Here is a 57,671-nt window from a genome sequence, read left to right as displayed (position 1 = left end):
TATTAGATTACGCGGTAGTCTAAAAGTCTGTTTTATATTTGCTAATCAGCATTTATCAAAATTTTTAGTCAGTGTACAACAATAATCTATATCACGACCAATAGAGTCGTTTATAAAAACACTGCTTTTATCTGACATCAAAGGAAATTTCATGCAAGAATTAACACCACCAGAAAACGCCACAACTCCTAGTATCTCTCTCACAGCGCCTGAACCTGTCAAAGAAATACAAAAAAGTGAAGCCGATCAAATGGTTAAGTTGGATGAAAGCCAAATTCCGGAGCTGGATGCCAAAGTGGATGCGTTCGTCGATCACGTGATTACTAACTCCGTGCACAGTCCAGAATTTCAGCAAAACGTCCAATCCATTCATAATCTGGGCACCAAAGAGATTCGTGAGTCAGCGCAAGTCTCTAATCGTATGCTTGAGCTACCGGCCAAAAGCCTCAATGACAGCTTGTTTGATAACTCCCCTATCGCCAAATCTTTAACCGAATTACGCGGTATCGTCGAAGATTTGGACCCAAGCAAAAAAGAGCTGACCAATTCACGTAAGCTATTCGGTCTGATTCCATTTGGTAATAAAGTGCAAGACTATTTCCGTCAGTATGAGTCAGCGCAATCGCATATCAATGCAGTAGTAACCAGTTTATATAACGGTAAAGATGAATTGCTCAAAGACAATGCAATGATTGAGCAAGAAAAAGTCAATATGTGGGAGCTGATGCAGTCTATACGCCAGTATATCTATGTTGGCAAAAAGATAGATGAGCAACTAGAGCAAAAAGTCTACGCCATAGAAGCGACTGATCCTGAAAAAGCGCGTATTATCAAAGAAGAGATGCTGTTTTATGTACGTCAAAAAAACACTGACTTTTTAACTCAGTTGGCCGTCAACGTACAAGGTTATCTAGCGCTCGACACCATCCGTAAAAACAATCTAGAGCTGATTAAAGGGGTTGATCGAGCAACGACGACCACTGTTTCAGCACTACGTACGGCGGTGGTAGTTGCTCAAGCCATGACCAATCAAAAGCTGGTACTTGATCAAATCACTGCGTTAAACAAGACCACCAGTAGTTTGATTGAGTCAACCTCTGCCATGCTTAAGCGTCAGTCAGGTGAGATTCATGAACAAGCAACAAGTAGTAGCATTGAGCTTGATAAACTGCAAAATGCCTTCAATAATGTCTATGACACCATGGATATGATTAGTAATTATAAAATCGAAGCATTAGAAAATATGAAACAAACGGTCAATAGCTTGACCACTGAAGTCGATAAAGCACAGAAATACCTGGATAAATCAAATCAAACCACAGTGCTAGAAGTCTCAAAAGAGCTAGACAGTAAAAAAATCACCAATCAATCAAGCAGTGTTGATATCGATATTTGATTGATCCCAATAGCGTTCATTTAAAAATGCAACGCTTTTTGCTATTGAAGGCACATAAGGCAATTGACGCAAGATATTGCGCTGCCGTTCGTGTTAATATAGTCACTATTAATAATTTAAAAAATAGATACGGTAATTTATGAGTTGGAATGATCCAAACGCCTCAAGTGAGGCACAAAAATACGACAACCCAATCCCTAGTCGTGAGTTGATACTCAGTACGATTGGTGAGCATGGGGAAGTCACTCACAAGCAGCTGGCGCAGATCTTTGAGATTGAAGATCCAGATCAGTTTGATGCTTTGGGCAATCGCCTAAAAGCCATGGCACGCGACGGTCAAGTCAATCGCGAAGGCCGTCCCTATCGCTATCGCACAGTCACTAAGCAAGATATCGTTACAGGCACCGTATCTGCACATCCAAAAGGCTTTGGCTTTGTGGTGCTAAGTGATATGCCAGATTTATTTTTGCATGAAAAACAAATGCGCTGGGTATTCAATGGCGATACAGTAGCAGCAGTTGGCACGTCAACAGACAATCGCGGTCGTACTGAAGGTCGTATTGTCGATGTGATTGAGCGCCGCCAGAACAACTTTATCGGTACACTTGCGCGTGATGAAGACGGCTATTGTGTTGAGCTTGGTAGTCCAAACAGTCATCAACCAATCACTGTCACTGATGATAATGTCCAAGCCCTCAATATCAAACAAGGCGCGCCTGTCAAAGTCGATATCATCGACTGGCCGAACCAGCATGAATTTGCCACTGGCAAAATCACTGAGGTATTGTCTGATGATAACGATCGAGAGCTGATTATTGAGACCACTTTACTGAACTATGATATCCCATCAGATTTCAGTGAAGCGGCGCTCAAACAAGCTGCTGAATATCAAGAACCAACTGAGAAAGACATAAAAGGTCGCAAAGATTTGCGTCATCTGCCACTCGTTACTATCGATGGTGAAGATGCTCGTGACTTTGATGATGCCGTATTTGCTGAGAAGCGCTCAGGCGGCAACTACCGCGTCGTGGTCGCAATTGCGGATGTCAGCTATTATGTCACGCCAAACTCACCACTAGATCAAGATGCTTACGAGCGCGGTACGTCTGTATACTTCCCGCATCGTGTGATTCCGATGCTCCCTGAAGTTCTCTCTAATGGTCTGTGTTCATTGAACCCTAACCTTGATCGTCTATGCATGGTGGCTGATATTAAAGTATCACGTGCAGGTAAGGTCACAGGATATGAGTTTTATCCATCGGTGATGCACTCACAAGCGCGTCTCACGTATAACCAAGTGAACGACTATTTTGTCAATCCGACTGATAAGAGACTTCCTAAATCATTAACGGGTAATAAAGACGTCAAAAAATCGATTGATACATTGCATCAGCTTTATGAGTTACTGCTCAAAAAACGTGAAGAGCGTCATGCCATGGAGTTTGAGACGGTCGAAACCTACATCAAATTTAATGAAAAAGGCGGGATTGACGCTATATTACCGCGTACTCGCGGTGACTCTCAGAAGCTGATTGAAGAGTGTATGCTCCTCGCTAATACCTGCGCGGCAAACTTTGCACTCAAACATGAGCTGCCAGTCTTATATCGTAACCACGATAAGCCTGATAATGAAAAATCAATGCGTATTCACGAATATGCAAAAAACTTTGGCCTACCCTTCCCACAAGAGAATCCAACGCAAGCCGATTATCAGCGTATTATTGAAGCAACCAAAGACAGACCAGATGCGATTAGCATTCATAGCATGTTGCTGCGCTCGATGATGCAGGCAAATTATGCCCCTGACAATATTGGTCACTTCGGCTTGGCTTATGATGAATATAGCCACTTTACCTCGCCGATTCGCCGTTATCCAGATCTAATGCTGCATCGTGCGATCAAAGCAAAAGTAACAAACAGCAAGCAACCTGTCATGGATTTTTCACTTGACGGCGCGGGTACACAGACGTCTGATACAGAGCGCCGTGCAGAAAAAGCATCTCGCTTTGTAGAGTCTTGGCTCAAGTGTCATTATATGACGGATCATGTCGGTGAAGAGTTCGAAGGGGTTGTGACGACCGTGACCAACTTCGGCCTATTCGTTACGTTGACTGATCTATACATCGATGGCTTGGTACATATCTCCAATGTGGGCGATGATTTCTTTGTTTATGATGAGCAGCAACAGCAGCTCATCGGCAAAGACAAAGGCACGCTGTTTGGACTTGGTGACTTGGTCAAGGTACAGGTTGCTGGCGTCAACATGGACTTACTGCAAATTGATTTTGATTTGAAAGAAAAACTTCAGTCTAGTGCCATGAATCAGACCAAAAAACAGCCGTCTAAGAAAGGTCCAGCAAAGAGAAGTAGTCGTAGAAGCTCTAGCAAAAAAAAGCTAATCTGAAACTGTAGCACCATAAATAAAAAAGGGCTAACGATAACGTTGGCCCTTTTTTATGCTTTGTTATTTATAGTTTTAGGCTAAATATTTTTTTACTGTGCATTACTCATCTGTTCCAAACGATCTTGCTCAGATTTCTGCGCTTGATCGATTTTATTGGTTGCATCATCTAAAATGGCTTTTGGCTGTTCGCCAAGTGGTTTGCTGGCGATATTTGCAGAGCTATTCTTAGAGCTATCTGCATCAGATACAGCTGCTGTAGGCTGTTCAGAAACAGTACTGCTAACGGCAACCTCTCTGTTTTTCTCATGACTGTTACCATTAACGATATTAAAGCCCAATAGTGCCACGATTCCGATTACGGCAAATATGATTACATGCTTCATTTCCATAAAAAATCTCGACTTTGATTAATTACCAAATACGAGTTCCATTGCACTTTTTGTGCCTACTTTTAAACCTACTATCTCTTACTATTCTTGCGGACTATTATTATTGAGTAAATCCGTTTCATCTGAGCTTTGAGCAATCTCTTGCTCGACCTTTTCCATCAGCTTGTCATCAGGGCGGGCATCGAGGACCTCATCAGCATTACGGCCTTGCAAAATAACTTTGGCTCGCGCCTTCGCTTGCTTTTTATCTTTATCATCAACAGGATTCTCATTATCTTGATGGGTAAAAGTAGGCTCAGGCGTGGTTGAGGTTATCGTCATGTCAGATTTAGCGCTGCTCGTACTGTTCTGCATATGTTCAATGGCTTTCTCTAATTTGTCGTTAAACCGCAAACGATAAATGGGTTCAGGCAAGCTAAAGCCTTCGTTTTCTAGTGCATGTTTGGTCTCTCTGATGGCAATACTACGCGCTTTAGCAAAGTCCGTCTCTGATTGATCTACCCAAACCTGAAACTCTAAAACGATATTGGAATCACCCACATTGGTAATCACCGCGATGGCTTTGGGCTCCTCCAATACAAATGCGAGCGTACCTATTGCATCCAGTCCTACTTTGATAGCTGCTAGCGGATCATCATTCGCATCAACACCTAATTCAAAAGTAAAGCGGCGCTCGGGATTTTTAGTGTAGTTGAGAATGGTGCCTTTAAACACCTCAGCATTCGGAATACGCAACTGATTGCCATCCAATGTCATCAGTATCGTCGCACGTGAGGTCAGACGAACGACAATACCCTCTTGCCCATTGATAACCACCTGATCACGGGCGCGAAATGGCTGGCGGATACTGAGCATTAGTGAGGCAATATAGTTTTCGATAGTGTCTTTGACTGCAAAACCAACGGCAATACCGATGACACCTGCGCCGCCAAGCAAAGTACCTAAGATGGTTTCTGCCCCGATAAGGCTCAGTCCCAAGATCAGACCAAAGATTATAAAAATAACTTTGACGGTCTGCGATAATAGCTCAGCGACAAACGGATTTGGCGTTAAGCGTTGCCACATTCTTTTGCAATTGGACAACCAACTACCAAACCATGTGACCAATGCAAATATAACAACGCCGACCAATAGCAAAGGCAGCGCCTTCACTAAATTTTCCAATTGCGCTTTTAGTCCTTGATAAACTGTCGAGACATTTTCTTGGACATCTAATGTGCGATTGATATTGTCATCAACGGTGACTACATCAGTCAAACGGTTGGTCAGATTGATGGCCTGCTGCGCTTTTTTTTCGTTGGCAGTCTCTCCTGCCAAGGTGACCACGCCTTGGCTCACACTGACAGTAACGGCTTGTAGACCTTCGATTTCAGAGAAAATACCATTGATACGCTGACGGATTTCATTATCTTTTTGCGGAGTGGGTGTGGTTTCAATTTGACCGTTATTGGTGCTCTCACCGCTGATGACGGGGGGCTGGGCAGGTGTCGGTGATGAGGTGGCGGGGTCTGATGCTTCCTCGTCTGGCGCAGGATCACTATCAGGTGTTGCCTCTTGTGTACTTTCCATGCCGAGCGCAGTTGCAATGCCAGAGAGTTCTTCACCAGCTGCATAGGCGGGCCACGTACAAACGATGCTTAACAGCAACACCATTTGACCCCACGCTTTTATAAAACGGCGTATCATTGGACGGTCAAAATAACTGGCCATAAGCATCCTTTATTTTTTACGGGTTTTTCTTGCTTAGCTGATTGCTGATAATTAGCTGTCTGATTTTAACCGACTAATTTTTGATTTATTTAGCTATCTAAGTAAAGCTGCGCTTCGCTCAAATTCAACGTGCCTTCATAGATAGCACGACCAGTAATAATACCTTCGATACAATCACCATAAGGCTTTAACAGCTCGATATCTTTCATATCGGTAACGCCGCCTGATGCAATCACTGGTAATCCGCCTTCACGCGCCAAATTAACGGTTTGTTCAACATTCACGCCCTGCATCATGCCATCGCGGGCAATATCAGTATAAACGATTGATGACACACCTACATCAGCGAAGCACTTGGCAAGCTCAGTAGCCTTGGTATCGGTAACATTGGCCCAGCCATGAGTGGCGACCATACCGTCTTTGGCATCGATACCAACAATGATGTGTCCTGCAAATTCACGGCAAGCTTTAGCAACAAAATCCGGATCTTCAACCGCTTTTGTACCGATGATAATATAAGTTAGACCTGCAGTGATGTACTGCTCGATGGTATTCATATTACGCACGCCGCCGCCCAACTGAATAGGCAGGTTCGGATATGCTTTGGTAATATCATTGACCACTTGTCTGTGTACTGGCACGCCATCAAAAGCACCATTCAAATCGACCAAATGCAGACGGCGTGCGCCCTCATCTACCCAACGTGCAGCCATAGCGACTGGGTCATCAGAAAACACCGTATCATCTTCCATACGGCCTTGTTTTAAACGTACACATTTACCATCTTTTAAATCAATAGCCGGGATAATGACAGGCACAGCACACATATAGCATTCCTTATAAAGCACAATATTGGCAATAAATTTAGACAATTACATTGTTGAGAATGAAACGATATTAGAGAATCAAACAACGATAGAAAACACCACGCAAACGTGGCATGGCGTACAGACAGCGTCACCAATCAGGCAAAATAGGGTGAAAGTCTATTCAAACAAAGATGGAATACAACCAAAACCAAATAGTTATGGCCGTCAGTTGTAGTACGTAGAATCACCACCAACATTCGTTAAATTCTATTACTGACTGGCAATTTTAGGTCAATTTAGCGTATAATCCTAGGTAAATTTTTATTTGTTTCTATGTGATAGTAACCATGCGTTACGCTTTTTGTTGAGACGGTATTGCTTAATCGCACTTCATAATGCCTCAGAGACAATGAGCAATGGCTCAATATATCCGTATGATATTAACTGATATATTGCCAAAAAGGGTTATAATAGAAATCTAATCTGGTAGTCTGTATACCACCGATACTGCAGTATAAAGCCCCATTGGTTGCCGTTTAAAACACTATTACTAGCTAACAATATAAAACAGTTATGACTAGAGTTTGGCAGCTCACAAAAATAATGTGATGCTTGCTTATCTAGGTTGTCTTTTAGCCAGTTGATCATCTACTTCAATAGATCGTTTTTAGTCATACCTCTAAAAAATTGCGTATTTTTGAATGATGCTGATTGGATAAAAGTGGCCCATCATACTGGTATTACAAGTTTTTAATTTCAATGAAACGTATGATAAGGCTGTTATTTTCAAAGTAATCTCTGTTGGCAATGTGCTTTTGGCGATTGATTTTGATTCAATAGTTTTAGCATACACCTTGGTAGCCAGTCGCCACTTTGGTAATTCGAATAAGACATTAACGTGTTGTTAAGGAGTCTAAGGTCAGCGTTAATACTCTTAATAGTAGTTATGATCATGTATTATCTTCAGAGAGCTTTCATCCTTATTTCAGTATAGAAATAGATGATTGAAGGCTTTATTGAGTGAGATAAATGTTCAAGCTACCGATGTACCAAACAGGATGTCTGGTATCGTTTTAGACTATGGACTAAGTTTTCGCTTATGATTACCATCAAAAAAGGTTTGGATTTGCCCATCACCGGTGAACCCTCCCGCGAGATATCTGAGCACCAACCGACACATGTAGCACTTATTGGCTATGATTACGTGGGCATGAAGCCTACGATGAATGTTAAAGAAGGTGACATTGTAGCCAAAGGTCAGCCCGTTTTTGAAGACAAAAAGCGTGTTGGCGTCATCTATACTGCCCCTGCTGCTGGTAAGGTCGTCGCTGTTAAACGTGGCGAACGTCGAGTGTTTGAGAGTCTTGTGATTGAGGTCGACCCGAATGGTGAAGAAGTAGACTTTGAGCGCTATGACTCACAGCAGCTTGCTGACCTAGACTCTGAAGTCGTTGAAACCCAACTGATTGCCTCTGGCGAATGGACTGCGTTTCGCACACGTCCCTATAGCCGTGCGCCCGAAATCGGCGCTCGTCCACATGCTATCTTTGTGACAGCAATGGACACCAATCCACTCGCCCTTGATCCAATGCTGGTGATCAATGAGCAGCTACAAGCGTTCAATGATGGCCTAGCAGTACTCTCAACACTCACGCCCAAGACCTTTGTCTGCCACCATGGCGACGCCCAGTTGACGCCAGTTGCAAAAACTGCGGCTAATAATGTCACTGAGTATCATGCTTTTGCGGGTAAACATCCAGCAGGTCTTGCAGGTACGCACATTCATTTCTTGCACCCTATCAGCCGCGGCGTGACCGTATGGACGATTGGTTATCAAGATGTGATTGCGATTGGTAAGCTGTTCACAACTGGACGTCTATATACACGTCGTATGCTAAGCTTGGCCGGCCCTGCGGTTACCAATCCGCATCTGATTGCAACCGAGCGTGGTGCTGATATTACGGCATTAACCAAAGGTCAGCTAGCGGCAGGCGAGAACCGTATCATCTCAGGTTCAGTATTGTCTGGTCGCAGAGTATTTGACAATATCGCTTATCTTGGTCGTTTTCATAATCAGATCAGTGCACTGCCTGAAGGTCGTGAGCGTCCTGCGTTTCACTTCTTTAGCCTCGGTAAAAACCGCTTCTCAAAGCTGCCTATCTATATTTCGCAGTTTTTTGGTGGCAAAAAGTACAATTTCACCACAACAAGTAATGGCTCACCACGAGCAATGGTACCGATTGGTGTCTATGAAGAAGTCATGCCTCAAGATTACCTGCCCACTCAATTGTTACGTGCTTTGATTGTCGAAGACATCATCAGTGCCACTGATTTGGGTGCACTTGAGTTGGATGAAGAAGACTTGGCACTATGCACCTTTGTATCTCCTGGCAAATATGAGTTCGGTGATATTTTGCGTGATAACTTAACGCGCATTGAGCTGGAGGGCTAACCACGATGAAATTTTTACACAATATGTTCGATCGTATGGAGCCATCTTTTACCAAAGGCGGCAAACACGAAAAGTATTATGCTATTTTTGAGATGTTTGATACGTTTCTTCGTCAGCCAGGCACCACAACGTACGCTTCATCACACGTTCGTGACGGTATCGACTTAAAGCGTATTATGATTACGGTATGGCTATGTACTTTCCCAGCAATGTTTTGGGGTATGTACAACATCGGTCATCAAGCACTAACCGCTATCGCTCAGCTCGGTCTGCAACCTGAAGGCTGGCGTACCGTCATCACTAGTATGGCAGGCTACAACCCAGACAGTATCTGGGCAAGCTTTGTTTATGGGGCCATGCAGTTTTTGCCGATTTATATCGTGACGTTTGCCGTCGGTATTCTCTGTGAGATTATCTTTGCGGTCGTCCGCGGACACGAAGTTAACGAAGGTTTCTTTGTGACGTCAGTTCTGTTTGCACTATGTTTACCACCTGATATTCCTTTATGGCAAGTTGCCCTCGGTATTATCTTTGGTGTGGTGGTCGCAAAAGAAGTGTTCGGTGGTACTGGTAAAAACTTCTTGAATCCTGCCCTATCAGGCCGTGCGTTCTTATACTTTGCCTATCCAGCCTATATGTCTGGCGACTCAGTATGGACAGCTGTAGATGGCTTCTCAGGTGCGACCCCGCTTGGGCTTGCCGCGCTTGGTGTGGTTCCTCAAGATTTTGTTGATGTCTATGGCAATGCCATCACGTGGAGTGATGCATTCTTAGGCAACATGCAAGGTAGTATCGGTGAAGTATCGACGCTAGCTATCCTAATGGGTGCTGCGGTGTTGCTTTGGACGCGTATTGCTTCTTGGCGCATCATGGCAGGTTGTGTGGTTGGTTTGATTGCTACTTCATTGGTGTTCAACCTGATTGGCTCTGATGACAATATGATGATGAGCTTGCCATTCTACTGGCACTTGGTTATCGGTGGTTTTGCGTTCGGTGCAGTATTCATGGCAACCGACCCCGTTTCTGCTGCGCACACCAATAAGGGCCGCTGGGCTTATGGTATCTTGATCGGTTTTATGACCGTTCTGATTCGTGTTATTAACCCAGCTTTCCCAGAAGGCATCATGCTGGCTATCTTGTTTGCCAACTTATTTGCTCCACTGTTTGATTATTTTGTGACCCAAGCAAATATCAAACGCCAAACTGCTCGGAGGGTTCGTTATGTCCAAGCCCAAAAGTAATAATGCCAAAACCATCAGTGTGGCTTTGACGCTGTGCTTGGTTTGTTCAGTATTGGTCTCAGCTGTCGCTGTTGGCCTAAAACCTGCACAAATCGAAAATGCACGCTTGGATCGCAATAAAAACATCTTGGTCGCCGCTGACATGTACAATACTGAGTCTGATACAGCAGATGATGTCGCCGAACGTTTTAAAGATTTTGATGTCAAAATCATTGATCTAAACAAAGGCAACTACCTTGATGATGATGAGTTAAAAACGGCGGGTATTCCTGATCGTAATGCTTATGACGCCAGTCAAGCGACCAAAAACCAAGCCTTAAGCGAAGACTTGGGCGACAATGATCCTGCTGGTATTGGCCGTAAGCCAAAATACGCCAAAGTCTATGTCAAAGAAGATGACGCAGGCAAACCTGAACTGGTTGTATTGCCTATTCAAGGCTACGGGCTATGGGGTACGATTTATGGTTTCTTAACGCTTGAAAGTGACATGAATACCATCAAAGGTATCAGTTTTTATGAGCATAAAGAGACCCCAGGTCTTGGCGCTCGTATTGAAGAGCCAGAGTGGCGCGCACAGTGGAATGGCATCCATTCTTATGATGACAATGGCGACGTTGCTACTGGTGTGACCAAAGCGGGTAATCCGAAAGACAATTGGGTCGATGGTATCAGCGGCGCAACACTAACAAGCCGCGGCGTCAGCAACATGATTCAGTTCTGGTTAGGCGATCAAGGCTATAAGCCTTATCTAGATATGCTACGTAAAGAGAGCGGTCAGACCCTTGATGATGCAGATACACAAGCAAATCAGTCAACGTCGGTCGCTCAACTTAACACCGAATTGGCAGCCGCGCTACCAATAGCTAATGGCAAGGAGGCATAAAATGGCTGACACTAAAAGTATTTTAACCACGCCTATTTTTGACAATAATCCCATTGGTCTACAGATTCTTGGTATCTGTTCGGCACTGGCAGTCACAACGAGTATGGCCAATGCCATGGTCATGTGTGTGGCACTCACCTTGGTGACGGCATTTTCAAGCTTCTTTATCTCTATTATTCGTAAGCAGATTCCATCGAGCATTCGTATCATCGTACAGATGACCATTATTGCTTCATTGGTTATCTTGGTAGATCAGGTACTAAAAGCGGTCGCTTATGATGTGAGTAAAGGTCTGTCGGTCTTCGTTGGTTTGATTATCACCAACTGTATCGTTATGGGCCGTGCTGAAGCATTTGCCATGAGTAACCCACCAGTCCCAAGCTTTTTAGATGGTATTGGTAACGGTCTTGGTTACTCGGCAGTCTTGCTATTCGTTGCCACCATTCGTGAGCTGTTAGGCGCAGGAACTTGGTTTGGTATCACTATCCTACAGCCAGTTACTGATGGCGGTTGGTATATACCAAACGGTCTGTTGCTATTGCCACCATCAGCGTTCTTCATTATTGCTTTGTTTATCGCAATCGTCCGTACCTGGAAACCAGAACAAGTGGAAGAAGCTGAGTTTGTAATGAAGCCGCAGTCTAAAGGCATGGCACATGGAGGCGGTCACTAATGGGACATTATATTAGTTTATTTATAACCTCAGTCTTTATCGAGAACATGGCACTTGCCTACTTCTTAGGCATGTGTACTTTTTTGGCCGTATCCAAAAAAGTCTCGACAGCGATTGGTCTAGGGGTTGCTGTGATTGTCGTGATGGCCATCACCGTTCCGCTAAACAACTTGCTATTCCAGTTCATCCTAAAAGATGGTGCATTGGCTTGGGCAGGCTTCCCTGATATCAACTTGAGCTTCTTAGGGTTGCTTAGTTACATCGGTTTGATTGCAGCCACCGTACAGATTCTAGAGATGTTCTTGGACAAGTTTGTACCAAGTTTATACAACGCGCTTGGGGTATTCTTACCACTAATCACCGTAAACTGTGCCATCTTGGGTGGTGTACTATTTATGGTCGAGCGTGATTATAACTTTGGTGAATCTGTCGTCTATGGTGTGGGCGCAGGCTTCGGTTGGGCACTTGCTATTACTGCATTGGCAGGTATTCGTGAAAAGCTCAAATACTCAGACATTCCAGCGCCATTGCGCGGTCTTGGTATTACCTTTCTCACGGTTGGTCTTATGTCGCTCGGCTTTATGTCGTTCGGTGGTATGTCCATCTAAACTACTAAGCTCAAAGCTTCTATTAGCTATTTGATCTATTTAATTCATTTATTCGGTAAGGGTTCGGACACAGCATAAAAAATGTCTTCGCACCCCTACCCCATAGATTAAGGATACCTACCATGGATTACGCTACGGCGATTGGTGGCGTTGCTATGTTTACCTTGATCATCATGGGCCTCGTCGCTATTATTTTGGCGGCGCGCTCAAGACTGGTCAGTTCAGGCGATGTCACTATCCATATTAATGATAATCCCGATAATGACGTGGTGACACCAGCAGGCGGTAAACTACTGCAAACGCTAGCGGGCGAAGGCATCTTTTTGTCTTCAGCGTGTGGTGGCGGTGGTACCTGTGCGCAGTGTCGTTGCCGCGTTATTGAAGGTGGCGGTTCTATTTTGCCCACCGAAGAAGGCTATTTTACTCAAGGCGAGATCCGCAATCACATGCGCTTGGCTTGTCAGGTAGCTGTTAAGCAAGACATGAAAATTGAGATTGATCCTGAATTCTTTGATGTACAAAAATGGGAATGTGAGGTTATCTCAAACGATAACGTTGCGACTTTCATTAAAGAGCTGGTGCTAAAAATCCCAGAAGGCGAAGAAGTCAACTTCCGCGCTGGTGGTTATGTGCAGCTTGAAGCGCCACCGCATGAAGTGCATTATAAAGACTTTGTGATTGACGAAGAATATAGAGAAGACTGGGAAAAATTCGGTATCTTCAACTATGTCTCGAAAGTTGATGAGCCCGTTATCCGTGCTTACTCAATGGCCAACTACCCTGAAGAAAAAGGCATCATCAAATTCAACATCCGTATCGCAAGTCCACCGCCACGTGGTCCTGACGGCATTCCACCGGGCAAAATGTCTTCATGGGTGTTTAGTCTGGTCCCTGGCGACAAAGTGACGGTTTCAGGTCCTTATGGTGAATTCTTTGCCAAGAAGACTGAAGCTGAAATGATCTTTGTCGGTGGTGGTGCTGGTATGGCTCCCATGCGCTCGCATATCTTTGATCAGCTCAAGCGCTTGAAAACCGATCGTAAGATCAGTTTCTGGTATGGTGCTCGCTCGATCCGTGAAATGTTCTATGTTGAAGATTACGATCAGCTAGAAGAAGAGTTTGACAATTTTGAATGGCATGTGGCTCTGTCTGACCCATTACCAGAAGATAACTGGGAAGGTCCAACAGGCTTTATCCATAACGTGTTGCTCGAAAACTATCTGAAAGATCATCCAAACCCAGAAGACTGTGAATACTACATGTGTGGGCCACCGATGATGAACGCTGCTGTGATCGATATGCTACACAGCTTGGGCGTAGAAGACGAAAATATCATGCTTGATGATTTCGGTGGTTAAATAACCCCGCCAGATAAACTTAAAAGTGTATATAATATATAAAAAGAGTCTCAATTGAGGCTCTTTTTTTGTGTGATTTTTAGCAATCATTGTGGTTGTTGAAACTACAAATCTAACTGGTAGATCAGCATTGCTATCCTATATCATGAACGCTCTAAATATTAAGAAAGGACGCTTATGAAAACCAAATACAAAGATCTGACCATTTGGATCACGGGTGCTTCTAGTGGTATTGGGCAAGCATTGGCGATTGCCTTTGCCAAGCGTGGTGCTAGAATTATTCTCAGTGGCCGTGATAACCAAAAACTAGAATCCGTCAAAAAAAGCTGTAAGCGTGCGAATAGGCATATTGTCATTCCGTTTGATATCAGTGACGCTGCTCAAGCAAAAGCCGCCTATGACAATGCCAAAGCTCAGGCTGGAAACATTGATTGGCTCATCAATAACGCCGGTATTAGCCAGCGCTCACTCATCATGGAAACTGACGAAGACGTCGAGCGTCAGATTATGGAGGTAGATTACTTTGCTCAGACGCGACTAACCAGACTGATACTGCCTGATATGATCGCACAAGGTGGCGGCAAAATCGTCATGGTATCGAGTGTGGCAGGATTACTAGGGACACAATATCGCGGTGCTTATGGCGCAGCCAAAGCCGCATTGCATATGTGGGCAAACAGTTTACGGGCAGAGTTGCATGACAAAGGTATAGAGGTTGCGACGATATTCCCAGGATTTATTCAGACCAACATCTCTATCAATGCCTTGACAGGTGATGGCAGCGTTCAGGGCACCATGGATGAAGCAACCAGTAACGGTCTCACGGCAACTGATTTTGCAAAGCAAGTGGTGAAGGCACTCTCAAAAGGTGAAGAATATATCGTGGTCGCTGGCAGTAAAGAAAAGCTGGCCACACGGGTCAATCGTGTCTCACCGCCCAAACTTTATAAGCTCATACGTGAGTCGCAAGTAAAATAGCTTGGTATGCAGTAGATTAGTATGCAGTGGCTTGGTATGCAGTAGATTGTCACCGAACATTGCCATCATTGGTATTTGTAGGGTCAAGGGGTGTAAAATAGGCCTGACCTATTTTATACCCCAACTCATTTCTGCGTTATACCGAAGATCCTATGAAAAATACCCGATACTGCTCCGCCTCCTCAAAACCCATAAATGCTTCTTTGCTTGGCATCGCGGGTCTCGCTAGTATGGTGAGTCTCAGCGCCTGCCAGCAAACACCAGATTATAACTATCTGACTGGTGAAACGATGGGGACAAGCTACCATATCAGTTATCAACTCCCTGATAATGCAGATGAAGCTGCCATACAAGCGTCAATCGATGAACGCTTGAAACAGATTAATGACAGCATGTCGACCTATCAGAGCGACTCAACCATAACCAAATTCAATCAGCTGGGCAAAGGCACACCGATTGCCATCGACGCTGATTTTAGTCGGGTGCTGGATGTGTCAAAGATTGTCTACGAGCAGTCTGGCGGCGCATTCGATCCTACGGTGATGCCGCTTGTCGAGACCTGGGGTTTTGGCAGCACCATGACAGTCGAGCGTCTACAAAGTCCGCCTACAGCGCTCGAGATTGCCCAAGCAAAAGCACTGGTAGACTTTGAGAGTATTATAAAAAAAGATCAAACGGTATCCAAAACTAAAGACGGCGTCGAGCTTGATTTTTCTGCCGTTGCCAAAGGGTATGGGGTTGATGTCATCGCCGATGTGCTGAGAGAGGATTATCAAATTCGTAATTATATGGTTGAGATTGGCGGTGAAATTTCGACATCTGGCGTTAACAACCAACAGCAGCCATGGCAAATTGCGATTGACGCCCCTATTGAAGGCAGCACTGTCAGCGAGCGTCAAACAATCTCTGCCATCCGCCAACCAAAAAATACGGCTAGCCAAATGCATCTGGCAACCTCAGGAAACTATCGCAACTCCGTCATATTTGATGGCAAACGCTATAGCCATACCATCGATCCGACCACTGGCAAACCCATCGCGGGCGGTGCGCCCTCCGTCACTGTCGCGGCTGATTCAGTTGCATTAGCTGATGCATGGGCGACAGCGCTGACAGCGATGCCCTATCATAAAGCACTAGATGTCGCTAAAGCTCAAAACTTGGCTGCTATGTTTGTAGTATTGGCTGACGATATAAAAACAGACGGGTCTGAGAGTAATATTTCTGATAACGTGTCTGATGATAATATCGATGACTGGCAAGTGGTTCAGACACCAGCAATGCAAGCATTACGCGCTGACAAAAAGCCCTAGTAAGTTTTTGGCATTGAAACAAGAGAATACGATAACGCGCAACGAGCAACACCAAAATTTGCTATACTATTAGTTAGTTGCCATTAAAAGTACATCATTATCATTAACAGCAACCGCCCCACTTTTGACAATGAGGTTTCCTCTATGCTTAGCCAATTGCTTCCTATGCTTGCCATTACCTTTACAGTGTTTATCCTATTTTTCGTTTTTATGGGCATCGGTTATATGGTCAAAAAAAAGCCGCTCAAAGGCTCTTGTGGTGGTGTTGCCAAATTGATGGGGGATGAGCAGTGCTCATTTTGTGGCGATGATCCCAACAAGTGCGACTCATTGATGGCAGAACAACAAGAAAACGCGTTAAGAGCTGCCCAACTCGGCAAATCTGTGTAAAAACTCATTGGTTACCATACGCGGGTAGTATTTACCTAACATCTGTTCGTATAATAGCGTCAAGTCATTCAAAGTGACTTGGCGTTATTTTCATGTCGCCATCTCTTATTATGCCTATTTAGACACTCTCTATCTAGATATTTTCTATTTAAAAAACTGGCTAGCAAACATATCTGTTTTGCCCTCTGCAAATTTTTAGTTCTGATTGACGTTATTGATTACCGTTTGGGTACGTGTCTGAGTAAATGATCTTTGGTGTTGTTTTACAAGCGACGATTTTTCGGTGCTGTTTTATAACGTGTCCTTTTCCCTGTTATCGTTGTGCTGTTATGTCTACCTCATCCAATCTGCCTTCATCACGTTTCACCTTTTGGTTAGTGCTATGCGCCATGATTTTGCTAGCGACCAATATGCGTGCCCCTATCGTTGCGCTGGGCGCTATCGCGCCAGTGGTGAAAGAAGCACTCAATATCTCGGAGATACAGATTGGCTGGTTGGGCGCTGTGCCGATGCTGGGTTTTGCCCTTGGTGCGCTGATCTCGCCAGCCATTGGCAAGCGCTTCGGACTTGAAAATACGCTGATTGCCATGATCGCGCTATTAACCACTGGCATGATTCTGCGTACCGTTATCCCGACGTGGACTGGGTTTTTGATGGGGACGTTGTTACTTACCCTAGCCATTGGCTTTGCCAATACACTGGCCGCGCCTGTCATCAAGCAACGTACTCCGCAACATATTCCGCTGATTACGGGTTTGTTTAGTTTAACAATGACGGTGACCGCTGGGATAGTCTCAGGCATCGTCCTCCCTTTGTCTGAGCAAGTAGGCTGGCAATGGGCGTTGGGTGGATGGACGGTTTTAGGTATTTTTGCGTTATTGATTTGGTTATTTTTGCGTGTGCGTTTGGGCTCATCCAACCACCAACCCGTCATATCTACAGATAAAGATGCCTCTGATATCTCTATTTGGCGAACGACGTTTGCTTGGCAAATTGCTGTCTTTATGGGGCTACAATCATTACTGTTTTATACCGTTGCCAGTTTTTTGCCTTCTATTTTGGTTAGTAAAGGGCTATCTGCCGTGAGCGCTGGCCAAATGGGTTCTGTGTTTCAGTTTATGGCACCCATCTCTATTTTGAGTCTGACATGGCTGATTAATCGTGGTCGTCCTATTCAAGCACTCGCCGTGTTTGCCGCTGTGCTCAATGTCATTGGCGTATTAGGTATCAGCTATCTATCTACTGAGTTGGCGTGGCTATGGTCAGCCATGATGGGGATTGGTTGCTCAGCGATTTTTACCTTGAGTATGATGCTGTTTTCCCTGCGTACCTATACTACCAATCAATCAAGTGAGCTGTCTGGTATGGCACAGGCCGTCGGTTATTTGATTGCCTTTTTTGGTCCGCTTGGCACAGGCTGGCTCCATGAAGCGACTGATAGCTGGAGTCTGCCGCTTTTTATTATTCTGATACTGATGATTGCAAACGTTGTGATTGCTTGGCTCGTCAGTCGTCCAGTGATGGTCGATGGCAAATATATTTGATATTAGCTTATCAAAATCTCTACATACTGCTGTCTATAAGTCCTTGATTTCTAACGCGCAATAAAGCTGTCTTGAAATTAACCTTAGGGCAATATTGGTGGCTGTCTTATTTTGCTATAGTCAGTGCAAGATGATTTAAATCTTGAGCTGACTCTACATCAGCTTGATTGCTTATAGGACATAACACCCATGCTAAATACCCCTTCTCGGCTCGCTCAGCGCCTGCCTGCCATCGCCATGCTCGCTGCTGTCATGGCGATCAGTGGTTGTCAAAAAGAGACTGAGCCGACCACACCGAATCAACCGACTGACACCCAACGCTCAGATACTGAAACGACAGACAACCAAGCCAATACAACGTCCGTAGACGCCAATGCTGATGCACCCACCGATATGCAAGTCAACGACGCCCCAATCACTATTTTGGCCCTAGGTGATTCATTGACAGAGGGTCTTGGGGTGGATAAAGATGATAACTACCCTGCGCAGTTAGAAGATCGTCTGCAAGCAATGGGTTATAAGAATACTGAGGTGGTCAACTCCGGACTGAGCGGTGAAACCAGTACGGGACTCGTCAATCGCTTAGACTGGGTACTACAGACCAAACCTGATGTGACGATTTTGACCATTGGGGCTAACGATGCGATACGCGGTATCGATGTGGCGACGATTGAAGCCAATATTCGGACAGCTGTTAAACGTTTGCAAGACAATGGCAGTGTCGTCATTTTGGGCGGGATGTCGATCTATGATAACTTGGGCGATGACTACGTTGCCGCATTCTCAGATATCTATCCTCGCGTCGCTAAAGACATGAGCGTCCCTCTGATACCATTCTTTTTGGAGGGTGTCGGCGGTGAGGCTGAGCTCAACCAAGCAGATGCCATTCACCCAACCAAAGAAGGCTACACAATCATCGTCAATGACAATATCTTACCTATCTTAGAGCCCACGCTACAAGAAGTCACAGCAGCCGAAACCTCTCAGGCCGACACAACCAAAAATACGACAAACGAGTCCACTTAACGAGATACTGTAATGACATCACCTTCGACTGCCCCATCAATACCGCCAGTAGATACTGAAAAATCTGCCCTACTCACCGCCTCCCAGTTAAACAAAACTGTGCAAGTCGGTGAGCAAAAATTGTCTATCATTAAGGACGTAGATATTTATGTCAATGCTGGCGAGTTTGTGGTCATTATGGGCAAATCAGGCTCGGGTAAATCGACCTTGCTGGGCTTACTCGCAGCACTAGATTATCCTGATAGTGGTACGGTATCGCTGGCAGATCAAACGCTCAGCAGCTTGGATGAAGACTCACTTGCGGTTATTCGTCAACAGGACATGGGTTTTGTCTTTCAGTCATTTCATCTACTGCCGACCCTAACTGTCGCTGAAAATATCGCCTTTCCTCTTGATATTGCCAGACGTCCAAACCCAGCACGAGTCAACGAGCTGATCGATGCGGTTGATTTGGGTCATCGCCGTCATAGCTTACCCAATCAGTTATCAGGTGGTGAGCAGCAGCGTACGGCGGTGGCACGAGCGCTAGTATCGCATCCAAAGATTGTCTTTGCCGATGAGCCGACAGGGAACCTCGATGAGCAAAATGCCGATCAAGTCATGCAGCTGCTATTAAATCTACGCCAGCAAGTTGGCTCGGCACTGGTAGTCGTGACTCACGATCCTGCGCTTGCCGAGATGGCAGATCGCGTCATCACCATGCATGACGGCCGGATTGTACCGACATGAATGAAAAGCTGACAGACAACACATCGACTGATATAAAAAAGACTGATACCAGTATGCGTCAAGAGACCAGTTATTCTAGCGGTATCCTCAATCAACTTTTCACCAAAACACTAGGCTCGCAAGCACTCAGCCGTAGCTGGTGGCAGCGCTGGGTGTATCCAGTGTTGTTTCTACTCACATTGACCTTGTCACTTGCAACCTACCTGACCCTCGACTCTGTGCAGCAGTCTGTCGATCGTTATATCAATGACAATCAGCGCGCACTCGTTGGTGGGGATTTGATCTTAAACAGTAAGCAAGACTGGCCAAGCGAGGTATTGGCGCAAGTAGAAACCATCCCCGATACGCAGACCGTGTATGACTATCAGTTTAGCGCCATGCTCGTCACCGATGAGCAAACTTTACTTGCCAGCGTCAAAGCCGTCACACCGTCTTACCCTTTGTACGGTACCGCTGAGCTTGCCTCAGGAAAGCCGCTGTGGGAGCAACTAACCGCTGACAATATCGTCGTCGCCCCAGAAGTGCTCAGTAGCCTAAATGCTAGTGTCGGCGACCATATCGATATTGGCGATGCGCAGTTTACGATCAGTGATGTGCTGACCAAAGAGCCTGACAGACCTTTGACCGCCTTTGGTTTTGGTGGGCGGGTCTTGATGAAACAAGATGCGTTAGAGGCCACCAATCTACTCGGTCAGCGCAGCCGCATCAATTACCGTATCGAGATAGCAGGTGATCCTGAACTGATAAGCACGCAGCGCAAAAAGCTCACAGGCATACTGACCAGCTATCCTGATATCGAGCTCTCTGATGCCGAGTCAGCAGATACTTCGGTCTCACGTATCTCTGATAATGTATTGATGTTTTTAAAGTTACTTGTCATCGCAGTGTTGCTACTCTCTGCGGTCGCCATGTACGGCGTCATTAGCGCGTTCGTTAGTAAGCAGCAGTCCAATAATGCCATTCGTTTGGCGTTAGGCGAGCCGCTTGGTTCACTCAAACGTAGCTATTATCAATTGCTTATCGTCACCACCGCCATTGCTTGTATTGCCGCGATTGTACTTAGTCTGGGTTTGCTTAAAATTGGTCAGCCGTATCTCGTGGCTATCTTACCTGCTGACGTGGGTCTATCTATCAATCCAATTAGCGCGATTAAGACCATTGTGATTGCCTTAGCCCTCACGTTGCTGATAGCGCAGCGTGGTTTAAGCGCGCTTAACACCACCAAACCCGCGACCCTACTCAATCAAGGGGCAAGTACGCAGTCGCAAAACTTGCCTTGGTATCGACGCGTGCCATTACTGTGGTATGGCTTGGTGATGACAGGGCTGTATGCCTTCTTTGCTTATGAAGTGGGCTCGCTGTCATTAGGCGCGCAATTATTGGGCGGCTTGATCGGCTTTGTGGCGATATTTTGGCTATTGGCGCGTGGGTGGCTGTGGTTGCTTAATAAGCTAGCGAGCAATGCCAAGGTCAGTTGGATGCAGCGTATCGCCATTCATAATCTGGCGCGCAAGGGCAATCAGTCCGCATTATTCTTTGTCACTTTATCGCTATCGGTTGCGGTGCTGACGCTCATCACCACACTCAATCACAGTATCAATGCGCAGTTTATCAATGCCTATCCTGAAGACGCGCCCAATCTGTTTTTGCTCGATGTGCAAAGCGATCAACATGACGATATTGATGCGATCATTGAGGCGCCTGTCACTTATTATCCGGTCATTCGTGCGCGTGTAGAGACGGCGAACGATGTACCGGCAAAAGATATCGAGCCTGAGGATGGCTTTGATGATCCCACGCGGGTGTTTAACTTAAGCTACGCCGATACGGTGATGGATACTGAGTACATCACTGAATCGCTCACAGACGATGCGCTATATACGCCTATCGATGCGACAAATGAACAAATCAAACCCCTATCTATCTTGGACACTGCCGCCAGTATGCTCAATGTCGGCATGGGCGATCAGGTGCGCTTTAACATTCAAGGTATCGAAATCGTCGGGCAGATCACCAGTATTCGCACGCGCTATGAGCGTGGCCCAAGTCCGTATTTTTACTTCTTGTTTGAGCCGTCGGTGCTGTCCGCTGCCCCGCAGATTCAGTTTGCTACCGCGCACGTATCAGAAGATACCATTCCAGAGCTACAAGGCAAACTGGTACGCCAGTTCCCTGCGGTCACGACCATCGATGGCACGGCTATTGCCAAGCAAATTCAAGAGCTGGTGGTACAAATGAGCCGCTTGGTCTATGTGTTTACTTTGCTTGCCCTACTCACTGGCGTCATGGTGCTGATCAGCTCGCTGCTGTCTACCTCGCAAGATCGTATGAAGGACAGCGCGTCATTTAGACTGCTCGGTATGCAAAAGCGCGATCTGTATATGCTCAATATTTTAGAGTTGGGTGTGCTTGGTATTAGCGCGGCAACCTTTGCCGTCGTTATCGCTAGCGTTGGCGCTTGGGCGGCTATCACGCAGTGGTTTAATCTGCGCTTTAGCGTGCCGTGGGCGAATCTGGCTATTGGTGGCGGATTGCTGCTTGCCTTACTGCTAGGTATTGCTATTATTTATGTACGCTTGGTGATTGGGCGTGGGATTATGGCTCGGGTACGGGCAATGATTTAGTGAAAACTCTAAGTCTTTTATAATTCAATCTTTAATATCAATACCTAGACAAATAGACCGACCCTATGTTACTCAACACTTGCTAGTAGAATAGCCATCATATATATTGACATACCAAAATATTTCTAGCGAACAGGGTTTTTATGGATATACCGAGTAAAGAGGAAGTTATAGATTTTGTGCACAAGAACTTCGGCCAAGAAAGCTCTAAGAATCTAAAAAACATCAGTAAAGGCGGAAATAACAATCAAAAAGGCAGAGACTACGAAAACCAATTCTTGCTTTATAAAACTTTTGAAATAGCTAATAAGTACCCTCATAGTTGTGCTAATCAAATCGTTGATTCTCAAGTCATTGGTTTTGTAGATGATATTTGTCATATTGACTATGAGGTAAGCACAAAGTACAATTTTCAAGCTAAAAATTCGTCTGGAGATGCGGCTAAATGGACAGATGAGATTAGCAATCGTTTCCGAAAACAAAGAAGTATTGATGCTAATCTTTTTAAGGTTGACACCACGGAGAACTGCTTATTAGTTTCGAGCAAAAAACATGCCTCAGAGAACCAAGAGAAAATCCCTATTGATTTAAAGAATAATGATACTTGTGAATACTTTGAGTTTTACCCAAACATATATGACCTAGTTCGCAATACTGACTTGTATCAATATATTGCCAAACTTATCGAACGTCCTTCTAGTTCTGAGTGTGATTATGCTGCTATCTTAATAAATGGCGTTTTGCAGGCTGGAAAGCATAAAACTATTGAAGATATTTTCAAGCAAGCAGAGTCTGATGCGAACCCAAATCCTTTCATAAAATTTCGTACCCATACTGCTCAAATTCCTAATTGGGTACAACAAATATTGACAAAATATTCACATTGTGTTGTGTATAGTTTAAACTATGACAAGTTGATCCTTGATGTAAACGGAATGAAGGTAACATGTAGTGTACAGTTTCTAAGAGAAGTTCCTGAATCCGTAATGAAGAGCACTACAAATATCCAAAAATTAGTGAGCTTGATGCTGTCGGTTACTGGTTATAATATTATGAAATCTCTAGAGTCCTCCAATATGGGAGAGATAAAATGAGTAGAATTTACACCTCTATTGCTACACCTGAAGCACAAAAGCAACTTAACTGTCTTTTGAAAAGCTCAGATGTGCCTAAATTATATCAGTCAGCTATGAAAGAGTTAGGTAGACTCCTAGCTGAAGCTATTTTACCTGATTTTATAAAACAGAAAAGTACTGAGGCTATTGTAGTTTCAACTGCCGAAGATGCTGATTATCTTCAGTATGGCGTATCAGCTACATTGAAAAGCAATAAGGTAAATACTAAGCTCGCTGTATTTTGGAATCATCATTACCAGTTACCTAGCCAAACTAGCGTAGCACCAATTCTTCATAGCTTTATTGAACCAAACTATGAAGATATAGATAATGTTATAATCGTTAAATCTGTTATGTCAGGTAGCTGTGTGGTTCGTACTAACCTTATTGAGATGTTAGACAAAATTAATAAGATTAATAAAATATATATTCTTTCACCTGTAGCTCATGAAAAATCTGAACAAAAATTAAAGGACGCTTTTCCAAAGGAAATTTCTAGTAAATTTGAGTTTATTTGTTTTGCTATAGACGATAGAAAAAATAAGGAAGGTGAAGTTGTTCCTGGCATAGGAGGCCAAATCTATAACTTATTAGGCTTAGATAACCAACCAGCTCTCACAGGATATATGCCTAATGTAGTTAAAGATCTTGCTTTTGCTGATTTAGAATATTCTTGAATAACGAGAAGCTTTGGAAGATACTACTATTTTAAATAAGTAGTTCTTTTTTCTTGCTTCGGAACAATTAATATTAAACTAGCACCTTACTTAATAAATAGAATTTAGTGAGTAGTTATTTACTTCTTTTCTAAACACCCTTACTAGAAATTTTCTTAGCCTCACAAACCCAAAACGCCTTCTACTCCCATAGAAGGCGTTTTTTTTGCTTCACAATCTGTATAGAAATATAAGTCAATATCTGCCCCGCACTTTGCTTATTTTATAGCCCTCATTTGCTATACTAGCCCCACTTTATCGGTTAAACACCCACTTATAACACCCTCCCAAACAGCATGGTAGCCTTATGAAATTCTCAAAGTTCGGTCAAAAATTTACCCAACCCACCGGCATCTCACAATTGATGGATGATCTGGGCGACGCGCTCAAAAGCGATCAGCCAGTCAACATGCTGGGCGGTGGTAACCCTGCCAAAATTGATGCCGTCAATGAGTTGTTTTTGGAGACCTATAAGGCGCTGGGCGTTGACAACGATGCAGACGTGCCCAACAGTAGCGCGATTATCAGCATGGCGAACTACTCCAATCCGCAAGGGGATGCTGGCTTTATCGATGCGTTGGTTGGCTTTTTTAACCGTCATTATGATTGGAATCTCACGGCAGACAACATCGCTCTGACCAATGGCTCACAAAATGCGTTTTTCTATCTGTTTAATCTGTTTGGCGGTGCTTTCACTGATGAGCAGAACGAATCTGTCGACAAATCCATTCTACTGCCATTGACCCCTGAGTATATCGGCTATAGCGATGTGCATGTCGAAGGTCAGCATTTCACTGCCGTATTGCCGCATATCGATGAAGTGACGCATGATGGCGAAGCAGGCTTCTTTAAATATCGCGTGGATTTTGACGCGTTGGAGAACTTGCCCGCGTTAAAGGAAGGTCGTATCGGGGCGATTTGCTGCTCACGCCCGACCAACCCGACGGGCAACGTGCTGACCGATAACGAAATGGCGCATTTGTCCGAGATTGCTAAGCGTTATGACATTCCGCTGATTATTGATAACGCCTACGGTATGCCCTTCCCCAATATCATCTACTCTGATGTCAATTTGAACTGGGATAACAATACGATTCTGTGTTTTAGCCTGTCGAAGATTGGCTTGCCCGGTATGCGTACCGGTATTATCGTCGCTGATGCTAAAGTGATTGAGGCGGTCAGCGCGATGAATGCCGTGGTCAATCTAGCGCCGACACGTTTTGGAGCAGCGATTGCCACGCCACTGGTCGAAAACGACCGTATCAAGCAGTTATCTGATAATGGGATTAAGCCTTTTTATCAGCAGCAAGCGAAGACCGCAGTTACCTTACTTAAAAAAGAATTGGGCGATTACCCGCTAGTAATTCATAAACCCGAGGGCGCAATATTCTTGTGGCTGTGGTTTAAGGATTTACCGATTAGTACCTCTGAGCTGTATGAGACTTTGAAAGAAAAAGGGACGCTTATCGTACCGAGTGAATACTTCTTCCCCGGTGTGGATGTCAGTGACTATCAACACGCGCATGAGTGTATTCGCATGAGTATCGCGGCGGATGAGGACACGTTGGCCAAAGGCATTGCGGTGATTGGTGAGGTGGTGCGAAAGCTGTATGATGGTGAGTAGTCCGTTCTAAAAAACATGTTTTGAAAGTAAAAGGTAATAATGAATTATCACTACTACATTTTATTAAGCCTAGTAATAAACCTTCAAAATATATTTATGAATTGCAAGACACTGCTAATGTATTCTAAGACTAATTAGTTAAAAAAACTTCAAATTTATCACTTTTGATTATATCTATCATTTTCTTAGTAGATTCGTGGATTTCTTCTTCTGTATAAGGTTGATTGTACGTATTCTCTGGATGGTGAATACTGTGCCTTATATAAGACATAAGAGTAAGAAGATTCGTACTAGTATTGCCATTGCCATTATCTCTTATCCAGCTTTTACTTTTTTCTACACTGTGCTCTTCATGTAACCAGCTATCTAGTTTTTTAGAGTTATTTTTATTAGTGATAGAAGAGATATATCCATAAAGTTCATTATGAAAATCAGTTGAGCATATTTCGTAAGTAAAATAGTTTATTTCGGCTAATGTAGGCGAAAAAGAAAAAGTTCTCATTGTTTCAACCGCGATTGCATGGGCTGATTGATTAACCTTCTTAGTCATGTACGTGCAGATATCATCACTAGCAAAATGTTTTAAAAGAAAAGGGGAATGAGTAGTAATAAAAACCTGTTGGTGCCTTGAAATTGTGATTATAGATTCAATTAAAGTTTTTTGAGCTCTAGGGTGAAGAGAAATCTCAGGTTCATCAATAAAGAAGAATAAAGGTTTTTTCAAATCTGAATTGCTTGGATGTTTAATTAAAAAATCAGCATATACTTTCATTACAGCTAGTGCGAATGCTCTCTGCACTCCGCTACCTTTTTTGTAATCATCAATAGTTTTATCTTTTGAAACACCAGACCTTAAAAAATCTATCGCCTTAAAAACTGTAGTTTTACCTGTGTTATTCTCTCCAACTAAGCATACGACCGGCTTATTAGTATCAAAAACAATTGTCTCTGCAAAAGCTTTAAAGTTTTCTAAAATTAGCTTGCTAATTTTCATACTCATCCTTGGGTAATATTTTTACGAATTATCATAAGTTTAGAAAAGTTAAATTTTACGTAAAATATACACAACTACTGAAAATAAGTCTATATTTTTGTTTCTTCGACTGAAAACCGTTGTCCATTTGTTCAAAACATAAGTTTAAAAAGGTGGTAGCTAGGTGTTAACAGGGTTATACAAACTCTGACTGATGACATCCATGTGATTGGTGAAGTGGTGCGTGAGCTTTATGATGAAGCTAAGTAAAACCATCTCTTTTTGAATGTAAAAAACGGACTAATAAATAGTCCGTTTTTTTATATAATGACTTTATGAAAACGATCTAACCAAACTCTTTTAGTAAAGCTTTAGCACTCATTTTACCAAAGTCATTTGCCGCGAGTGGCCCATCGCCTGAGATAAGCTTTCTATCTTGATGCGTTTGTCCTGAGACCAGTTTATTATCAATAGTAACGCCTAAATCTTCTAACTTTTTACCAAAGTACCATGGCATCGTACCAGGCAGATAGCCAATTTTTGGCATTTGCTTATCCATAACCGTCGGGAAGGCTACCATCTTATAGCCTTTGAAAATAAAGTTTTTATTAGCGTTATCGTCTTGCTTAGAGCTATCAGGACTTTCTAAATTAGCTGCTAGTAGAGCAGCTGGTCCATGACAAATTGCCAAAGTAAAGAGGTCCTTTTTATGACCCCAGCGTAGCAATGCGCCAAGGTTTTTATCTTCCGGCAAGCCGAGCATCGCGCCATGACCACCGGGAATAAAGCTCGCCGCGTATTCAGTGCTGTCTGCCATATCGTTTTTGACGAAGTCAGCGATACTATTAGGATTGTTAAGCTTGGACTCGTACTCGCTATAGATTTTTTTGACGTCGTCATCGTCCTCTGGCATCGCCCACTGCTCGACCTTGACCGACTCGCCTGTTGGCGTAAACACATCCACGTCGAAGCCTGCTTTTTTAAAATGTAATAACGGCACCATCATCTCCACCGGATGATTACCGGTATCAAATCTATTGCCGTTCTCCATAGTCATATACTGCTCTTCGGTACAGACCATCATGATTTTCTTATCGCCCGTATATGGATTATCATAATTAGTATGATCGTAGTTGGTTTTATTCGGCGCAGCTATCTTTAGCGATGATGTTGAGGGAATATAAATGCCTGCTTCAGTTTCTTGCGGCTCTAAGCCTAGCGTATTGTTGGCGTTGTCTAAGGTGTCTTTGGCTTTATCTAATAGATCTTGCATATTCATAGTGGCTTCCTTTTTTATGATTTATATTTATTGAGTAGCTATTTATTAAGTAGCTAGAAATGATCAATCTAAGGTAACAAATGAAGACAGCATTAAATAGATGAGAATTTTTATGTTTCGTAAGCTTTGTAAAGCAGGATTGAAAAACTGTTTTAACGGGTTTTCTTTAGTAGCTTACTTGGTGAGCTGCTCGCTTGAAAAATCCTTGTCCACTTATTTAAAGCAAACAGCACGAAAGGCAGCAGGCAGGTATTAATGAGATCATGAATACTTGCTTTAATATCTGTACCTTTTAGAGCCAGAAGGCCTTTTGGCACGATGATGTGACGATTGTCGAAATATTCACCTAGCAGTGCTACGCTAATGACGACTAATAGTGCTAAAAAGGCTCTGATAGTCTGATTCTTAATGATAGGGCGTAAGATAAACATGCTGAGCAGATAGACGCCGACGCCGATGTAAATGTGTAACGCATCTTTGGCAAGGCCAGTTGTTTCAACAACGTTTATTTTAAAGGTGTTAAAGTCCACTAGAGTATTCCAAATATAAGCGAGCAGAAAATGATTGAGCGTATCACTAAACAATAATAACTAAAAATTGATAGTTAAGAATGACAATAGTGGAGAATAAAAAAGGTAGATTATACAAGCGATAATCTACCCTATTCTGAAGCAAATGTGCAATTTACGTTTACTGCCTATCTACACATTCCACTCGACAAAATTCTTTAGCAGTTGCAAGCCAGCGGTATGGCTCTTCTCAGGATGGAACTGAGTGGCAAATAGGTTGTCTTTGATGATACTGGCACAAAACGGCTGGCCATAATCACAGATAGCGGCGACTTGAGAGTTATCGTTAGGCGCGCAGTAGTAACTGTGCACAAAGTAAAAGTGCGCGTTGTCCTCGATACCGTGCCAAAGCGGATGGTCAAAATTCATACCACTAATCGTATTCCAGCCCATATGTGGTACTTTTATCGTTGCGCCTTGTTTGTCTTTCCACGTAGGGTCAAACGCTTCTACCGTACCGTTTAAGATGCCAAGGCAATCTGTACCACCATTTTCAGCCGATTGCTCAAATAACGCTTGCATCCCCACACAGATGGCCATCACGGGTTTGTTAAACACTGCATCGCGTACCACGTCATCAATGCCTGCCTCATGCATACCAGCGATACAATCACGCATCGCGCCAACGCCAGGGAAGACGATTTTATCAGCGGCAGCCACGACTTTGGGGTCGTTAGTGATGGATACCTCCGCGCCGACATTGGTGAGTGCCTTGCTAACCGAGTGCAAGTTACCCATGCCATAATCTAATAGTGCAATTTTGGTCATTGATTGGTTCTCGTTTTTGAATCGTTTTTATTATATTTGATAACAGCGGATGAGGTACAGATAAAATCCTGCGACGAGCAAAAGCGCCAACTGTACAAGCCGTGCAATAAGCGCGGCTGTGACCGTAGCAGCACCGCACTATCCTTAAAATGCCTCTTTGGTCGACGGTAAGGTATTTAGCGCTCGCTCATCATATTCACACGCCATACGCAGGGCGCGAGCAAAGGCTTTAAAGGTAGATTCGATTTGGTGATGGCTGTTTTTGCCTTTGAGGTTATCCAAATGTACGGTCATCCATGAATGATTGACGAAGCCGTAAAAGAATTCGCTAAACAGATCGACATCGAAGGTGCCGACATGCGAGCGCGTAAACGGAATATCCATGTGCAAGCCTGGACGCCCTGATAGATCGACGACCGCGCGCGTCAACGACTCATCAAGCGGCGCATAAAAATGTCCGTAACGGCGGATACCTTTTTTATCGCCCAAAGCTTTGTTAAACGCTTGGCCCAAAGTAATACCGGTATCCTCGACACTATGATGATCATCGATAAAAGTGTCGCCGACGCATTTGATATCTAAGTCAAATAAACCATGACGCTTGATCTGATCAATCATATGATCCAAAAACGGTACGCCCGTGTCTACCACGCCTGTGCCTGTACCATCGAGGTTGATGGTACAAGTGATTTGCGTTTCGGCAGTGATACGCTCAACGGTCGCGATGCGCTCAGGGCGACCATATAAATTTAGGTTTGTTGCTTGATTTTGCTCAGTTGCATTGGCTGTCATGGCTATTCTCTATCGGTTTTTTATCAGTGAAAAGCGGTCAATTATAAATAGGGTAAAACATCGCCCATTGCTGTCTGTTACATTGAGGCTAGCGCTGCCATCAGCGTCAGCAAAAAATGTATGAAAAAGTGATATATACAAAAGATATCAATATATTAGGGTTGATGTGTATCACATATGATTTAGCCTCATCATAGCAAACCCTAACATTTACTGCCACGACCAAGCGCTAAACCGCGCACAAATTTACGTCATTCTGCTAAAATAGTGTGTTCAGTATTATCAATCATGACTGGCGCGAACGTTGACAGTCTCACCTTTATGGCACTACTCTCTATGACATAGTGCGGTGTCATACTGACTTTATACTATAAAAACCCTCTGTTTATAGGAACTGCTATGCCTTTAGAAGCGATCGCCATTAATAGCTTGGATGCGCCACTTATCAAAAAACCTGCTCGCGATAATGAGCTAGCAGAACGCTTGCAGGCATTGTACGATAGTGATGATGCGCAGCCTGATGGTGCTGAGGTGTTAAGCATAGTGGCGCAAGGATTCAAACGCGGGCAATACCTCTATGTTGGTATGTTCAATGATAAGCCTATCGCTGCGGTAGCCTGTTTTGATGATGGGCAGACCGATGCCAAGCGTTTGCAATATCTGACGGTACATCCAGAGAACCGTAAACGCGCCATCGATGCCAAATTTATTAAACTGGTCTATGATGCCGAGGTCAAAAAAGGCGTGCGTGAATTTGTCCCTGCGGATGCTGATATTCACCGAATCATGAGCGAGTACGAACTCCTGCGCGTAAAAGACTAAATATCGAGTAAATAGGGTTTATTTCGCCAATATTTGATTATTTATCGACTTTTATGAGATATAACGCAAAAATCACTTGACAGCCGAGCCTATATTTAGTTTAATAGCGCCTCAACGAAGACGGCTCGATAGCTCAGTCGGTAGAGCAACGGATTGAAAATCCGTGTGTCGGCAGTTCGATCCTGCCTCGAGCCACCATTCGTTAATAGATTCTAAAAAGCCCCGAACAGCAATGTTTGGGGCTTTTTTTATGTCTGTTATTTATATCATCGCTCGCTTTACTCACGGTTGCATAACATTTTTGTGCTGTTTTCTACACCGCTTGGCTCAGTATACTCAGTAACTATGAATGAATAGATACCCATCATAGTACAGAGCCTAGGTGGCAGATATGAGAGAATTTGATTACGACTTGGATTATAAAAATCTTGATCTGCGCGCGCATCCTGAGTTATATCGTGTTGGTCGTGGTGAGCAAGGCGTATTACTTGTAGAGCCTTACAAGTCTGAAATCCTCCCGCATTGGCGTTTTGCCACGCCTGATATCGCCCGCGAGAGCAGTGAGACGATTTACCAGATGTTTTTGGATTATCTAGCTGACGATGATTTTGTCGGTGCAGATATGGCGCGCAAATTTATTCAAATGGGCTATACCCGCGCGCGTCGCTATGCCAATCACAAGGGCGGTAAAAAATATAAAGGGCCAGTACCTGATGACAAAAAAGGCCAAAGCGGCGCCCATGGTCGCGAAGAGTTACCACGACAAACCGAAGACCCGATCAAGGCAGAATCGGCGCGTATTTTTAAGCAAAAATGGGACCAGTGTCGTGAGAACGAAGATTATCTAAGAATGAAAAAAGAACACCGCGCGCGTTATAGTTGATCCAATTTAAGAGTGGTACAAGGCAACCGAGTGCAGATGTATACGTCATACTTCAAGCGAGGTTAACGCTGTAACGCTTTTTAGTGGATTGACTATATAAAGATGTCGAGTAACTGCTAATGCTCATAAACTTGAGAATATAACAACACTAAATTGACCAGTCTTAAAATACTACCGTGCCAAGGTATAACACGGAATATCTAACACAATAAATATAATGATTTTTAATAGTGAGGAACAATGAATAAGCAACTCTTAATTTTTGATTTTGATGGCACACTCATTGATAGCGTGCCCGATTTGGCCGATGCCACCAATGCAATGCTGACCACGCTTGGTAAAGACACCTACCCAATTGAGACGATACGCAATTGGATAGGCAATGGTTCACGAATGCTTGTAGAGCGTGCTTTGGTCGGTGATATCACTGTCCCAGAGGGCGCACTGACCAAAGCCGAGGCCGATCACGCAGAGCAGATATTTTTTGAAGCATATACTAAGATTGGTGGTAACAAAACCGTTGCTTATCCCGATGTCGATAGTGGCCTTAAACAACTTCACGCGGCTGGCTACACGCTCGCTCTAGTGACCAACAAACCGCTTCGTTTTGTCCCCAAAATATTGCAAACATTCGGCTGGCAAGATCTGTTTAGTGAAGTGATGGGCGGCGACAGTCTATCCACCAAAAAGCCAGATCCAGCGCCCCTACTGCATGTCTGTACTCAATTGGGGATTACTCCTGACCAAGCGATTATGATTGGCGATTCTAGAAACGACATCTTGGCGGGTCAAAACGCCAATATGGACACGCTTGGACTATCCTATGGTTATAACTACGGGCAAGACATTCGTGAGCTCGGCCCAACCGAGGCGTTTGATCATTTTACGGATTTGGTTACTTGGATTATGACAGATAACATCTAACCCATAAAAGCATCTATCAAACGGATGTGATAGTTGGCTCAAACGAAGACTACTCCTTACTACGATAGCTGAGCGCCTCTGACACATGGGCGCTATTAATATCTGTACTGTTGGCCAAGTCCGCGATAGTACGCGCGACTCGTAACACCCGATGGTAGCCGCGTGCGGATAAATTCAAGCGCTGCTGAGCAAGTTGCAATAGTTGTTTTTCGCTGTCGCCTAATTTGATATATTCATCGATTTCGCTCGGGCTTAGCTCATTATTGACTTTTTGTTGTCGTTTTAATTGATGCTGATGCGCGGCTGCTACTCGCTCGCGTACTTGTTTGGAAGTTTCGCCTGCCTGCGCGCTTTGCAAATCAGCAATCGGCAATGCTGGTACGGTAATATGCAAATCAATACGATCTAATAGTGGCCCTGAGAGTTTGTCTTGATAGCGTTTGATTTGCTCAGGTCGACAGCGGCAGCGCCCTGAGGTATCGCCATCATAACCACACGGGCACGGATTCATAGCAGCGACCAGTTGAAAGTTGGCTGGAAAGGTCATTTGCGAGTTAGCACGGCTAATAGTGATTTGCTTGGCTTCTAACGGCTGGCGCAATACCTCAAGCACGCTCCGATCAAACTCTGGCAATTCATCAAGGAATAACACGCCTTTATTGGCAAGCGTAATCTCGCCCGGTTTGGGCCGTGAACCGCCGCCAACCAACGCCACGGCTGATATGGTGTGATGCACTTGCCTAAAGGGACGTGTGCCGTAATCGTAATCACTGTCTGCCACTGAATACGTACTAGCTACCTCGAGCGCATCCTCATCACTGAGATCAGGCAATATCGTCGGCAAACGTGAGGCCATGAGCGTTTTGCCAGAACCCGGTGGCCCTGTAAACAATAACGAATGACCGCCAGCTGCTGCTATCTCTAGCGCGCGGCGGGCATGGTGCTGTCCTTTGACATCGGCTAAATCCACTTGATAGCCTACATGCTGCGGTGCTGGACTGGGTGTGACCACCTCCAAGCAGTCATAAGATCCGCTTGGATCCGCCAGTGACTGCAAGTGGTTACATACTGCTTTTAGACTCTTCGCTGCCAATATCGTCACACCATCAACGCGACTGGCCTCACGACCATTGTCAATCGGTACGATTAATTGTGGTGCGCTCTGTAAGGTAACATTTTGCTCATTTTTTACAGAGTCACTCGCCTTTGACAACGTTTTCGACAACGTTGATGTCAATCCTTCTGCCTTAATCGCGCGAGCGACAGCCAAGCTACCGGTCACCTGCCGCAGCTCACCGTTGAGTGCCAACTCGCCAATAAACTCAAACCCCGATAATACTTCTGGCTCAAGTTGTCCGCTTGCCGCCAATATCCCAATAGCGATTGGCAAGTCCAGACGCGCGCCATCTTTAGGTAAATCAGCAGGTGCTAAATTAATCGTTAGACGCCGATTGGGAAACTGAAAACCTGAATTAAGAATGGCAGAGCGTACTCTGTCTTTACTCTCGCGCACGGCCGCTTCAGGTAGACCAACGATGGTTAGTGCTGGTAACCCTTGCGATAAGTGAACTTCGATGATGACTTTAGGTGCATGCAAACCGACAACTGAGCGAGTATAGACTTGAGCAAACGACATCAGCGTTTCCTAATATTAGAGATTAATCGATGATAAAGTATTATTTATCAGCGTGCAAATGTCGTGTTTTATAAAAAATATAGGTAGGACATTAAAACAATCATCTCAAACCAAAGCCGTCAATATTAATGCTAAAAACCATCACGATATACCATACTAAAAGTAGGGATTTGGTATAATAATGACCATATTTTAAGACAGTTGCTATAATAGCCAAGCTGTTACTGCAAACGTTATCATCTGGCAGCACAAAAAAGCGACGCTATAGCCACTATGGGTCAAAACGAGGAATACCGCATGACAGATTATTCAGCACAAACTAACCCGCAGCCCTACAATGATGCGGAAGCGCCGCCGTCGACCACGCGTCCTGTTATGCAACCAGACAACCCTTATGCCAGTACCCGCGGTAGTATTACTAGTAAGCAGCTACCAGCATTCGATGAAGCCATCATCAATAAGTACAATCGTTCAGGTCCGCGTTATACCTCTTATCCAACTGCTCTAGAGTTCACGCCGATACCTGAGAATATTGGAGTAAATGGTTTTGAGGCAGTTGGTCTTGAGACGAAAATCTTGCAGAATCGTGAGTCACGCGCGCCGTTGTCTTTATACTTTCACATTCCGTTTTGCCGTCACCTTTGCTATTACTGCGCCTGCAATAAGATTATTACCAAAAAAAATAGCGACTCTGGTGATTATCTGCAGTATTTAATGGCTGAGATTGCCCTTAAACGCCGCTTGCTGTCTGTGCCAGAAGGTAGCGATAAGCCCTTGGTCAAGCAGCTGCATTTGGGCGGTGGTACGCCAACGTTTTTGCGTGATGAAGAGATGGTTAAGCTGTGGGAGTTTTTACAGACGCAGTTTGAGTTTTTGAGTGATGATGAAGGCGACTACTCTATCGAAATCGACCCGCGTGAGCTGAGTGATAATACGCTAAAGATATTACGAAACCTTGGTTTTAATCGTATCAGCTTAGGCGTGCAAGACTTAGATGAAACGGTACAAATCGCGGTCAATCGTGTGCACTCAGTAGAGCTTATTGAGAATGTATTAACAGAGGCGCGAGGGCTTGGTTTTCACTCCATCAATATCGATCTGATTTATGGTTTGCCGCATCAAACGCCTGACACGTTAGACAAAACGGTACAACGTATCATTGAAATGTCACCAGATCGTCTGTCTGTCTTTAACTATGCGCATCTACCTGAGCGTTTCAAAGCCCAACGTCAGATCAAAGATGAAGACCTACCTAGCCCAGCAGCTAAGCTCGCTATGCTCGGCAACACCGTTAACACGCTAACCGAAGCGGGCTATCAATATATCGGTATCGATCACTTTGCTAAGCCTGACGATGAGCTAGCGATCGCCCAGCGCGAAGGAAAATTACATCGTAATTTTCAGGGCTACACCATCATGGGCGATTGTGATTTATTGGGCTTTGGTGTCTCATCCATCAGTCAAATTGCCAATAGCAATACGCGCTATATCCTGCAAAATGATACTGATTTGCAAAACTATCAAGCTAAGATTGATGCTGCCAAAACCAATCCTATGGTCATGCCTGCGGTGAAATATATTAAAACGTCCATCAAAGATCGCTTACGTGAATATGTCATCATGAACCTGCTCTGCCACGACTATCTTGATTTTAAAGATGTGAATCAAAAATTCGGTATCGATGCGATTACCTACTTCATCAATGAGATTCAACAGCTGGGAGAGATGCAAGCAGATAGACTGATTGATATGGATGCTGCTGGCATTCGCGTCTTACCTAGGGGCCGCTTGCTTGGTCGCAATGTTGCCATGGTATTTGATGAATATTTAGAAAAAAAACACAAAAACCGCTTCTCAAAAGTTATCTGACATAACGATTTGGCAGCCAATTATTAGCCATTAAAAAGACCTCAAACGAGGTCTTTTTTAGAAATTTTTTGAAATATTTACAGCTTTAATTTATCGCCTACCATCCCTTTAACAGTGCTCAAGATATCGGCTGGCAACACCACCATTTTTGAATTGTCAGACTCCGCTAGTTGACGAATAGACTTGATGTACTGCTCGCCAAGTAAGTAGACAATCGGCATCTCTTCATCACCCATCGCCGCTGTGATAAGACGAATTGATTCCTCCGAGCCTTTGGCCAGTACTACTTGCGCTTCGGCATCGCGGCGTGAGGCTTCCAGACGTCCATCTGCTTCCAAAATAGCAGCTTGTTTTTGACCATCGGCACGAGTAACGGTCGCTCGGCGTAGACGCTCTGCTGCGGCCTGCTCTTCCATAGAGGCTTGCATGGTTTGCGAGGGATTAATGTCTTGAATCTCTACAGTTTTAAGCGTAATACCCCAATCTGCGATGTCTTCTGAGATCGCATGTTTGAGCAATGCTTTGATCTCATCACGACTCGATAAAGCATTATCTAGATCCATCTCGCCGATGATCGAGCGCAAAGAGGTTTGTACCAAATTGCGGATACCATGTTCATAATCTTCAATACCATAGACCGCTTTGTCTGGACGCAAGATGTTGATATAAGCCACAGCATTAGCGATGATCACGACGTTATCACGGGTGATGACTTCTTGAGATGGGATATCTAGTACGATGTCCTTTGTGGTGACTTTATAAGCGACTCTATCCACAAAAGGAATGATGATACTAAAGCCAGGCTCTAGTGTTTGCTGATATTTACCCAGCCGTTGCACGACCCACTTGTACCCTTGCGGGACAATACAAACGCCTTTAAAAACGGTAAAAATCACCAATGCTGCCAACACCAGCATCACGATACCGACGCCATTTAAACTACTCAAGATACTACCCATGTGATTCTCCTTGACCCTTGCTTTATTTGCCAGCGACGTGATTTATGTCCTTTTTTTCTTAATTTAAAAATCTTTAGTACCTGATAACGTTTATTTGCTAGTACCTGTCTCTTTGAGATCAGGTTTGTGCAAACTCAGTCTACTCGCTTTAGATTGTTTGGTCGGCACTTGACTGTTAATCGTCGGAGTAATGTTTGGCCGTATGGTTTTGGGTGCTTGGAGGCGCTGCGTGGGTGCAACCACCATCTCATCGCCGACCACCTTTATGACCACCACACGATCACCTGTCTCGACATTCACGCCTGCTGTGCGACATGGCCACTCATCTGCACCCCAAATAGGCACGTTAAAGCGCACCATACCTGAAATGCCTTTTTGCGGTTTGACCACGATCATGCCCGTCTCACCAATAATCAGATCGCTACTTTGCCCCATCTTTTTACGGCTCATTGACAGCGGCTTGATGTATTTGACCCAAACAAACATAAACAAAACCGATAGCGTAAGCCAGATCAGTACTTGAAATAATAATGGAATGGGGAGCAACCACGCTAAGGCAGCAACGATCACCGCAGCCGCACCAAACCAGAGGCTAGCAAAGGTCGGAATAAATATCTCAGCAATCATCAAAGAGAAGCCTAACACCAACCAATGCCAAGGTTCAATCATCCAGATAGTCTCAATCATCGCTGTCTACTCCTGTATCTGCCTACCTTCCAATGTAGCACAGTTTTGCAGATAATATTATCTTAAAAATCAATTACCTATTATTATTTATGGTGTGGTATTTTGATAAAACAAGCACAATGAATGCTAAAATTGACACAAAAAAACGACCACTTAAAGTGATCGCTTTTAGTCATCCACACGAATCAAAGCTTAGAATTTGTAATGTGCACCAAGAGTTAATAGCGTAAGGTCTTCAGCAACATAGTCATATTCAGCTTCAACACTCATATTAGGATTGAAGTTATAACCCAAGCCAATACCGCCAGCTACACCACTGTCGCTATCGCTGTCACTTCCAGAGTTTCCAAGAAAATCCTCAGCAGAAACTTCAATCTCAGCTTTAGCAAAGCCTAGTTTACCTTTCGCATATAAACCAGTATTTGGGAATGCATAACGGTAAGTACCATAAGCACCATAAGTTTTTAGATCAAATTCAGCGTCAATACCACTGATACCTGTATCAACATCAGCGTCATTAGAACCTACATACTCAATCTCAGCACCAAAGTTAGGATCGAAGTTATAACCAGCATAAACGCCATATGCGGTTGGATCATCTAAATCATCAGCATCTACCATGAATTGACCAGCTTTAATACCAACGTATGATTGGCCAGCACCATAAGAAATGGCTGCTTGTGCGCTCATGGTCATTACTGAGCCCGCGATTACTGCAAGTAACGTTTTTTGTAGATTTTTCATAAAGTATTTTCAACCTTGGATTCAATAAACAAATAATTTGTTTAATATCAAATACTACTCAACTATTTTCTACTTGTTATTAGTAGTGGCGGTATCATACCAAATTATTTGTCAAAGTAAACATGTGTTGCAAAAATATTTTACAGGCATAAAAAAACGACCATATAAAATGGTCGTTTCTTCGTTTTTGACTATAGGTACAAGTACGCTATATTATCTTAGAACTTTAAGTTAGCGCCTACAGTAAGCAGCTTAGTATCTGCATCACTATCCATCATGGCATATTCTGTTTCGACATTGAAGTTAGGATTCACTGCGTAACCAAGACCGATACCACCAGCAATGCCAGTATCACTGACTGAGTCATTGTTACCGTTATCAAAATCAGCTTCTAACTCTGTCTTAGCGATACCAAGTTTACCTTTGGCATATAGTGCAGTATTTGGGAACATATAACGGTAAGTACCGTACGCGCCATAAGTTTTGGTATCATAGTCGCCAGCATTGTTATCTAGGTCAGCATCATCTGAACCAACATATTCAACTTCCATACCAAAGTTAGGATCAAAGTTGTAACCAGCATATACACCATAAGCAGTTGGATCGTCACCGCTTACATCATTGTCAAATTGACCGATCTTGGCACCAACGTATGGTTGACCAGTGTAGCCGTTACCATAAGTGACAGCTGCATTTGCACCTACAGTAAGTAAAGAACCAGTTGCTAGTGCAAGTATAGTTTTTTGTAGAGTTTTCATTATTAGCTCCTTCAAGTAAATTTGGACAAACAAGTTATTTAGTTGTATTGACCATTTGGCCGTATCGCCTTGTTTGCTAACGATGGGTACATAGTAACAAACTATTTCAGACACTCTGTCAGTGTTTAATGGTATGAGAGTTAAGATTTGAAAGCATTTGTCAGTGCTCGGGTTACAAAGGCTGATATATGAAACTTTTTGTTACACATCCCGTTTTTGTGCAATAATCCCTACTCATTGTGTTCCGCATATACTGACGAATAAAGAAAAAGGACGGCTCTGCATGTCAGCTTTTATCGACGCGCAGCTACAAACTGCGCTCTTACAACTCAAAGACAAACAGCAGTATCGCAAATTACCAGATATCGAACACCACGGACGGTATGTAATCGCTGATGACAATACCCTATTAAATATCGCTAGCAACGATTATCTAGGTTTGGGCAGTGATGCTGAGTTGCAGCGTGAGTTTTTTGAATTTATTCAGCAATCAATGGACTGTTTGCCCAAAATGAGCGCAACATCATCGCGTCTGTTAACTGGCAATGATACACAGCTACAGGCGTTAGAGGATGAGCTACAAGCATGGTATGAAACCGCAGCTGGAATAAATCAAACCGCGACGAAATCTGCGTTGGTATTAAATAGTGGCTACCACGCCAATATCGGGATCTTACCTGCATTGACTGCACTACCAGTGAAGACGGTTATTTTGGCAGACAAACTGGTACATGCCAGTATGATTGATGGTATTAAACTCAGCGAAAGCAAACGCTGTCTGTATCGCCGCTATCGACACAATGATTATGCGCATTTGGCTACTATGCTTATGCAGGTTGAAGAGGATGTGGAGCGTATCATCATCGTCACCGAAAGTATTTTTAGCATGGACGGGGATCGTGCTGATCTACCCGCTTTAGTTAAGCTAAAAGCCATTGACAGTCGTATTGAGCTGTATGTCGATGAAGCCCATGCCGTCGGTGTGCTTGGCGCGCAAGGATTAGGGCTGGCTGAAGAAACAAACACCTTGGCTGATATTGACTACTTAGTAGGAACCTTTGGTAAAGCATTTGCCTCCGTTGGTGCTTATATTCTATGTGACAAGATCGTTAAGTCATGGCTGATTAATCAGATGCGTCCGCTGATTTTTAGTACCGCGTTGCCACCAATCAATCATGCTTGGACACGGTTTATTTTGGCAAAAATGCCACAGCTACAGACGCGGCGACAGCATTTGGCGCAGATTTCATTACAACTGAGCCAAGCCATTAGCCCTGAATATCGCGTGGCATCGGCAGCAAAAGATCCTATTTACGAGTCACCCATTGTGCCTTATATTTTAGGTGATAATGCTCGTACGATGACAAAGGCAAAACAACTCCAAGACGCTGGATTTTATGCGCTGCCTATCAGACCACCGACCGTTCCTACTAATACGTCACGTATTCGCTTGGTACTCAACGCAGCCATTACCCATGCTGAGTGCGAGCGCCTAATCATGCAATTATCCATATGACGGCAGCAGTTTTTGATGCTCATTATAAACTTTTATGTGAAAGAGCGATTATGGAACATCCCCTCACTACTTCCGAGCTGAGTGCCCGCAAGCAGAGCATTGCGCGGCATTTTTCTCAAGCCAGTCAGTACGATAAACATGCTTATATTCAGCAGCAGGTTTGTCAGCACTTATTAATGGCTATCGATAATACCCATCAAGACAGTGTGCTTGAGGTCGGTGCAGGCACGGGACAACTAACGCAGCTACTAGCAAAATATGTACAAAGTGAGCGATGGTCTATCAACGAGTTATGTGAGCAGCAAGCCACTCATTTACAGGAATTGTTGCCACAAGCACAAATCCTTATTGGCGATGCGGAAACCATGGATTTAGGCGGTGAGCATAGCTTAGTCATCAGTGCCAATGCGATTCAGTGGTTCGATAACCCACTGCATTTCATTGCACAGTCAGCCTCACGGCTAAAACCTAATGGACAATTATTACTAAGCACCTTTACCCCAGATAATTTCTTGCAAATAAAAACCCTAACAGGACAAGGATTGCATTATCCAGATATTAGTGAATGGCAATCAGCGCTAGATCAAGCGGAATTTCAACACATAAAGCTATCAACACAGCGTTTCAATGTGCCATTTGCCCAGCCTTATGATGTGCTCAAACATATGAAGATGACAGGTGTATCGACCAATCAAATAGATAGCAATCAAACCTGTGGCAAGCAAACCTATGACAAGCAAACGATTGGTAAGCAAACATCTAACACACAGCCTTTTGTCTGGACCAAAACCCGCTTGCAAGCATTCGAGCGCGATTATTGGCAGCAATTTTCGGGCATAGATGAGGACGGTCAACCTTGCGTGTATCTGACTTATGACGTACTAATCGTTGATGCGCATTTACCATAACGGCACGCTTGAAAATATATACTTAAATATCAGGCATAAAAAAACGCATCTCGAAAGATGCGTTTTTTTTGATCTAGCTAATTTAATCTAATTAACGATTAAATCAGCCTTGAACATCAAGTCATTGCTTACTTTTTGTCTTCGTCTACTTCAGTAAACTCAGCATCAACGACATCGTCATCCGCTTGGTTGCTACCAGTAGCGTCAGCACCTTGTTGGAACTGGCTTGGATCCATACCCTCGCTACCTGCGCCGCTGTCAGCATAAATCTTCTGGCTAACTGGCAAGAATGCATTGTCTAGCGCTTCAAGCTTGGCTTTGATTTCGTCATGGTCGTCTTCTTTCGCCGCCGCTTCAAGCTCAGTGATCGCAGACTCTACTGTTGATTTTTCTTCGTCAGTGACTTTATCTTCTGCTTCTTTCAGCGCTTTTTGTACGGCGTGGATACGACCATCTGCTTCGTTACGAACTTGCGCTAAGTTAGCGAACTTCTCATCTTCAGCAGCATTAGCCTCTGCATCACGAACCATTTGCTCGACTTCTTCGTCCGACAAGCCAGAATCCGCCTTGATCTGGATGCTCTGTGCTTTACCAGTACCTTTATCAGTTGCTGAGATGTTCATGATACCATCAGCGTTGATGTCAAAAGACACTTCGATTTGTGGTAAGCCACGTGGTGCTGGTGGGATATCCGTCAAGTCAAAACGACCAAGCAGTTTGTTTTGGTTGGCGATTTTACGCTCACCTTGATATACCTGAATCGTTACTGCTGGCTGGTTGTCTTCAGCGGTTGAGAATACCTGTGATTTCTTAGTAGGAATCATGGTGTTTTTCTCGATAACTGGCGTCATAACACCGCCCATCGTTTCGATACCTAGCGTCAATGGCGTTACATCAAGTAGCAATACGTCAGTTTTATCACCAGACAATACCGCACCTTGGATTGCCGCACCAGCTGCCACAGCTTCATCAGGGTTCACGTCTTTACGTGGCTCTTGACCAAAGAACTCTTGTACTTTTTGTTGTACTAGTGGCATACGAGTCTGACCACCAACCAAGATTACATCGTTGATATCGCCAATTTTTAGGCCAGCATCTTCAAGGGCAGTTTTACAAGGGTCCATGGTGCGCTGTACTAGATCTTCGGTTAGGCTTTCAAGCTTAGAGCGGCTGATAGTGATGACCAAGTGCTTAGGACCACTGCTGTCAGCAGTAATATAAGGCAAGTTCACTTCAGTGCTTTGTGCACTTGATAGCTCAATCTTCGCTTTTTCAGCTGCTTCTTTTAGACGTTGCATCGCAAGAGAGTCACCTTTTAGGTTTACATCTTGCTCTTTTTTGAACTCATCTACCAAATAATCGATCAACGCTGAGTCAAAGTCCTCACCACCTAGGAACGTATCACCGTTGGTCGCTAGTACTTCAAACTGTTGCTCGCCATCGACGTCTGCGATTTCGATAATTGAGATATCGAAAGTACCACCACCCAAGTCATATACAGCAACGGTGCTATCGCCTTGCTTTTTGTCCATACCGTAAGCAAGTGCCGCAGCAGTTGGCTCGTTGATGATACGTTTTACATCAAGACCTGCAATTTTACCCGCATCTTTGGTTGCTTGACGCTGTGAGTCATTGAAGTAAGCAGGTACGGTTACAACTGCCTCAGTCACGCTCTCACCAAGATAGTCTTCTGCTGTTTTTTTCATTTTTTTCAAGATTTCAGCAGAAACCTGTGGTGGCGCAAGCTTTTTACCGTTGATTTCTACCCACGCATCGCCGTTGTCTGCTTTAGCGATTTTGTAAGGTACCATACCGATATCTTTTTGCACGACTTTGTCATCAAAACGACGACCGATCAAACGCTTAATCGCAAACAAAGTGTTGCTTGGATTGGTGACCGCTTGACGCTTAGCTGACTGACCAACCAATGTTTCGTCATCTTTATAAGCGACGATTGATGGTGTGGTACGCGTACCTTCAGCATTTTCAATGACTTTAACTTTGTCACCTTCCATTACTGCTACACACGAGTTAGTCGTACCTAAATCAATACCAATTACTTTACCCATAATCAATTGCTCCTAATTTATTTTTAACTATAAATACTTATTTATCCAGACCGTAGTCGGTCACTTGTTGCTATATATCGGTTTGCTTGTTGTATTTTTCAAGGCGATAATCAAGCAAAAACAGTCTTTCATGTGATTTTTTGTGAAAAACCTTCATATTAGTAGGGTTTAACCCCAAAAAATATTATTGACCAACACGTACCATGGCTGGACGTAGTAGACGACCGTTTAAGCTATAGCCTTTTTGTAGGACTGTACCGACGGTGTCAGCTTCTGCTTCTGGATCGATACCCACTGCTTCATGGAAATCAGCGTTGAATTTCTCACCTTCTGGATCGACCACTTCTACGCCGTGACGTGTAAGTACAGAGACCAATGCTTTGTGGGTTAATTGCACCCCTTCAGCGACTGGGTCATTCGCGTCTGCGTTTTCGATAGCGCGCTCTAAGTTATCGACGATATCGAGTAGCTCTTTTGCAAATTTTTGAAGAGCGAATTTTTTACTCTTATCCGCTTCTTGCTCGGCGCGCTTTTGTGCATTGTAAGCTTCAGCGTTGGCGCGAGCAGTGCTTTCTTTGGCTTGCTTCACTTCACCTTCTAACTCAGCGATACGCGCTTTGAACGTATCAAGATCGATCTCGTTTTCGATAGTGGCTTCTTCACCTGAGTTGTTCTGTGGATCAAACTCGTTCATGGTTTCTTCTAAGATGCTGTCTTTGTGATCAACATTATCATGTGCCACTGTTTGATCAAAGTTTTCTTGGTTGGTATTTTGCTCGCTCATGATAGCTCCTTGGAATGTCAATAATAATTGAGATAAGACACAATAAATCAGCCAATCGCCGGCTGTATCATGCCTTTATCAGATACTTAACGGTTATCACTCATTTTTTTTATTAATACGCTCTAATAGCTGCTTGATAAAGGTAATAAGTATAAATTTCAAGCCTGAAGTAAAGGAATTTTTCGCATTTACGACAAATATGGTTAGATCTTTCTTTAAAACAAGTACTCAGCATTTCTGGGCTGTGTCAACTGGTCTCAATATACGTTAACAAAACGTACAAAAAACCGTCAATTACTCTAAATAGGTTACCGTTGCTACCCACGCCATTACTAAATAACACCCTGCTTTACGCACTACTGCCTTATTATTGCTACAAATATTATTCCTTATCTTAAAGTGTACGCTGATGTAACAGTAAACACTCAAAAACAGTTATGAGAGATATTATGTCTAATTCAACAGTATCATCAATCAATACCTTACTGAACAAAACATTGATGACGCTTCATTTGGCGTCGAACGGTGAGATGGTTGGTGAAGTGAAAGACAACGGTGTACAAAAAAAGCGTTTGAGCGTGAAAGAAAAAATGCTCAGTTATAACCCAATGGCACATTGCCAACCACACACTCTGCACTATGCGATGAAAGGTCTTGGCTATCTACCAACACCAGTATTAGAAGGTTTGATTGGTTACTTAAAAGGGCCTCACTCAAAACAATATCAGCACGCCAATGCTCATTTGCGCCTGATCCTCGCGGTGAATAGTCATCTTAAGACGCCATTAGAGCTAACGCCCATGCATGAACTCCGTGAAAGGTTTGCTGCTGATGCGGTGGCGATGCAAGCACCAAGCGTATGGCACCAAGCAGGTGGCAGTATGCTAAGTAACATCAAACCTTTTATCAAAAAGGGTGAAACACCTGTCAATTGGGAAGATAAAACCATAGCCAACGCGGATGATGGCGATATGACCATTCGCTGCTATCAGGCAGGTACCAAGAGTATTGGCGCTAAAAAAAGACGTGCTCATAACCCTGACCAAACAGTCATGTTGTTTTTTCATGGTGGTGGTTTTTGTATCGGTAATGTCGATACACATCACGAGTTCTGTCACGCAGTCTGTGAGCAGACTGGTTGGCCTGTGGTCAGTGTGGATTATCGCTTGGCTCCTGAGTGTCCTGCACCTGCAGCGTTAAAAGACTGTATCACTGCTTATGCTTGGTTGGCTGAGCATTGCCATACCTTAGGTGCCTTACCGTCACGCATCGTTCTTGCAGGCGATAGCGCAGGTGGTGGCCTTTCTACCTTGATTGCACAGCAACTCACCGCACCAAACGAAAACGCTTGGTTAGATTTGGGTGCAGATGGTCAGAAAATGTTTGATCTATTAAAGAAGCTGCCTGCGCCGCTAGCACAGATGCCGCTGTATCCTGTGACTGATATCGAGACAGATTATCCGAGTTGGGAGCTGTATGGTGAAGGCCTGCTATTGGATCATGCTGATGTGGCAGTATTTGACGCCGCTTGTCTTGAGAATAGTCCGTTGCCACGCATACATATACTCAATTCGCCAATGCTTGGTGATAATAGCAAAGTATGTCCCACCTATATCGTCGCCGCTGAACTCGATGTATTGCGTGATGAGGCATTTGCTTATGCCAAACAGCTAAAGAGTTATAAAGTCCCTGTTGAGACCCATACTGTGCTGGGCGCACCGCACGGCTTTATTCATTTTATGAGCGTGCATCAAGGACTTGGGCAGGAAACAAAAAATATTATTCATGGTTTTGGCGGCTTCGTCCGTGAGGTCATTAGTACAAAATCGCGGCTCGCGGCATAGCGGTTAGCTGGAACTAGCTATTTATTAGTATGATCAGAAACGGTAATTAACCAAATTTCTGAGCGTGAGCCCAATCGAAACGGAATACCCCAAAAGCCATAACCCGAGGACACCACAAAATGTCCTCTGCCAATGGCCTCATACCCATAGCCTAATCGGTTGATGGCGCTCACTATAAAGTTGGCGGGGAATACTTGTCCATTGTGAGTGTGTCCTGATACCTGTAGATCGATTGGTAACTGGCTGTGCTCATCAATATCGCTTGGTCTATGATCCAGCAGTATCACTAGCTGTGAAGTATCAACGTTCGCGAGCAGGTCAGTTGTCGCGACACGCTGGTGTTTATGATTATCAAAACGTCCAACCAGCCATATAGGCTGACCCTCATGTTCGATACCAAACACGTCATCATTTAATAAATGTACGCCTGCATCGACTAACGCTTGGCTGATTGGCTGTTCGTGCCCATACAAATCATGATTACCCAATGTTGCATAGACGCCGTATGGCAGGCTACTGCATAGCTGAGCTAAGTTTTTCGCCATATTATAGCTATTAAACGCATCTGTATTGTCATCCATGATATCGCCTGGCATAAGCAGCATATCAGCCTGCGAGTCAATCATTAGACAGTTCAACCTATCTATCGCTGCTACGCCAAATAGTCGTCCTAGATGCAGGTCACTCGCGACCGCAATGCGCAGTGGTTTAGCGAGCGGTTTGTTGATACTAATGGACAGCTTACGTACGACTGGCACATAAGCACTATATAATGCGAAACCGAACAACCCTAAGAATATCACCAATGCAAGCGCTCGTAGGCCAATAAAAATCATATTAGATTCATATGACGAGGCGCCTAAGAGTGATGTTACTAGCCAGTATCCACCATAGAATAGGGTTATCAGCAATGCCGTGAGCAGCATAAAATGCATAACCAACATCCAACCGCTAACCCAGCGGTAGCTATTAGCAAATACTCTTTTGACACTTAATATCAACAATCCATTAGTAATAATAAATATAGCAGACCATATAGCGATCTGAAGCGTTGGCGTGATCCAAGGCTGTAACCACCACTGTAAGCTTAGAGCAGCGCCCGTACTAAACAGCTGCAAGAGCAAAAAAATGATGATGAAAAATGCGTAACGCATGGATTGCCCTTAGACAGAAATACAATCTAGTGAATATTTAATATAAGCCGACCTTCTTATATTTCACATGAAACAATCATGATGTAACTACTTTTGATCCTCTAATGCCTGTTTGAGTGTCACATGCTTGAATGTGTAACCTACATCTGATAGCGCTTGTGGCAGCACCTTTTGACCATCTATTAGTAGCGTCGACATCTCACCAAACATCAGCTTAAGTAAAAACTCTGGCAAGGTAAAAAGTGTCGGCCGATGTAACCATGAGCCAAGCGTTTTAGTAAAAGTATGGTTACTCACAGGATTGGGCGCCGTGAGATTATAGACAAAGGCTGGCGTATCATTTCTTGTCTCTATGATATTATCGTTATTTGAAACTCTTTGTTTATGGCCAAATTGACTAGCAAGATGCTGCTCAATAATAAAAATCGCCGCCCCCACCCAATCGTCACGGCTAATCCAGCTCATGATTTGCTGACCATCAGCCAACTGCCCGCCAACGCCAAACTTAAATGGCAGTAGTAATTTGGCAACCATACCACCTTCAGGATGTATCACAACGCCTGTTCGTACAATAGCGACAGGGACATTGTAATCAGTCGCTTTGAGCGCCAAGCTCTCCCACTCCTCACATAAGCGATGGGCAAAGTCTGTCTCAAAACTGCTGTGTTCAGTCAATGGCTTATCACCTTGCGTGCCGTACCAACCGATTGCTGAGCCGCTTATTAGTAGTTTTGGCTTTGTTGCAGTACGTTCGATGAAGCTTAATATCGATTGAGTAGGCTTAATACGACTGGCTATTAATTGCTCTTTGCGCTCATCGCTCCAACGCGCGTCAGCAATACCTGCGCCAGCTAAGTTCATTATGACATCAAAGCTCATGTCAGACTTTTTAAGCTCGTCATAAGTCATCATATTAATGTCAACAGGATGAGCTTGATTGCTATCTCTGGTCAACCAAGTAATCATCACCTCTTTACCTTGTGTGCGATACCGTTCGATTAACTCTTGGCTAAATGCACTACCCAAAAACCCTGAGCCACCACTAATTAAAACCTTCATAGCCTACTCCCTATGTGTATCAAATATCGCAGCGATGACCTATTGCTGAAAGATTCATCGTTCAATAAAAATCAGCTCCTTTTAACTATCGTCTACTTTTTTGTCGTTTTTATCAAAATGACTTTTACATACTTTTAGTAAAGCAACGGGAACTAAGGAAGCGGGTTTAGCGATAGCTAGCGCTGAGACGGTATATTTTGCTATGGCTACAGAACGATAACCATAGTAATCTTCAGCTAGTGAAATATGGTTTATCGATGGCGACAGCACAAAAAAGACAGTACAAAAGACTAGGCTATAATGGTATGAAAGTTCGTTTATTGCCTACTAACGAATGACTGAGCCTGTCGTTGCATCACGGATTTGGCTGGGTAAGATATAACCTAGAGTATCAGCCTGAAAATAGCCAATCTGCTCACCGAAATAACCATAGGCAGTGTCAAAGGTGCTAGCAGGCGCTTGACCTGATGGGTTGCAGCTAGTCGAAACAATGAAGCCAAATGGGTTATTTTCGCTGACCATCTGTTGGCACAGTTCTCGTATGATAGGATGGGCGATGACCCTGACTGCAATGGTCTGATGCTCACCCATTATCCATGAGGGCATCGTGGTCGAAAGTGTCTGAGGAATGGGTAATAACCAAGTATGCGCTTGGCGATTGTGTAGCTCGCTGTCATTAACATCTGACTGCCAGCTATCGATAATTTGCTGGCGCTGGGCATTATTTAAAGACGCTAGTAGAGGTGACAAACGCTCTACGCTATCGGTAATGACGATCATGCCTTTGGCTTGCGGACGTTGTTTAATATCCAAGATACGCTGCACAGCGGCTTTGTTATAAGGGTCGCAACCAATACCCCAAACGCTTTCTGTTGGGTATGCAAGTAGCTTTGCTTCTTTAAGCCAGTTTGCAGCTTGTGTGGCAGAGTCAGTGATAAAAGGTATAGATTGGCTCATAGCTTACATGATTCATGCTGGAATAGAGACACTAATAATAGCACAAGAGACAGTCTGACTAAGGTAGCGATATTTAGAACCCATTCTACTTATTCTTATGTGGCAGGTAGGAGTATCGATACGCTATACACGTAAATAGCGTCCGCCTTGCACACTGATAACGCCCATTAGTTCAAGTTCCATCAGCTGTCCAATGAGCTGTGGCGCGGATAGTTTGGTTGCGATAATCAGCGCATCTAAATCCTGTCCGTGCCAGTCAAGACGCTCATAAATGTCGGTCAAATGCTCAGGTACAATAACCTCACTACGGCTAGATTTTATATTAGAAGATTTTTGCTCACTATGCGCGGTAAGCGAGCGTTTGTCTATATTTGACACAGCGAAGAAATGGCGAATGTCCGACTGAGACTTATCAGAGCGCATCGTTGCCTCCTTTTGTATATACGATCGACGATCATAATCGAGTTGACCATTGACGTCCTCTAACACCTGCTGAGGATGATAAATCAGCGTTGCGCCTTCACGTATCAGATGATGACAACCCTCGGCATTGCTATTATCAATATGACTTGGAATGGCAAAGACTTGTTTGCCTTGCTCAGAGGTTAAACGGGCGGTAATGAGCGAGCCACTTTTGATCGTCGCTTCAGTCACAATCGTGGCTAGACTCAGCCCAGCAACCAGACGGTTACGGCGCGGAAAGGTATGTTTGTGCGGCTGAGTATGCGGTAGTAGCTCACTAATAATGCAGCCACCTTGCTCGATGATTTGAGCAAATAACTGGTCACGATGATTGGGATAATTCACATCAATCCCTGTCCCCATCACGCCGATAGTACGACCTTGATAGTCAAGATCAGTCTGCGCCAAAGCTCCTAGATGAGCCCGTTTGTCCACGCCTATTGCCAGACCACTGGTGATGACATACCCTGCCTGTGCCAGATATTGCGCCATATCGAACGTGATTTTTTGGGCATGGGCTGTTGGTTTTCGGCTGCCCACGATAGCAATTTGAGCCTGATGCAGACGCGCGCTATTTCCTCGAAAGAACAATAATGGCGGCGGATCATAAATATGAAGAAGCTGAGCAGGATAGTCGGGCTGACCGGCAAACAATAAACCATAGCGACCTTCTGTAAGTGCTTGCTGTATCTTATCAATAGCAGCACGTGTTTGCTCTGGCTGTTCATGGCGTTTGAGATGGGTATGATGAAGTCCTAACTGCTTCCAAGCGCCTACTGTAGCCTGCCAAGCAAGCTGCGCATCACCATAAGTCGTTATGAGCTTATGATAAGCAGACAATGATGCATTCACCTCATACCATAGCGCCAATATGGCGCGCTGATCATCGGATAAAGAAGAGGTGACTGCGGTCATTGTCATCTGTCTCGTTTGGGCAAACTTAGTAAAATCGCTTCACAAAGCCTTATGTGCTTATAGATAAGGGGGTGGCAATAGTTGGTCGCCAACATTGAGTGGTAGTTCAGAGTCAAGTACGTAAGCATAGCTGATGTTGTCAAAGGTATTAAACACCATCACCATACCGCTTGGCTCATTTGGCAAGCGTACCGGCATGTCATTATCTCTTACGTCCCTGACCAGCGGGCCTTTTTGATAAACGGTCAGTACATCACCTGGTTTGGCACCATGCAAGCTGCCTAAATTGATCGCTACCACGCTGCCTTTAGCGGCAGAGCTGATTGAGTCCATCACCCGCACAATCATACCACCACGACTGACGCTGGCAGGCGTTGGATAAAAGACAGGTGGGATAGCGTTGTCTAGCTCGACAAACACGCGATCGCCTTCACGTACTTCTTTGTCGTAACTGTCAGTAAGCTGTAAGCTGGTAATACCATTCGTTTCTGTCGATGTGACAAGACCAGTCGCGACTTGTGTGACTTCTAGGCCGATAACCTCTTGAGTTTTGGGATCCACATATAGGTCACCCTCACGGTATACCCCGTAGCGCTGACCCACGATAAGCGGGACGCCTTTGGCATAGACTTTATCCCCGCTTGCGGTGATTAGATTGCGATTTTTGGACGCCAAAATATACGGTGTGGTATTGAAATCTTCTGGATCTACAATGAGGGTTTTATCCAGCCAATGCTGAATAGCAGACCATGGTACAGGCGGGATACTATTAGCAGTCGAGGTGATCGCGACGGTGCTGGCAACCACATTACCTGTTAGCTGCTTTTCAATACCTGCACAGCCCTCACCAGTATCAACCCCTACCAAAGTCTTGCCCTGAATGACACACAAAATAAGAATATCATCAGGATAAATAAGGTTTGGATTTTTGATTTGCTTGTTGGTGGCCCAAATCTCTTTCCAGCGCCACGGACTGTCGAGGTAGCGACCTGAGATATCCCATAGCGTATCGCCTTTTTTAACGATATAGCGATTGGGGGCATCTGCTTTTATGGTAGGTGGTGGATTATTGGCGTGGGCTGTGGTCATCAACATGGCACTGCTAAATGTCGTAACTAATAATCCTTTTGCCAGTGCTTTTGCTGTCTTTTTTAAGCTCATCTTCATCGTTATATCCACAATAGGCACCACTGTTTCGGTCACAATAAACCACACTCGTTTTTTACCAAATCTATATTTTATTTTATAAAAATAACTTATATTATCAGTAGTTTATAGGTGATTTCATCATAACAACGATAGGGCAGCTGTTCAGTATAATTGGCTAGAAATATTCCAAAAAAAGCGTCTAACAACATAATGACTCACCGACGCTGTTTCTAATACTACAATTATCTATACCATAACACAATCATAAACACTTTATTACAATGGTGTAACTTTTATACAAACGCTTCTATCTATAGAAGATGAACTCAAAACGTTTATCGCTTATGCTGGATTTGGTTCAACATGCTGACGAATTTGCTCAGCGACCAATGCCGCGTCATTGTCCAAGACTATGACATGTTGTGGCAGGCTTTCTAACCCTTCGGTATGTGCTGGACGCTCGATGTCGATTTGCCCTACTGCTTCAATAATAGTGTCAGCAAATTTAACAGGCAATGCGGTCTCTGCACAGATAATGACTTCGCCTGCACGCTGTAGCTCTTTGGCAACCTTTATCCCATCAGCTGTATGTGGATCGACAAGTTCGCCATGCTGTTCATACAATGCTTTGATCGTGTTTAAGCGATCGCTATGGGTTGATTTGCCAGCAGCAAAGCCATAACGCGTATTGACCGCCTCCATCAAATCAGACAAGTCAAACCCTTGACCTGATTTTACACCGTCAAATAACTCATGAACGCGCGCGCTGTCTTTATCCAGCAACAAGTAAACAAAACGTTCAAAGTTTGAGGCTTTTGAGATATCCATCGATGGACTTGAGGTTACGTAGGTTTTTTCAGTGGGACGTGGCTGATACGTACCTTGATTGAAGAAGTCATTGAGGACATCGTTTTCGTTGGTGGCGACGATCAAACGCTCAACGGGCAAGCCCATTTCACGAGCGATGTGACCGGCACAAATATTACCAAAATTACCTGAAGGCACGCTAAAGCTGACTTTTTCATCATTGCTTGTCGTCACCGCAAAATAGGCTTTAAAGTAATAAACGATCTGCGCGAGGATGCGTCCCCAGTTGATAGAGTTGACCGTGCCCAAGTCGTACTGAGCTTTAAAGTCAGCATCTTGTTGCAGCGCTTTGACAATGTCTTGGCAATCATCAAACATACCGTCGATGGCGATATTATGAATATTATCGTCGGTCAAGCTGTACATTTGTGCGCGCTGAAACTCACTCATTTTGCCATGCGGTGATAGCATAAAGACTTCGACGTTTTCTTTACCGCGCAATGCGTATTCCGCCGCACTACCCGTGTCGCCACTGGTCGCGCCGATAATGGTAATACGCGCCCCTTTTTGCTTGAGCACATATTCAAAAGCATTGCCCAAGAACTGCATGGCCACGTCTTTAAACGCCAGCGTTGGGCCGTTTGATAATCCTAAAATGTATAAGTTGTCTTCGAGCTTGCGGACAGGAACAATGTCATCAGAGCCAAATATATCAGCCGTATAAGTGCGATCAATAATGTCCTTTAGATCCGCATAAGGAATGTCTGTAGCAAAGCGCTGCATAATCGCAAGTGCCAGCTCTGGATAGCTCAGCGTACGCCACTCATCAAGGACAGCGCCGTCAACGGTCGGGTAATGCTCAGGCAGCATCAAGCCACCATCTGGCGCAAGCCCCATCAATAGTACGTCGCTAAAATCCATTGGCGCTGTCTGACCACGGGTACTAATATATTTCATTAGATTGTCCTGTCTACAATAATGTTATTCAATAGTTAAAAACGGTTTATTCAGCAGTCTTTTGCAATAACGCATAATAAAAACCATCGCCACTCTCGCTATCGATTGGCAAGCACTGGCGACCAATCGTTTGCGCGATACCCCAATTGCAAGCCTCGGTAAACTCAATCACTGCCGCATCATTATGATGAGTGATAAAGTCCTGCATTTGCTCGACGTTTTCTTGCTTTAAGATAGAGCACGTGACATACAGCAAATAACCGCCAGCTTTCAATTGTGGCCATAGGTTATGCAAAATATCGGCTTGCAGCAAGGCGGTTTGCTCGATGTCTTCTTCGGTACGCAAAATACTAATATCAGGATGACGGCGAATCACGCCCGTTGCGGTACAAGGAGAATCCAATAATATTGCATCGAATACTGGCTCATTTGTCGCAGCTTTTTTATTTTTGCCATGCTGCCATCTGGTGGCATCAGCGCAGACAACGTTAAGGGCGATATTTTTTTCAGCTTGCTCTAAGTCTTGCTGTTTTAGATTGAGACGCTGTAGATTGTCATAGATGCGTTCGATGCGCGGTGCTTCATTATCGATAGCGGTCAGCTTGAGTTTAGAAGCTAAAGGCTTTGCTTCCGCATCATCTTGTTTCACGTGAAACAACGATGAAGAGTCATTTGAGCTGAGCAACTCCAACCAGTGGGCAAGCTTGCCACCAGGCGCCGCGCAAGCATCTAAAATATGTATCTCGTTATTGGTATTTTCCGTATCAGATTTTTCAGCGTTGAGCTTTGCCATTAACGCTTTATTGATGATAGGTGCCGCAAGCTGAGCATGCATATCTTGCACGCTGGCAATGCCTTCGGAAAAATGAGGCAAAGCATTGACAGCGGTAGTCTGATGCAGTCTTAAGCCTTTGGTCGATAGTATTGTAGTAGTCTCTGACGAGTTTGCTACGTTAAAACCAGTCGTTAGCTCAACGATATCTGCATCAATTTCTGCGCCATACAGCGACTGTTGATAATCCTCTACTGAAGTAACTGCAGAGTTGACTCGCAAAAACATCGGTGCCACTTGGCGTAAGCCCTGGGTCAGCGCATCGTACTGCTCACTCCAATCTTGCTTAAGCTGATAGGCAAGCCAATTCGGTAAGCTGTGTTTTTTATCACACTTCTTACGGAATTTACTCGGGTTCTTAGCGACTTTGCGCAAAATAGCGTTGATTAAACCAGTTGCATGGGCAAACTCAATCTCTTTTGCCGCTTCAACCGTTTCATGAATCGCGGCATGATCTGCCACTTCCAAATACAGTAACTGCACCAAACCCACTTGAATTGTGGTACGAACTTCTACTTCGTCAATAGGGTTGTCCGCTAGCGTGTCGAGCAATCGTGCAAGGGCATGCCATTGACGTAATGTTGTGAGCAATAAAGCATGCGCAAAACCTTTATCACCATCGTGCAGACTGTTTAATAATGGGTCAAGCACGCTTGAGAGCGAATGACCATTTTGAATAGCAAGCAAGGTACGAATCACGCGAACGCGAACGCTGCCATTCATGATTAAATGGCTTGATGGCTTGAGCTTGTTGTTTCTAGGTGCATTGTTTTTAGACGCGCTATTGGTTTGTCTCATGAAGTTGTGTTTCCTTGACGTCTGATCGATCGCGTCTTGTGCTAGTAGGGTTAAATGTCGTTAAAGCTATTTAGATGAAGCTATTTTGATTCTGCTGTGAATTGATCACCGTCGTTTAGCTGATTACCATGACAAAGCTGTTCCGCGGTCATCGGCTTACCACCAGCAAACTGTAATTTAGTTATCGCCAATGTGTTGCTGAGTTGTACGTCATGAGCGGCATTATCGTTTGCTTGTTCAGCCTCTTGACCACAAGCGACTAAGATGGCTTTGCGTCCCACACTCACGACTGTACCCGCAGGCTTATCTGTTTTTTGTGTGGTATTGATGGGTAGTGCAGCGAGTATTTTGACGCGTTGCCCATTTAGAAAGGTATAAGCGCCTGGCCACGGTGTCAACCCACGAATTTGGCGCTCGATGGTAGCAGCGGGCTTTGTCCAGTCAACCTCGCCTTCGGTTTTTACGAGCTTTTCGGCATAGTTTGCCTGACTGTCATCTTGGGCAACGGCCTGTGCTTGGTAATGTGATAACTCTTTTAATACTGTAGCGATAGCCGTCGCCCCAAGCGCTGCCATCTTATCATGTAGGCTCGCTGCCGTCTCATCAGGCTCTATACTAGCGCTCACCTTATAGAGCATATCACCAGTATCAAGCCCTTTATCCATCTGCATGATGGTGATACCTGTCTCATCATCACCTGCTAATAATGCACGATGAATAGGTGCGGCACCGCGCCAACGTGGCAACAATGAGGCATGAATATTTAGACAACCATGCGTGGGTGTGGTCAATACACCAATAGGCAAAATCAAACCGTAGGCGGCGACAATCATAAGATCTGGCTGATACGTACGCAACGTCTGTCGTGCTGCCATGCCCTCTGTGCTGGATTTTTTGAAGGTGACTGGCTGCTCTACCGCAATATCGTTCGCTAATGCCACTTCTTTGACAGCAGAGGCTGATAGCTTTTGGCCGCGTCCTGCCTTGCGATCTGGCTGGGTATATACTGCGACAATATTGATATTGAGGGCGTCTTGCTGGCGAATGAGCGCTTCTAGACTAATGGCAGCAAACTCAGGCGTGCCTGCAAATACTACCCTTAGTCGCTCGGTAGATAGTTTATTATTGTTTATAGATGTATTAGACAGATCAAAAGTGGCAGTAGTCATAGTCTTGCATTATATAAGGTTAATTTGCCCATTATAGGTGAGTTTACGATGTTGTGCCATAATTGTGGTAGTCTCAATCCAGTATGACTAATGACGATTTTTGCCTTTATAATATAAAAAGTGTCATTGCTCTAGTTATCGACCTTTTTATAGAATAAAAATACTTCTTCAGCAATACTCTATAAATAACACACTATTATTCTGCTATAGATAATAAAAAGGTATCAGTACCAAGGTTTTGAATAAATCAATTACTATAACAAACGATGATGATTTCACTATATGTTTTTGTGTCGATATAGGGCCATGCTCTCATGCAACAGTTTAAGTCCTTACAGCGATTATTGATCTTCTATGCATCGACCTTGCTGGTCATGCTATTGCTGTACTATGTCACGTTTTTTGATGGGTTGAGACATCATAGCGAACAACACAGTATAGATACTTTTCATGCATTACAGTACAGTATTACTGAGCATGCCGCGCCTATCGATGTAGAAATAGAAAAAATCCTAAAACAGCCTGCTTTTGACCATATCAGTTATCAGCTTATTTTGATGATGCCATCTGGGCAAACCTATATCCATCGTAAGACTCGACCTAATGAATCAGCTTTTACGACAGTAACGTTTCCAACAGTCAATGCCGC

49 protein-coding genes and 1 tRNA gene (1 of these 50 only partly in view) are annotated in these 57,671 nt (G+C 44.1%); 27 read left to right on the top strand and 23 right to left on the bottom strand.

Annotated features, from left to right (window positions below):
- Positions 1–151: 151 nt before the first annotated feature.
- Both HL061_RS08790 and rnr read left to right on the top strand, forming a co-directional pair.
- Entirely contained in the window at positions 152–1,396 is a 1,245-nt protein-coding gene (locus HL061_RS08790) for a toxic anion resistance protein (protein WP_071002711.1), read from the top strand.
- Between the two features lie 139 nt (positions 1,397–1,535).
- Entirely contained in the window at positions 1,536–3,800 is a 2,265-nt protein-coding gene (gene rnr / locus HL061_RS08785; protein ID WP_252962733.1) for a ribonuclease R, read from the top strand.
- Between the two features lie 89 nt (positions 3,801–3,889).
- Here rnr and HL061_RS08780 read toward each other — a convergent pair whose 3' ends face one another.
- The 3 genes from HL061_RS08780 to hisA all read right to left on the bottom strand — a co-directional run bounded on the left by HL061_RS08780 (position 3,890) and on the right by hisA (position 6,726).
- On the bottom strand, positions 3,890–4,189 hold the full coding sequence (locus HL061_RS08780) for a hypothetical protein (protein WP_240365640.1): 300 nt from the start codon (positions 4,187–4,189) through the stop codon (positions 3,890–3,892).
- Positions 4,190–4,270: 81 nt separating this feature from the next.
- Positions 4,271–5,899 (bottom strand): mechanosensitive ion channel family protein, encoded by a 1,629-nt coding sequence (locus tag HL061_RS08775; RefSeq protein ID WP_252962732.1) that lies wholly within the window; start codon positions 5,897–5,899, stop codon positions 4,271–4,273.
- Between the two features lie 89 nt (positions 5,900–5,988).
- Positions 5,989–6,726 carry a 1-(5-phosphoribosyl)-5-[(5-phosphoribosylamino)methylideneamino]imidazole-4-carboxamide isomerase gene (gene hisA, locus HL061_RS08770; RefSeq protein ID WP_071002707.1) on the bottom strand — a complete coding sequence of 246 codons (738 nt, stop codon included), beginning with the start codon at positions 6,724–6,726 and terminating at the stop codon, positions 5,989–5,991.
- A 1,081-nt stretch (positions 6,727–7,807) separates the two neighbouring features.
- Between hisA and HL061_RS08765 the strand changes: the two genes are divergently transcribed.
- The 16 genes from HL061_RS08765 (at position 7,808) to HL061_RS08690 (ending at position 25,979) form a co-directional block, all read left to right on the top strand.
- The gene (locus tag HL061_RS08765) at positions 7,808–9,160 is read left to right on the top strand and encodes a Na(+)-translocating NADH-quinone reductase subunit A (RefSeq protein WP_071002706.1); all 1,353 of its coding nucleotides are present in this window, start codon (positions 7,808–7,810) and stop codon (positions 9,158–9,160) included.
- Between the two features lie 5 nt (positions 9,161–9,165).
- Positions 9,166–10,401, top strand: coding sequence for an NADH:ubiquinone reductase (Na(+)-transporting) subunit B (locus HL061_RS08760; RefSeq protein WP_071002705.1), 1,236 nt, complete (start codon positions 9,166–9,168; stop codon positions 10,399–10,401).
- Positions 10,382–11,284 (top strand): Na(+)-translocating NADH-quinone reductase subunit C, encoded by a 903-nt coding sequence (locus HL061_RS08755; protein WP_071002704.1) that lies wholly within the window; start codon positions 10,382–10,384, stop codon positions 11,282–11,284. The genes HL061_RS08760 and HL061_RS08755 overlap by 20 nt, the downstream gene beginning before the upstream one ends.
- 1 nt (position 11,285) lies before the next feature.
- Positions 11,286–11,957: an NADH:ubiquinone reductase (Na(+)-transporting) subunit D gene (locus HL061_RS08750; RefSeq protein ID WP_071002703.1), complete on the top strand. Its 672-nt coding sequence runs from the start codon at positions 11,286–11,288 to the stop codon at positions 11,955–11,957.
- A complete protein-coding gene (nqrE, locus tag HL061_RS08745) occupies positions 11,957–12,565 on the top strand; it encodes an NADH:ubiquinone reductase (Na(+)-transporting) subunit E (protein WP_058025262.1) in 609 nt (202 codons plus the stop codon). Before HL061_RS08750 ends, nqrE begins: the two co-directional genes overlap by 1 nt.
- Before the next feature lie 122 nt (positions 12,566–12,687).
- Positions 12,688–13,923, top strand: coding sequence for an NADH:ubiquinone reductase (Na(+)-transporting) subunit F (nqrF, locus tag HL061_RS08740; RefSeq protein WP_071002702.1), 1,236 nt, complete (start codon positions 12,688–12,690; stop codon positions 13,921–13,923).
- A 177-nt stretch (positions 13,924–14,100) separates the two neighbouring features.
- Positions 14,101–14,901 carry an SDR family NAD(P)-dependent oxidoreductase gene (locus HL061_RS08735; protein ID WP_240365643.1) on the top strand — a complete coding sequence of 267 codons (801 nt, stop codon included), beginning with the start codon at positions 14,101–14,103 and terminating at the stop codon, positions 14,899–14,901.
- Between the two features lie 152 nt (positions 14,902–15,053).
- The gene (locus tag HL061_RS08730; protein WP_252962731.1) at positions 15,054–16,211 is read left to right on the top strand and encodes an FAD:protein FMN transferase; all 1,158 of its coding nucleotides are present in this window, start codon (positions 15,054–15,056) and stop codon (positions 16,209–16,211) included.
- Between the two features lie 144 nt (positions 16,212–16,355).
- Positions 16,356–16,601 (top strand): (Na+)-NQR maturation NqrM, encoded by a 246-nt coding sequence (nqrM, locus tag HL061_RS08725; protein WP_058025258.1) that lies wholly within the window; start codon positions 16,356–16,358, stop codon positions 16,599–16,601.
- Between the two features lie 329 nt (positions 16,602–16,930).
- Positions 16,931–18,145: an MFS transporter gene (locus HL061_RS08720; protein WP_240365646.1), complete on the top strand. Its 1,215-nt coding sequence runs from the start codon at positions 16,931–16,933 to the stop codon at positions 18,143–18,145.
- A gap of 189 nt (positions 18,146–18,334) precedes the next feature.
- Positions 18,335–19,171, top strand: coding sequence for an arylesterase (locus HL061_RS08715; RefSeq protein ID WP_240365647.1), 837 nt, complete (start codon positions 18,335–18,337; stop codon positions 19,169–19,171).
- 12 nt (positions 19,172–19,183) lie between these two features.
- Positions 19,184–19,900 (top strand): ABC transporter ATP-binding protein, encoded by a 717-nt coding sequence (locus HL061_RS08710; RefSeq protein WP_240365648.1) that lies wholly within the window; start codon positions 19,184–19,186, stop codon positions 19,898–19,900.
- Positions 19,897–22,524 (top strand): FtsX-like permease family protein, encoded by a 2,628-nt coding sequence (locus HL061_RS08705; protein WP_252962730.1) that lies wholly within the window; start codon positions 19,897–19,899, stop codon positions 22,522–22,524. The genes HL061_RS08710 and HL061_RS08705 overlap by 4 nt, the downstream gene beginning before the upstream one ends.
- Positions 22,525–22,667: 143 nt before the next feature.
- Positions 22,668–23,618: a hypothetical protein gene (locus HL061_RS08700; RefSeq protein WP_083328908.1), complete on the top strand. Its 951-nt coding sequence runs from the start codon at positions 22,668–22,670 to the stop codon at positions 23,616–23,618.
- Positions 23,615–24,316 (top strand): hypothetical protein, encoded by a 702-nt coding sequence (locus tag HL061_RS08695; protein ID WP_071002696.1) that lies wholly within the window; start codon positions 23,615–23,617, stop codon positions 24,314–24,316. The genes HL061_RS08700 and HL061_RS08695 overlap by 4 nt, the downstream gene beginning before the upstream one ends.
- Before the next feature lie 346 nt (positions 24,317–24,662).
- Positions 24,663–25,979, top strand: coding sequence for a valine--pyruvate transaminase (locus HL061_RS08690; protein WP_186475361.1), 1,317 nt, complete (start codon positions 24,663–24,665; stop codon positions 25,977–25,979).
- A gap of 130 nt (positions 25,980–26,109) precedes the next feature.
- Here HL061_RS08690 and HL061_RS08685 read toward each other — a convergent pair whose 3' ends face one another.
- The 5 genes from HL061_RS08685 to hisB form a co-directional block, all read right to left on the bottom strand.
- On the bottom strand, positions 26,110–26,973 hold the full coding sequence (locus HL061_RS08685; protein WP_071002694.1) for an AAA family ATPase: 864 nt from the start codon (positions 26,971–26,973) through the stop codon (positions 26,110–26,112).
- 325 nt (positions 26,974–27,298) lie between these two features.
- Positions 27,299–28,231 (bottom strand): DJ-1/PfpI family protein, encoded by a 933-nt coding sequence (locus HL061_RS08680; protein WP_083328906.1) that lies wholly within the window; start codon positions 28,229–28,231, stop codon positions 27,299–27,301.
- 152 nt (positions 28,232–28,383) lie between these two features.
- Positions 28,384–28,761 carry a hypothetical protein gene (locus HL061_RS08675; protein WP_071002693.1) on the bottom strand — a complete coding sequence of 126 codons (378 nt, stop codon included), beginning with the start codon at positions 28,759–28,761 and terminating at the stop codon, positions 28,384–28,386.
- 171 nt (positions 28,762–28,932) lie between these two features.
- Positions 28,933–29,568, bottom strand: coding sequence for an imidazole glycerol phosphate synthase subunit HisH (gene hisH, locus HL061_RS08670; protein ID WP_071002692.1), 636 nt, complete (start codon positions 29,566–29,568; stop codon positions 28,933–28,935).
- Positions 29,569–29,712: 144 nt separating this feature from the next.
- Positions 29,713–30,360 (bottom strand): imidazoleglycerol-phosphate dehydratase HisB, encoded by a 648-nt coding sequence (hisB, locus tag HL061_RS08665; RefSeq protein ID WP_071002691.1) that lies wholly within the window; start codon positions 30,358–30,360, stop codon positions 29,713–29,715.
- Positions 30,361–30,759: 399 nt separating this feature from the next.
- Between hisB and HL061_RS08660 the strand changes: the two genes are divergently transcribed.
- The 4 genes from HL061_RS08660 (at position 30,760) to HL061_RS08645 (ending at position 32,989) form a co-directional block, all read left to right on the top strand.
- A complete protein-coding gene (locus tag HL061_RS08660; RefSeq protein ID WP_071002690.1) occupies positions 30,760–31,182 on the top strand; it encodes a hypothetical protein in 423 nt (140 codons plus the stop codon).
- Between the two features lie 122 nt (positions 31,183–31,304).
- Positions 31,305–31,380: transfer RNA gene (locus tag HL061_RS08655), tRNA-Phe, on the top strand.
- A gap of 193 nt (positions 31,381–31,573) precedes the next feature.
- Positions 31,574–32,065 (top strand): DUF4385 domain-containing protein, encoded by a 492-nt coding sequence (locus HL061_RS08650; protein ID WP_071002689.1) that lies wholly within the window; start codon positions 31,574–31,576, stop codon positions 32,063–32,065.
- A 240-nt stretch (positions 32,066–32,305) separates the two neighbouring features.
- Positions 32,306–32,989 carry a phosphoglycolate phosphatase gene (locus tag HL061_RS08645; RefSeq protein WP_071002688.1) on the top strand — a complete coding sequence of 228 codons (684 nt, stop codon included), beginning with the start codon at positions 32,306–32,308 and terminating at the stop codon, positions 32,987–32,989.
- A 49-nt stretch (positions 32,990–33,038) separates the two neighbouring features.
- On the opposite strand, the gene HL061_RS08640 is transcribed toward HL061_RS08645, so the two are convergent.
- Positions 33,039–34,625, bottom strand: a complete 1,587-nt coding sequence (locus tag HL061_RS08640) for a YifB family Mg chelatase-like AAA ATPase (protein ID WP_071002687.1) — start codon at positions 34,623–34,625, stop codon at positions 33,039–33,041.
- Between the two features lie 297 nt (positions 34,626–34,922).
- Here HL061_RS08640 and hemN point away from each other — a divergent pair, with 297 nt between their 5' ends.
- A complete protein-coding gene (gene hemN, locus HL061_RS08635; RefSeq protein WP_156770987.1) occupies positions 34,923–36,494 on the top strand; it encodes an oxygen-independent coproporphyrinogen III oxidase in 1,572 nt (523 codons plus the stop codon).
- Between the two features lie 77 nt (positions 36,495–36,571).
- On the opposite strand, the gene HL061_RS08630 is transcribed toward hemN, so the two are convergent.
- From HL061_RS08630 to HL061_RS08615, 4 genes are all read right to left on the bottom strand, one after another.
- Complete coding sequence (locus HL061_RS08630; protein ID WP_071002686.1) at positions 36,572–37,453, bottom strand: SPFH domain-containing protein; 882 nt, start codon at positions 37,451–37,453, stop codon at positions 36,572–36,574.
- A gap of 90 nt (positions 37,454–37,543) precedes the next feature.
- Positions 37,544–38,140, bottom strand: a complete 597-nt coding sequence (locus HL061_RS08625) for an NfeD family protein (protein ID WP_071002685.1) — start codon at positions 38,138–38,140, stop codon at positions 37,544–37,546.
- Between the two features lie 192 nt (positions 38,141–38,332).
- Positions 38,333–38,884 (bottom strand): porin family protein, encoded by a 552-nt coding sequence (locus HL061_RS08620; protein WP_071002684.1) that lies wholly within the window; start codon positions 38,882–38,884, stop codon positions 38,333–38,335.
- 218 nt (positions 38,885–39,102) lie between these two features.
- Positions 39,103–39,642 (bottom strand): porin family protein, encoded by a 540-nt coding sequence (locus HL061_RS08615; protein ID WP_071002683.1) that lies wholly within the window; start codon positions 39,640–39,642, stop codon positions 39,103–39,105.
- Between the two features lie 283 nt (positions 39,643–39,925).
- Here HL061_RS08615 and HL061_RS08610 point away from each other — a divergent pair, with 283 nt between their 5' ends.
- Entirely contained in the window at positions 39,926–41,158 is a 1,233-nt protein-coding gene (locus tag HL061_RS08610; RefSeq protein ID WP_071002682.1) for an 8-amino-7-oxononanoate synthase, read from the top strand.
- Positions 41,159–41,208: 50 nt separating this feature from the next.
- A complete protein-coding gene (locus HL061_RS08605) occupies positions 41,209–42,066 on the top strand; it encodes a methyltransferase domain-containing protein (protein WP_071002681.1) in 858 nt (285 codons plus the stop codon).
- A 128-nt stretch (positions 42,067–42,194) separates the two neighbouring features.
- Here HL061_RS08605 and dnaK read toward each other — a convergent pair whose 3' ends face one another.
- Both dnaK and grpE read right to left on the bottom strand, forming a co-directional pair.
- Positions 42,195–44,135 (bottom strand): molecular chaperone DnaK, encoded by a 1,941-nt coding sequence (dnaK, locus tag HL061_RS08600; RefSeq protein ID WP_071002680.1) that lies wholly within the window; start codon positions 44,133–44,135, stop codon positions 42,195–42,197.
- A 184-nt stretch (positions 44,136–44,319) separates the two neighbouring features.
- Positions 44,320–44,919, bottom strand: coding sequence for a nucleotide exchange factor GrpE (gene grpE / locus HL061_RS08595; protein ID WP_186475348.1), 600 nt, complete (start codon positions 44,917–44,919; stop codon positions 44,320–44,322).
- A 449-nt stretch (positions 44,920–45,368) separates the two neighbouring features.
- On the opposite strand from grpE, the gene HL061_RS08590 reads away from it, so the two are divergent.
- A complete protein-coding gene (locus tag HL061_RS08590) occupies positions 45,369–46,763 on the top strand; it encodes an alpha/beta hydrolase (protein ID WP_252962729.1) in 1,395 nt (464 codons plus the stop codon).
- A 17-nt stretch (positions 46,764–46,780) separates the two neighbouring features.
- Here the strand turns inward: HL061_RS08590 and HL061_RS08585 are convergent, their stop codons facing one another.
- From HL061_RS08585 to fmt, 8 genes are all read right to left on the bottom strand, one after another.
- Complete coding sequence (locus tag HL061_RS08585; protein ID WP_240365680.1) at positions 46,781–47,917, bottom strand: metallophosphoesterase; 1,137 nt, start codon at positions 47,915–47,917, stop codon at positions 46,781–46,783.
- Positions 47,918–48,004: 87 nt separating this feature from the next.
- Entirely contained in the window at positions 48,005–48,976 is a 972-nt protein-coding gene (locus HL061_RS08580; protein ID WP_252962728.1) for a DUF1731 domain-containing protein, read from the bottom strand.
- A gap of 327 nt (positions 48,977–49,303) precedes the next feature.
- A complete protein-coding gene (locus HL061_RS08575; RefSeq protein ID WP_071002675.1) occupies positions 49,304–49,933 on the bottom strand; it encodes a Sua5/YciO/YrdC/YwlC family protein in 630 nt (209 codons plus the stop codon).
- A gap of 123 nt (positions 49,934–50,056) precedes the next feature.
- Positions 50,057–51,310 (bottom strand): DNA-processing protein DprA, encoded by a 1,254-nt coding sequence (gene dprA / locus HL061_RS08570; RefSeq protein ID WP_186475463.1) that lies wholly within the window; start codon positions 51,308–51,310, stop codon positions 50,057–50,059.
- Positions 51,311–51,367: 57 nt separating this feature from the next.
- Positions 51,368–52,513 carry a LysM peptidoglycan-binding domain-containing protein gene (locus HL061_RS08565; protein WP_240365686.1) on the bottom strand — a complete coding sequence of 382 codons (1,146 nt, stop codon included), beginning with the start codon at positions 52,511–52,513 and terminating at the stop codon, positions 51,368–51,370.
- 288 nt (positions 52,514–52,801) lie between these two features.
- Positions 52,802–54,223, bottom strand: coding sequence for a threonine synthase (gene thrC, locus HL061_RS08560; RefSeq protein WP_252962727.1), 1,422 nt, complete (start codon positions 54,221–54,223; stop codon positions 52,802–52,804).
- Positions 54,224–54,269: 46 nt separating this feature from the next.
- Positions 54,270–55,853: a transcription antitermination factor NusB gene (locus tag HL061_RS08555; protein WP_252962726.1), complete on the bottom strand. Its 1,584-nt coding sequence runs from the start codon at positions 55,851–55,853 to the stop codon at positions 54,270–54,272.
- A gap of 80 nt (positions 55,854–55,933) precedes the next feature.
- Complete coding sequence (gene fmt, locus HL061_RS08550; RefSeq protein WP_071002671.1) at positions 55,934–57,022, bottom strand: methionyl-tRNA formyltransferase; 1,089 nt, start codon at positions 57,020–57,022, stop codon at positions 55,934–55,936.
- 314 nt (positions 57,023–57,336) lie between these two features.
- Here fmt and HL061_RS08545 point away from each other — a divergent pair, with 314 nt between their 5' ends.
- Positions 57,337–57,671, top strand: the 5' end (the start) of a protein-coding gene (locus HL061_RS08545; RefSeq protein ID WP_252962725.1) for a response regulator. Its footprint extends 2,530 nt past the window's final position; 335 of the gene's 2,865 nt are visible here — the first part of the coding sequence; it begins with the start codon at positions 57,337–57,339; its stop codon lies beyond the right edge, outside the window.

Origin of the sequence: Psychrobacter sp. PSP (assembly GCF_024085615.1) — a bacterium.
GTDB lineage: Bacteria > Pseudomonadota > Gammaproteobacteria > Pseudomonadales > Moraxellaceae > Psychrobacter > Psychrobacter pacificensis.
The sequence above is the reverse complement of the archived record's forward strand: the minus strand, read 5'-3'. Positions and strand labels throughout refer to the sequence as shown.

Excerpts from the sequence above, each read along its gene's own strand:
- HL061_RS08790 (WP_071002711.1), top strand. The coding sequence starts at position 152 with ATGCAAGAATTAACACCACCAGAAAACGCCACAACTCCTAGTATCTCT.
- rnr (WP_252962733.1), top strand. The coding sequence starts at position 1,536 with ATGAGTTGGAATGATCCAAACGCCTCAAGTGAGGCACAAAAATACGAC.
- HL061_RS08780 (WP_240365640.1), bottom strand. The coding sequence starts at position 4,189 with ATGGAAATGAAGCATGTAATCATATTTGCCGTAATCGGAATCGTGGCA.
- HL061_RS08775 (WP_252962732.1), bottom strand. The coding sequence starts at position 5,899 with ATGGCCAGTTATTTTGACCGTCCAATGATACGCCGTTTTATAAAAGCG.
- hisA (WP_071002707.1), bottom strand. The coding sequence starts at position 6,726 with ATGTGTGCTGTGCCTGTCATTATCCCGGCTATTGATTTAAAAGATGGT.
- HL061_RS08765 (WP_071002706.1), top strand. The coding sequence starts at position 7,808 with ATGATTACCATCAAAAAAGGTTTGGATTTGCCCATCACCGGTGAACCC.
- HL061_RS08760 (WP_071002705.1), top strand. The coding sequence starts at position 9,166 with ATGAAATTTTTACACAATATGTTCGATCGTATGGAGCCATCTTTTACC.
- HL061_RS08755 (WP_071002704.1), top strand. The coding sequence starts at position 10,382 with ATGTCCAAGCCCAAAAGTAATAATGCCAAAACCATCAGTGTGGCTTTG.
- HL061_RS08750 (WP_071002703.1), top strand. The coding sequence starts at position 11,286 with ATGGCTGACACTAAAAGTATTTTAACCACGCCTATTTTTGACAATAAT.
- nqrE (WP_058025262.1), top strand. The coding sequence starts at position 11,957 with ATGGGACATTATATTAGTTTATTTATAACCTCAGTCTTTATCGAGAAC.
- nqrF (WP_071002702.1), top strand. The coding sequence starts at position 12,688 with ATGGATTACGCTACGGCGATTGGTGGCGTTGCTATGTTTACCTTGATC.
- HL061_RS08735 (WP_240365643.1), top strand. The coding sequence starts at position 14,101 with ATGAAAACCAAATACAAAGATCTGACCATTTGGATCACGGGTGCTTCT.
- HL061_RS08730 (WP_252962731.1), top strand. The coding sequence starts at position 15,054 with ATGAAAAATACCCGATACTGCTCCGCCTCCTCAAAACCCATAAATGCT.
- nqrM (WP_058025258.1), top strand. The coding sequence starts at position 16,356 with ATGCTTAGCCAATTGCTTCCTATGCTTGCCATTACCTTTACAGTGTTT.
- HL061_RS08720 (WP_240365646.1), top strand. The coding sequence starts at position 16,931 with ATGTCTACCTCATCCAATCTGCCTTCATCACGTTTCACCTTTTGGTTA.
- HL061_RS08715 (WP_240365647.1), top strand. The coding sequence starts at position 18,335 with ATGCTAAATACCCCTTCTCGGCTCGCTCAGCGCCTGCCTGCCATCGCC.
- HL061_RS08710 (WP_240365648.1), top strand. The coding sequence starts at position 19,184 with ATGACATCACCTTCGACTGCCCCATCAATACCGCCAGTAGATACTGAA.
- HL061_RS08705 (WP_252962730.1), top strand. The coding sequence starts at position 19,897 with ATGAATGAAAAGCTGACAGACAACACATCGACTGATATAAAAAAGACT.
- HL061_RS08700 (WP_083328908.1), top strand. The coding sequence starts at position 22,668 with ATGGATATACCGAGTAAAGAGGAAGTTATAGATTTTGTGCACAAGAAC.
- HL061_RS08695 (WP_071002696.1), top strand. The coding sequence starts at position 23,615 with ATGAGTAGAATTTACACCTCTATTGCTACACCTGAAGCACAAAAGCAA.
- HL061_RS08690 (WP_186475361.1), top strand. The coding sequence starts at position 24,663 with ATGAAATTCTCAAAGTTCGGTCAAAAATTTACCCAACCCACCGGCATC.
- HL061_RS08685 (WP_071002694.1), bottom strand. The coding sequence starts at position 26,973 with ATGAAAATTAGCAAGCTAATTTTAGAAAACTTTAAAGCTTTTGCAGAG.
- HL061_RS08680 (WP_083328906.1), bottom strand. The coding sequence starts at position 28,231 with ATGAATATGCAAGATCTATTAGATAAAGCCAAAGACACCTTAGACAAC.
- hisH (WP_071002692.1), bottom strand. The coding sequence starts at position 29,568 with ATGACCAAAATTGCACTATTAGATTATGGCATGGGTAACTTGCACTCG.
- hisB (WP_071002691.1), bottom strand. The coding sequence starts at position 30,360 with ATGACAGCCAATGCAACTGAGCAAAATCAAGCAACAAACCTAAATTTA.
- HL061_RS08660 (WP_071002690.1), top strand. The coding sequence starts at position 30,760 with ATGCCTTTAGAAGCGATCGCCATTAATAGCTTGGATGCGCCACTTATC.
- HL061_RS08650 (WP_071002689.1), top strand. The coding sequence starts at position 31,574 with ATGAGAGAATTTGATTACGACTTGGATTATAAAAATCTTGATCTGCGC.
- HL061_RS08645 (WP_071002688.1), top strand. The coding sequence starts at position 32,306 with ATGAATAAGCAACTCTTAATTTTTGATTTTGATGGCACACTCATTGAT.
- HL061_RS08640 (WP_071002687.1), bottom strand. The coding sequence starts at position 34,625 with ATGTCGTTTGCTCAAGTCTATACTCGCTCAGTTGTCGGTTTGCATGCA.
- hemN (WP_156770987.1), top strand. The coding sequence starts at position 34,923 with ATGACAGATTATTCAGCACAAACTAACCCGCAGCCCTACAATGATGCG.
- HL061_RS08630 (WP_071002686.1), bottom strand. The coding sequence starts at position 37,453 with ATGGGTAGTATCTTGAGTAGTTTAAATGGCGTCGGTATCGTGATGCTG.
- HL061_RS08625 (WP_071002685.1), bottom strand. The coding sequence starts at position 38,140 with ATGATTGAGACTATCTGGATGATTGAACCTTGGCATTGGTTGGTGTTA.
- HL061_RS08620 (WP_071002684.1), bottom strand. The coding sequence starts at position 38,884 with ATGAAAAATCTACAAAAAACGTTACTTGCAGTAATCGCGGGCTCAGTA.
- HL061_RS08615 (WP_071002683.1), bottom strand. The coding sequence starts at position 39,642 with ATGAAAACTCTACAAAAAACTATACTTGCACTAGCAACTGGTTCTTTA.
- HL061_RS08610 (WP_071002682.1), top strand. The coding sequence starts at position 39,926 with ATGTCAGCTTTTATCGACGCGCAGCTACAAACTGCGCTCTTACAACTC.
- HL061_RS08605 (WP_071002681.1), top strand. The coding sequence starts at position 41,209 with ATGGAACATCCCCTCACTACTTCCGAGCTGAGTGCCCGCAAGCAGAGC.
- dnaK (WP_071002680.1), bottom strand. The coding sequence starts at position 44,135 with ATGGGTAAAGTAATTGGTATTGATTTAGGTACGACTAACTCGTGTGTA.
- grpE (WP_186475348.1), bottom strand. The coding sequence starts at position 44,919 with ATGAGCGAGCAAAATACCAACCAAGAAAACTTTGATCAAACAGTGGCA.
- HL061_RS08590 (WP_252962729.1), top strand. The coding sequence starts at position 45,369 with ATGTCTAATTCAACAGTATCATCAATCAATACCTTACTGAACAAAACA.
- HL061_RS08585 (WP_240365680.1), bottom strand. The coding sequence starts at position 47,917 with ATGCGTTACGCATTTTTCATCATCATTTTTTTGCTCTTGCAGCTGTTT.
- HL061_RS08580 (WP_252962728.1), bottom strand. The coding sequence starts at position 48,976 with ATGAAGGTTTTAATTAGTGGTGGCTCAGGGTTTTTGGGTAGTGCATTT.
- HL061_RS08575 (WP_071002675.1), bottom strand. The coding sequence starts at position 49,933 with ATGAGCCAATCTATACCTTTTATCACTGACTCTGCCACACAAGCTGCA.
- dprA (WP_186475463.1), bottom strand. The coding sequence starts at position 51,310 with ATGACCGCAGTCACCTCTTCTTTATCCGATGATCAGCGCGCCATATTG.
- thrC (WP_252962727.1), bottom strand. The coding sequence starts at position 54,223 with ATGAAATATATTAGTACCCGTGGTCAGACAGCGCCAATGGATTTTAGC.
- HL061_RS08555 (WP_252962726.1), bottom strand. The coding sequence starts at position 55,853 with ATGAGACAAACCAATAGCGCGTCTAAAAACAATGCACCTAGAAACAAC.
- fmt (WP_071002671.1), bottom strand. The coding sequence starts at position 57,022 with ATGACTACTGCCACTTTTGATCTGTCTAATACATCTATAAACAATAAT.